48 protein-coding genes, 1 tRNA gene and 8 pseudogenes (1 of these 57 cut by a window edge) are annotated in these 57,527 nt (G+C 68.2%); 27 read left to right on the plus strand and 30 right to left on the minus strand.

Translation table 11 applies throughout. From position 1 onward, the window contains the following. Positions 1-3: the 3' end of a hypothetical protein gene (locus ACZ561_RS34980; RefSeq protein WP_471003097.1), read on the plus strand. Its footprint begins 207 nt before the window's first position; the window shows 3 of its 210 coding nt (coding positions 208-210); the start codon falls outside the window, past its left edge; it ends in the stop codon at positions 1-3. A gap of 365 nt (positions 4-368) precedes the next feature. Further along, a complete protein-coding gene (locus ACZ561_RS34985) occupies positions 369-1,169 on the plus strand; it encodes a maleylpyruvate isomerase family mycothiol-dependent enzyme (RefSeq protein WP_471003100.1) in 801 nt (266 codons plus the stop codon). 118 nt (positions 1,170-1,287) lie between these two features. Here ACZ561_RS34985 and ACZ561_RS34990 read toward each other — a convergent pair. Next, positions 1,288-2,116, minus strand: a pseudogene (locus ACZ561_RS34990) (IS5 family transposase). Between the two features lie 420 nt (positions 2,117-2,536). On the opposite strand from ACZ561_RS34990, the pseudogene ACZ561_RS34995 reads away from it, so the two are divergent. Continuing rightward, positions 2,537-3,142: pseudogene (locus ACZ561_RS34995) on the plus strand (IS5 family transposase); the annotation flags it as partial. Positions 3,143-3,240: 98 nt separating this feature from the next. Here the strand turns inward: ACZ561_RS34995 and ACZ561_RS35000 are convergent. Further along, positions 3,241-3,690, minus strand: a pseudogene (locus ACZ561_RS35000) (hypothetical protein). Between the two features lie 118 nt (positions 3,691-3,808). After that, positions 3,809-3,982 carry a hypothetical protein gene (locus ACZ561_RS35005; RefSeq protein ID WP_471003103.1) on the minus strand — a complete coding sequence of 58 codons (174 nt, stop codon included), beginning with the start codon at positions 3,980-3,982 and terminating at the stop codon, positions 3,809-3,811. A 217-nt stretch (positions 3,983-4,199) separates the two neighbouring features. On the opposite strand from ACZ561_RS35005, the gene ACZ561_RS35010 reads away from it, so the two are divergent. After that, positions 4,200-4,721: a hypothetical protein gene (locus ACZ561_RS35010; RefSeq protein WP_471003106.1), complete on the plus strand. Its 522-nt coding sequence runs from the start codon at positions 4,200-4,202 to the stop codon at positions 4,719-4,721. A gap of 276 nt (positions 4,722-4,997) precedes the next feature. Next, positions 4,998-5,468, plus strand: coding sequence for a hemerythrin domain-containing protein (locus ACZ561_RS35015; protein WP_471003108.1), 471 nt, complete (start codon positions 4,998-5,000; stop codon positions 5,466-5,468). 97 nt (positions 5,469-5,565) lie between these two features. Here ACZ561_RS35015 and ACZ561_RS35020 read toward each other — a convergent pair whose 3' ends face one another. From ACZ561_RS35020 to ACZ561_RS35030, 3 genes are all read right to left on the minus strand, one after another. Next, a complete protein-coding gene (locus ACZ561_RS35020; protein ID WP_471003111.1) occupies positions 5,566-5,907 on the minus strand; it encodes a hypothetical protein in 342 nt (113 codons plus the stop codon). Positions 5,908-6,070: 163 nt separating this feature from the next. Beyond that, positions 6,071-6,235, minus strand: a complete 165-nt coding sequence (locus tag ACZ561_RS35025) for a hypothetical protein (protein WP_471003114.1) — start codon at positions 6,233-6,235, stop codon at positions 6,071-6,073. A 955-nt stretch (positions 6,236-7,190) separates the two neighbouring features. Then, positions 7,191-7,745, minus strand: a complete 555-nt coding sequence (locus ACZ561_RS35030; protein ID WP_471003116.1) for a hypothetical protein — start codon at positions 7,743-7,745, stop codon at positions 7,191-7,193. 32 nt (positions 7,746-7,777) lie between these two features. Between ACZ561_RS35030 and ACZ561_RS35035 the strand changes: the two genes are divergently transcribed. Then, complete coding sequence (locus tag ACZ561_RS35035; protein ID WP_471003119.1) at positions 7,778-9,766, plus strand: DUF6571 family protein; 1,989 nt, start codon at positions 7,778-7,780, stop codon at positions 9,764-9,766. 3 nt (positions 9,767-9,769) lie between these two features. After that, on the plus strand, positions 9,770-10,348 hold the full coding sequence (locus tag ACZ561_RS35040; protein ID WP_471003122.1) for a hypothetical protein: 579 nt from the start codon (positions 9,770-9,772) through the stop codon (positions 10,346-10,348). 2 nt (positions 10,349-10,350) lie between these two features. Here the strand turns inward: ACZ561_RS35040 and ACZ561_RS35045 are convergent. Next, a pseudogene (locus tag ACZ561_RS35045) lies at positions 10,351-10,601 on the minus strand (cation:proton antiporter regulatory subunit); the annotation flags it as partial. A gap of 294 nt (positions 10,602-10,895) precedes the next feature. On the opposite strand from ACZ561_RS35045, the gene ACZ561_RS35050 reads away from it, so the two are divergent. Next, entirely contained in the window at positions 10,896-11,216 is a 321-nt protein-coding gene (locus ACZ561_RS35050; protein WP_471003125.1) for a hypothetical protein, read from the plus strand. Between the two features lie 95 nt (positions 11,217-11,311). Here ACZ561_RS35050 and ACZ561_RS35055 read toward each other — a convergent pair. From ACZ561_RS35055 to ACZ561_RS35070, 4 genes and pseudogenes are all read right to left on the minus strand, one after another. Then, a pseudogene (locus ACZ561_RS35055) lies at positions 11,312-11,497 on the minus strand (transposase family protein); the annotation flags it as partial. 650 nt (positions 11,498-12,147) lie between these two features. Next, entirely contained in the window at positions 12,148-12,657 is a 510-nt protein-coding gene (locus ACZ561_RS35060; protein WP_471003128.1) for a YxiG-like protein, read from the minus strand. Positions 12,658-14,145: 1,488 nt separating this feature from the next. Beyond that, complete coding sequence (locus tag ACZ561_RS35065) at positions 14,146-15,309, minus strand: hypothetical protein (protein WP_471003131.1); 1,164 nt, start codon at positions 15,307-15,309, stop codon at positions 14,146-14,148. 551 nt (positions 15,310-15,860) lie between these two features. Next, a complete protein-coding gene (locus ACZ561_RS35070; RefSeq protein ID WP_471003134.1) occupies positions 15,861-16,325 on the minus strand; it encodes a DUF5959 family protein in 465 nt (154 codons plus the stop codon). Positions 16,326-16,967: 642 nt separating this feature from the next. Here ACZ561_RS35070 and ACZ561_RS35075 point away from each other — a divergent pair. Further along, a complete protein-coding gene (locus tag ACZ561_RS35075) occupies positions 16,968-17,795 on the plus strand; it encodes a maleylpyruvate isomerase N-terminal domain-containing protein (protein WP_471003137.1) in 828 nt (275 codons plus the stop codon). 250 nt (positions 17,796-18,045) lie between these two features. Further along, a complete protein-coding gene (locus ACZ561_RS35080; RefSeq protein ID WP_471003140.1) occupies positions 18,046-18,780 on the plus strand; it encodes a translation initiation factor IF-2 in 735 nt (244 codons plus the stop codon). Between the two features lie 568 nt (positions 18,781-19,348). Here the strand turns inward: ACZ561_RS35080 and ACZ561_RS35085 are convergent. Beyond that, complete coding sequence (locus ACZ561_RS35085) at positions 19,349-19,879, minus strand: MepB family protein (protein WP_471003143.1); 531 nt, start codon at positions 19,877-19,879, stop codon at positions 19,349-19,351. A gap of 401 nt (positions 19,880-20,280) precedes the next feature. Further along, the gene (locus ACZ561_RS35090; protein WP_471003146.1) at positions 20,281-20,808 is read right to left on the minus strand and encodes a hypothetical protein; all 528 of its coding nucleotides are present in this window, start codon (positions 20,806-20,808) and stop codon (positions 20,281-20,283) included. 1,151 nt (positions 20,809-21,959) lie between these two features. Between ACZ561_RS35090 and tap the strand changes: the two genes are divergently transcribed. Continuing rightward, the gene (gene tap / locus ACZ561_RS35095) at positions 21,960-24,092 is read left to right on the plus strand and encodes a telomere-associated protein Tap (protein ID WP_471003149.1); all 2,133 of its coding nucleotides are present in this window, start codon (positions 21,960-21,962) and stop codon (positions 24,090-24,092) included. 3 nt (positions 24,093-24,095) lie between these two features. Further along, complete coding sequence (gene tpg, locus ACZ561_RS35100; protein WP_471003152.1) at positions 24,096-24,650, plus strand: telomere-protecting terminal protein Tpg; 555 nt, start codon at positions 24,096-24,098, stop codon at positions 24,648-24,650. Positions 24,651-24,898: 248 nt separating this feature from the next. Here tpg and ACZ561_RS35105 read toward each other — a convergent pair whose 3' ends face one another. Beyond that, positions 24,899-25,480, minus strand: coding sequence for a helix-turn-helix domain-containing protein (locus tag ACZ561_RS35105; RefSeq protein ID WP_471003155.1), 582 nt, complete (start codon positions 25,478-25,480; stop codon positions 24,899-24,901). An 87-nt stretch (positions 25,481-25,567) separates the two neighbouring features. Between ACZ561_RS35105 and ACZ561_RS35110 the strand changes: the two genes are divergently transcribed. The 4 genes from ACZ561_RS35110 to ACZ561_RS35125 all read left to right on the plus strand — a co-directional run bounded on the left by ACZ561_RS35110 (position 25,568) and on the right by ACZ561_RS35125 (position 28,261). Next, positions 25,568-26,194 carry a class I SAM-dependent methyltransferase gene (locus ACZ561_RS35110; RefSeq protein WP_471003158.1) on the plus strand — a complete coding sequence of 209 codons (627 nt, stop codon included), beginning with the start codon at positions 25,568-25,570 and terminating at the stop codon, positions 26,192-26,194. Between the two features lie 48 nt (positions 26,195-26,242). Then, positions 26,243-26,731 (plus strand): DinB family protein, encoded by a 489-nt coding sequence (locus ACZ561_RS35115; RefSeq protein WP_471003161.1) that lies wholly within the window; start codon positions 26,243-26,245, stop codon positions 26,729-26,731. A gap of 237 nt (positions 26,732-26,968) precedes the next feature. Next, the gene (locus tag ACZ561_RS35120) at positions 26,969-27,496 is read left to right on the plus strand and encodes an SRPBCC family protein (RefSeq protein WP_471003164.1); all 528 of its coding nucleotides are present in this window, start codon (positions 26,969-26,971) and stop codon (positions 27,494-27,496) included. Between the two features lie 231 nt (positions 27,497-27,727). After that, positions 27,728-28,261 carry a P-loop NTPase family protein gene (locus ACZ561_RS35125; protein ID WP_471003379.1) on the plus strand — a complete coding sequence of 178 codons (534 nt, stop codon included), beginning with the start codon at positions 27,728-27,730 and terminating at the stop codon, positions 28,259-28,261. Positions 28,262-28,522: 261 nt separating this feature from the next. On the opposite strand, the pseudogene ACZ561_RS35130 reads toward ACZ561_RS35125, so the two are convergent. Further along, positions 28,523-29,326 (minus strand): annotated as a pseudogene (locus ACZ561_RS35130) (IS5 family transposase); the annotation flags it as partial. Positions 29,327-29,359: 33 nt separating this feature from the next. Next, positions 29,360-29,944 (minus strand): DinB family protein, encoded by a 585-nt coding sequence (locus ACZ561_RS35135; RefSeq protein WP_471003166.1) that lies wholly within the window; start codon positions 29,942-29,944, stop codon positions 29,360-29,362. Positions 29,945-29,949: 5 nt separating this feature from the next. Here ACZ561_RS35135 and ACZ561_RS35140 point away from each other — a divergent pair, with 5 nt between their 5' ends. Next, entirely contained in the window at positions 29,950-30,078 is a 129-nt protein-coding gene (locus ACZ561_RS35140; protein WP_471003169.1) for a hypothetical protein, read from the plus strand. 80 nt (positions 30,079-30,158) lie between these two features. On the opposite strand, the gene ACZ561_RS35145 is transcribed toward ACZ561_RS35140, so the two are convergent. The 4 genes from ACZ561_RS35145 to ACZ561_RS35160 form a co-directional block, all read right to left on the minus strand. Continuing rightward, positions 30,159-30,353: a hypothetical protein gene (locus ACZ561_RS35145; RefSeq protein WP_471003172.1), complete on the minus strand. Its 195-nt coding sequence runs from the start codon at positions 30,351-30,353 to the stop codon at positions 30,159-30,161. A gap of 642 nt (positions 30,354-30,995) precedes the next feature. Beyond that, positions 30,996-31,565, minus strand: coding sequence for a HutD/Ves family protein (locus tag ACZ561_RS35150; protein ID WP_471003176.1), 570 nt, complete (start codon positions 31,563-31,565; stop codon positions 30,996-30,998). Positions 31,566-32,309: 744 nt separating this feature from the next. Further along, positions 32,310-33,089: a leucine-rich repeat domain-containing protein gene (locus ACZ561_RS35155; protein WP_471003179.1), complete on the minus strand. Its 780-nt coding sequence runs from the start codon at positions 33,087-33,089 to the stop codon at positions 32,310-32,312. A 462-nt stretch (positions 33,090-33,551) separates the two neighbouring features. Then, the gene (locus ACZ561_RS35160; RefSeq protein WP_471003182.1) at positions 33,552-34,658 is read right to left on the minus strand and encodes a hypothetical protein; all 1,107 of its coding nucleotides are present in this window, start codon (positions 34,656-34,658) and stop codon (positions 33,552-33,554) included. A gap of 201 nt (positions 34,659-34,859) precedes the next feature. On the opposite strand from ACZ561_RS35160, the gene ACZ561_RS35165 reads away from it, so the two are divergent. Beyond that, positions 34,860-35,093 carry a hypothetical protein gene (locus ACZ561_RS35165; protein ID WP_471003185.1) on the plus strand — a complete coding sequence of 78 codons (234 nt, stop codon included), beginning with the start codon at positions 34,860-34,862 and terminating at the stop codon, positions 35,091-35,093. Between the two features lie 155 nt (positions 35,094-35,248). Continuing rightward, positions 35,249-35,623 (plus strand): hypothetical protein, encoded by a 375-nt coding sequence (locus ACZ561_RS35170; RefSeq protein WP_471003187.1) that lies wholly within the window; start codon positions 35,249-35,251, stop codon positions 35,621-35,623. Between the two features lie 236 nt (positions 35,624-35,859). On the opposite strand, the gene ACZ561_RS35175 is transcribed toward ACZ561_RS35170, so the two are convergent. Then, positions 35,860-36,336, minus strand: a complete 477-nt coding sequence (locus ACZ561_RS35175; protein WP_471003190.1) for a hypothetical protein — start codon at positions 36,334-36,336, stop codon at positions 35,860-35,862. A 353-nt stretch (positions 36,337-36,689) separates the two neighbouring features. Next, positions 36,690-36,764, minus strand: a tRNA-Met gene (locus ACZ561_RS35180). 1,017 nt (positions 36,765-37,781) lie between these two features. On the opposite strand from ACZ561_RS35180, the gene ACZ561_RS35185 reads away from it, so the two are divergent. Next, on the plus strand, positions 37,782-39,326 hold the full coding sequence (locus tag ACZ561_RS35185; RefSeq protein ID WP_471003193.1) for an outer membrane protein assembly factor BamB family protein: 1,545 nt from the start codon (positions 37,782-37,784) through the stop codon (positions 39,324-39,326). 885 nt (positions 39,327-40,211) lie between these two features. Here ACZ561_RS35185 and ACZ561_RS35190 read toward each other — a convergent pair. Beyond that, positions 40,212-40,952, minus strand: a complete 741-nt coding sequence (locus ACZ561_RS35190; RefSeq protein WP_471003196.1) for a DUF6585 family protein — start codon at positions 40,950-40,952, stop codon at positions 40,212-40,214. Positions 40,953-41,257: 305 nt separating this feature from the next. Beyond that, positions 41,258-44,389: an AfsR/SARP family transcriptional regulator gene (locus tag ACZ561_RS35195; protein ID WP_471003382.1), complete on the minus strand. Its 3,132-nt coding sequence runs from the start codon at positions 44,387-44,389 to the stop codon at positions 41,258-41,260. A gap of 607 nt (positions 44,390-44,996) precedes the next feature. Between ACZ561_RS35195 and ACZ561_RS35200 the strand changes: the two genes are divergently transcribed. From ACZ561_RS35200 to ACZ561_RS35220, 5 genes are all read left to right on the plus strand, one after another. After that, complete coding sequence (locus tag ACZ561_RS35200) at positions 44,997-45,845, plus strand: IS5 family transposase (protein ID WP_471003199.1); 849 nt, start codon at positions 44,997-44,999, stop codon at positions 45,843-45,845. Continuing rightward, complete coding sequence (locus ACZ561_RS35205; protein ID WP_471003202.1) at positions 45,842-46,210, plus strand: hypothetical protein; 369 nt, start codon at positions 45,842-45,844, stop codon at positions 46,208-46,210. Before ACZ561_RS35200 ends, ACZ561_RS35205 begins: the two co-directional genes overlap by 4 nt. Positions 46,211-46,314: 104 nt before the next feature. Then, a complete protein-coding gene (locus ACZ561_RS35210) occupies positions 46,315-46,839 on the plus strand; it encodes a P-loop nucleotide/nucleoside kinase family protein (protein WP_471003205.1) in 525 nt (174 codons plus the stop codon). A gap of 390 nt (positions 46,840-47,229) precedes the next feature. Continuing rightward, complete coding sequence (locus ACZ561_RS35215; RefSeq protein WP_471003208.1) at positions 47,230-47,769, plus strand: DUF402 domain-containing protein; 540 nt, start codon at positions 47,230-47,232, stop codon at positions 47,767-47,769. 663 nt (positions 47,770-48,432) lie between these two features. After that, positions 48,433-49,059: a hypothetical protein gene (locus ACZ561_RS35220; protein ID WP_471003211.1), complete on the plus strand. Its 627-nt coding sequence runs from the start codon at positions 48,433-48,435 to the stop codon at positions 49,057-49,059. 431 nt (positions 49,060-49,490) lie between these two features. On the opposite strand, the gene ACZ561_RS35225 is transcribed toward ACZ561_RS35220, so the two are convergent. From ACZ561_RS35225 to ACZ561_RS35245, 5 genes and pseudogenes are all read right to left on the minus strand, one after another. Next, entirely contained in the window at positions 49,491-51,008 is a 1,518-nt protein-coding gene (locus tag ACZ561_RS35225; RefSeq protein WP_471003214.1) for a SpoIIE family protein phosphatase, read from the minus strand. 1,217 nt (positions 51,009-52,225) lie between these two features. Continuing rightward, positions 52,226-52,972: a restriction endonuclease gene (locus ACZ561_RS35230; protein ID WP_471003216.1), complete on the minus strand. Its 747-nt coding sequence runs from the start codon at positions 52,970-52,972 to the stop codon at positions 52,226-52,228. Then, positions 52,969-53,739 carry a hypothetical protein gene (locus ACZ561_RS35235; RefSeq protein ID WP_471003219.1) on the minus strand — a complete coding sequence of 257 codons (771 nt, stop codon included), beginning with the start codon at positions 53,737-53,739 and terminating at the stop codon, positions 52,969-52,971. The genes ACZ561_RS35230 and ACZ561_RS35235 overlap by 4 nt, the downstream gene beginning before the upstream one ends. Before the next feature lie 194 nt (positions 53,740-53,933). Beyond that, positions 53,934-54,703, minus strand: a pseudogene (locus ACZ561_RS35240) (transposase). 7 nt (positions 54,704-54,710) lie between these two features. After that, positions 54,711-55,055, minus strand: coding sequence for a hypothetical protein (locus ACZ561_RS35245; protein ID WP_471003222.1), 345 nt, complete (start codon positions 55,053-55,055; stop codon positions 54,711-54,713). Between the two features lie 456 nt (positions 55,056-55,511). Here ACZ561_RS35245 and ACZ561_RS35250 point away from each other — a divergent pair. Both ACZ561_RS35250 and ACZ561_RS35255 read left to right on the plus strand, forming a co-directional pair. Next, positions 55,512-56,090 (plus strand): annotated as a pseudogene (locus tag ACZ561_RS35250) (helix-turn-helix domain-containing protein); the annotation flags it as partial. A gap of 84 nt (positions 56,091-56,174) precedes the next feature. Next, a protein-coding gene (locus ACZ561_RS35255; protein WP_471003225.1) for an IS5 family transposase occupies positions 56,175-57,001 on the plus strand; the annotation gives its coding sequence in 2 pieces (ribosomal slippage) (positions 56,175-56,517 and positions 56,517-57,001; 828 coding nt in all). Here ACZ561_RS35255 and ACZ561_RS35260 read toward each other — a convergent pair. Beyond that, complete coding sequence (locus tag ACZ561_RS35260; RefSeq protein WP_471003228.1) at positions 56,983-57,450, minus strand: DUF5959 family protein; 468 nt, start codon at positions 57,448-57,450, stop codon at positions 56,983-56,985. The genes ACZ561_RS35255 and ACZ561_RS35260 overlap by 19 nt on opposite strands. Positions 57,451-57,527 lie beyond the last annotated feature (77 nt).

Genomic DNA, 57,527 nt, shown 5'->3' on the forward strand with positions numbered 1-57,527 from the left:
TGAGAAGACCTCTAAGTGGCTGTTGTTGTTCCGAACTTGAGGAGTGCTGGTCGAACGGGAGTCACCTGAACTCCCGACCCGACCGGTCCTCCCCCCCCGCCGTCGTGACCTCCGCGTCCACCACATCGAGCGGCAGCGTGACCGCGACGCGCACCGGGTGGACGTCACGTCGCCGAGGTGCCCGGCCGCGCGGCGAGGCCAGAGCACCCACAGGCACGACGCCTGGCGTACCGCCACCACCAGCGTCCTCGCAGCAGTGGGCAGCTTGTCACCCGAGCGGTGGGAGGCGAGGACGTCCGCAATGGCCAACCGGCGGCGACTGTGAAAATCGCTGTCCGATCACCGGAGCACGGTGATAGACACCCGGCGTGGAAAAGAATCTTGAGTTCCCTGACCTGTTGCGACTGATCGCTGAACGGTCGACCGCCTTCCGCGCCGTGGTCGCCGCCGCGCCCGGTCTCGACGCGCAGGTGCCGACCTGCCCTGGGTGGACGCTGTTCGATCTGGTGAAGCACCTGGGTGGGGGAGACCGTTTCTGGGCCGCCATTGTCGGCGCGGGGCCCGCCGACGCTCCCCCGGCCGAGGCCGTCGCCGCGCGCGCCGCGCTGGAAGTGCCGCAGGAGCGTGAGGCCCTGCTGGCCTGGCTGGACGCGTCGACGCAGCTTCTGCTGGGCGCCCTGCGCGCGGCGGGACCGGAGAGCGGTTGCTGGACGTGGTGGCCCGCGTCGCAGTCACCGCAGACCGCCGGCGGTGTCGCCCGGCACCGGGTCCAGGAGACCGCGGTGCACACCTACGACGCCCAGCTCGCCTGGGGCGCCCCGCAGCCGCTGCCGGTCGAGCTGGCACTCGACGGTGCGGAGGAGTTCCTGTTCACCGTCTGCGCAACGCCGAGTGCCTGGCCGCACAAGCCCACGGCCTTCGACTTCCACGCCGCCGAGGGCCGCTCCTGGCGCCTCACCGTCGACGGCGACGGCGCACGCTCCACCCGCATCCCCGCGCCCACTGCCGCGACCGGCGAGGACTCGGACGCAGCCGGCGCCTCCGTCCATGGCACGGCCAGTGAGTTGGTCCTCTACTTGTACGACCGGATCCAGGCCGACTCCTTGCACGTTGACGGAGACGCAGGGCTGCTCGACCTGCTCCGCGCCTGGGAGCCGGAGGAGAAGTAGGACGTAGCGGGGGCGGTTGGCCGCTCCTCGAGCCGGTAAGACACGACTCTTCGCCAGGTTCGTCAGTCGCGGCACCGGGCTCAAACCCGCGAGGCGGCCTAGGTTCTGTCGTCAAATGTCACGCCCACATCAGAAGTGATGCGAGGGTGACGGCGGCTTCGTAGGACTGGGCGTTCTTGTCGTACCGGGTGGCGATGCCGCGCCATTGCTTGAGGCGGTTGAAGCAGCGTTCCACGACGTTGCGGTGCTTGTAGATCTCGCGGTCGAAGGCCGGCGGGCGGCCGCCAAGGCTGCCTCGCCGGGCTCGGTTGCGGGCCTGGTCGGCCCGTTCGGGGATCGTGTGCGGGATGCCCCGGCGCCGCAGCCAGGTGCGGATCGCTTTCGAGCTGTAGCCCTTGTCTCCCAGGACGTGGTCGGGCCGGACGCGGGGCCGTCCCGGTCCGATCCGGGGCACCCGGATCGTCTCCATCACGGCGGTGAACCGAGTGCAGTCGTTGGTGTTGCGCCCGTGACGACGAAGGCGAGCGGACGGCCCCGGCCGTCGCAGGCCAGGTGGATTTTGCTGGTCAGCCCGCCTCTGGAGCGGCCGAGGGCCGGTTCGCGGAGCCCCCTTTTCGGGCCCCGGCCGTATGCTGGTGAGCCCGGACAACCGTGGAATCGACCGACACCAGCCACTCGATGTCACCCGCCGCGTCCGCCTTCGCCTGAGCGGCCCGCAGCATCCCGTCGAACGTCCCGTCCGCCGCCCACCTGCGAAAACGCGTATACAGCGTGGCCCACGGACCATAGCGCTCGGGCACATCCCGCCAGGCGACACCGGTCCGGAACTTCCACACGATCCCGTTCAGGACCCGGCGATCGTCCAGCCGCTTCCGTCCCCGCAACGACTCGGGCAGCAACGGTCGGACGAACTCCCACTCGGCATCGGACAGTTCATGGCGACGTATCACGACACCATGATCCACCAGCCGTGATCATTTGAAGACACTGCCTAGGGGCGTCACCAAGCCGACCGTCTACCTGGAGGGCAGTGCGAATTTGTCCGTCCCAGCGATCACGAGAAGTGACGCGACTGCCGTCGTCCCGATCTCGTCGAGAAGTCAGTCGATCGGGTGACTGCGGCGGCTGCCGTGCATGAGAGCAGGGCCTCTTGGTAGCTCGAAGGGTGTCGAAGCCAACGTGCGGTCCAGGAGGCCCTGTTGTCGCATTTCTACGGCAACGCGGGAGTGGGATCCACTTCGGCCACTCTCGCGTGTGACTGTCTGGCTCACAGATTCGGGAACGCCAGAGACCACGGGGCGCGCGAGCGTCGGTGTCCCACCGACGTGTCGGACGCCGAGTGGGCGGTGGTCCGGCCACTGCTGCCGGTGCCGGGCTGGCTGCGGGGCCGGGGTGGGCAACCGGAGGCTTATTGCCACCGCGCGATGCTGGACGCGATCCGCTACCTGGTCGACAACGGCACGAAGTGGCGGGCCATGCCTGCCGACTTCCCACCGTGGGACCGGGTCTACGCGTTCTTCCGGCGCTGGCGCAACCACGATCTGGTCCGCGAGTTCCACGACCGGCTCCGCCGCCTGGTCCGCGAGCGGGCCGGGCGGGACTCGGAGCCGGGCGCGGGCGTGATCGACTCGCAGTCAGTCAAAGCGGACGCGGTCGTCGGCTCTGACAGCCGCGGCTTCGACGGCGGCAAGCTGATCAACGGGCGCAAGCGGCACGTCGTCGACACCCTTGGCCTGCTGCTCGCGGTGATGGTCACCGCAGCGGATGTGGGCGACCGCGCCGCGGCCCAGGTCCTGCTCACCCAGGTCACTGCCGCGCACCACCTGCTGGCCCTGGTCTGGGCCGACGGCGGATACACCGGCAGCCTCGTCGAGTACTGCCTCGCGGCCCTCGCCCTGGTCCTCGCCATCGTCAAAACGCAGCGACGACATGCGCGGCTTCGTCGTGCTGCCCATGCGGTGGATCGTCGAGCGGTTCTTCGCCCATCTGATGCGAAGTCGCCGTCTCGTGCGCGACTTCGAGCGTTCCATCGCCAGCGCGGAGGCGATGGTCTACTGGTCGATGACGATGCTCATGACCCGCCGCGTTGCCCGGCCACGTCCTTCGCGAGCGTGAATCGGCCAGGTGCCAGCTCGATCAGCCAGCCGCGCGCCGTCAGCCGCTTGGCCTTCGATCGCAGTGCCTCCACCTTTCCCGGTACGGGGTCCAGGCCGAAGCAGGCGGCCATCTCCTGGCACGTCAACGTTCCTTGACCGAGTCGGTTACGGACACTGAGGGTCTGCAGGATGCGCTGGTAGTCCACCGACAGCGCCTACCAGGCCAGCCCCGCGCGCCACACCGGCACCACTGTTTTCGGCTTCGCCGCCTTCGCCGGTTCGGGCCGCTCCGGTTGCACACCGGGAGCCGGCAGACCCTCGGAGGCGGCGGGGCCGACGACGGCGTCGTTGCCCGGGGCCAGTACCTCGCCAACGCGTGAGCGGGCGATGACCCGCTCGTTCCACTCCTGCTCAGCCACGGCCAGCTCCGCCTGGGGGCGACGACCCGGCCGAGGACGGTGGGCACACGAGGGTCAAGCGAGGCGTCACCCTCGGCCGGTACGTCTACGTGAAGCTGAGCAAATCGCAGGCCACGGCAATCAACTACGGCTCGGCCGCACTGCGGCCGGAATCCTCGGCGCGATCACCGGCGGCATCGGCGGCGCCGTTGCCGCCGGTGTCCACACCTACGTCGCCACCCGTGGCGCCGAGGATCTGGCCAAGTGCCAGTTCCGGTTCCTCCTGCCGTCCGCGTACAGTGCCCGGAGGCACCGCCATGAGCCCAGGGAATCGGCCCTCGCTCCCTGGCAGGGTGCCAGCTCCATGTACCGGCCAGGCATCAGCTTCTTGTGGTTGTCCCGCCAGCCCTCGACGCCGGGAGACGTGGTCTTCCACGGCGACCGGGCCTCGTAGAGGGTCGGGGACCATACCGGCGGTGCCAACCGCCTGCGCAGCTTGAAGCGCCCCCGCCGTTGACCCGAGGAACCTCACCATCATGCAGCCCATCGCCGAGTACAGCGTCTCCGCCCGCCCCGGCCACCGCATCGTGGAGGTCTACGACGCAGATGCCTACCTCGGCGACGAGCAGGCCATCGAGGCATCCCGGCACCGGGTGGTGGCCGGGAACGGATACCACCTCTACTTGCACACCCTGCAACCGGACATCAACGTTCACGTCGCCATCCGTCTGTGGGACTCCACCCCGCCCGCGCCAGCTGCCGATGCGGAAGGTCACACACCCGTCGCTCTCGACTCGGGAACCGGCATCCTCGTGGTCAACCAGCTCACCCTCGGCCCCGCGGGAGAGATGACCTTGCCCCATCCAGGCGTCTACCAAGGCACCGCCTGGTGGATGGGACGCCGAGCCGCCAGCGACTACCACGCGCAGATCCTCCAGCGGATCGACGACGACTGGACTCTCGAAAGCATCGCCCAAGCTTGGGCGGCATGTCCCACCCCCGAGCGGTACGTCCTCGATCTCGCCCACACCGGGCCGTCGGCTTTGGAAGACAACTGACATCTGAACTGAACTGGACGGACGGACGGACGGTGGGCCTGCGAAGGTGGTGGCTGCCGGCACAGCAGGAACGGTGCGGCTCCCGCAGCTCGCTACGGCGCTCGTCAGACGTTACGCGGGTCACGCTCGGTGTGTGGGACGGCGGTTGGTGTCGACGGGACAACACGGCGCGGTAGTGTGTGGGAAGCGTCGCGTGCCGGTGGCAGACCGTGTCAGGCATGGAGGCGCCGGATCGAAGGAGGCCGACGATGCATTCGTCGCACCCTTCGCTCTCGCGTGACTGAGCGCGAGACGACCAGGCTCATCGCCTGGAGCCAAGAACTCCGTCGGGTTCACAGCCAACTCAGGGAAGCGCTGTCCGTGACCCGCGCCTCCCTTGCCGACGGCACCCCCGGTGAGGCGGCCACTCGTGAACTGCTGCTGTACTGCCATGGCTTCTGCACGGCTCTCGACGGCCATCATCAGGGCGAAGACCGCACCCTGTTTCCGGCCATTGCAGCTGCGCATCCGGAGCTCAGACCGGTGCTGCGCTTGCTCGAGCAGGATCACTCGATGATTGCCCACCTGCTCGGCAGCCTCCGTGGCGCGGTCGACCGGGCCGCGCCGCCTGAGGAGCTTGCCCACCACCTCGAAGGCATCGCCGCGATCATGGAGAGTCACTTCCGCTACGAGGAGCGGCAACTGCTCACTGTGCTCGAAACACTTGAGCTTGCAGCCGTGCCCCGAGAGGTGCTGGGCCCTCTATGATCCCGGACCGAAGAACACCCGGCCCCGCGGTCGTGACGAGGCCCATAACGCCCTGCTTTCATCGCTGCGATGCGGAGGGCTTTGATGGCCTCCATTGTCAGTCCTTCCTGCTGTCCCAGGGGTTCCCGATCCAGCTGTCGAACGAGGGGATCAGGGCTGCGAAGGCAGCACCGAGCCGCCAGTCCAGGTCGGCTGCGTTCAAATGCACCGTGTCGCCGGACGACCTGAACTCCAGCGGTACCTGCCCGGCGGCGCGCCACATGATGCGGCGGCGCCCGCGTGGAAAATCGCCGCCGATGCCGCCGCCCGGCAGCGGGGCGATGGGGACGAGAGGCAGGAGTGGCGAGCAGAGCCACCACACGCACCACCAGAAGAGCCGGCCCTTGTACCCCACGGCGTCGGCGGCGCCGGGGCGGCTCACCGTCCAGCGTGTGCGCATGCCCCGGTTGAACGCCCCGTCGCGCCTGGTCGTGCCGAGTGGCTCTCCCCGCGGGCCGAGTACCTGGAACAGTGCCTGTCGACCTCCGGCGAGGGTGACGAGGGTGGCAACTCGCGCCTGTCGGTGCTCATCTGTCCACAGGGCGAAGGAGCAGGCGCCGCTCTTACGTGCCGCGAGATAACACGCCGCCCGGCGGCAAGTCGCGTTCCACGTAGGCGACCAGCCGCGAGGTGTCCGGTCCGTCGGAGAAGTCGATCCGGCCGTCGAGCTGCCCGCCGGGAGTCGCCCTCAGCCGCCGCAGCGCTCGCAGCGCCAGAGTACCGGTCACCCGATGAGCTCCTTCTTGTGTGTCTGTGTCCATTGGTCGGTAGCAAGGCACGGCTCAAGGCGAGCGAAGCGGCAATGCCCACAGCCAGTCATACGTGCTGCCCGGGCCGACCGACCGGGCCGGCGCGCAGCGAGCGCCGGCGAGCCGGTGGCGTGTGGACCGAGATCGTCGGAAGACGGAACGTCAGGTTCGTACGGCCTGCGATCAGGCACCGCAGTCGCTCCTGACCTTGACGGCGGCGCCCAGGTTCGGCGCTGCCGTCCTGGCGAGTTCACCCGTCACGGACCTGGTCCACGCCCTTCGCCACGACGATGCTCACACGGTCACGATGAAGGCCGCGTTCACGACCGGGTCCTGAGCGACCACCGCCTCGTACCCTGCGATCACTACGGTCGGGAGGCTGCCGTCGACGCCGGTCCAGATGGAAAGCCCCGGCTGTACCTCTCGCCCGTGCTGACCTTCCATGATGACCCGCCCGAGAGAGGCCCGTGCCGGCCGCCGTCGGAGACCATGTCGTTGAACACCGCCATCGCGCCGGTGGCATCGACTGCGGTGACTTCGGTTCGCCAGCCGTCGGTCTTCTTCCGGGACACCCCGGGATGTGCCCGAGTTCAGTGTCGGCCGACTTGAAGCCGATGCCGAGCCGGCCGAAGGCTTCGAGGATCGCCAGGACAGGTGCAGGAGCGCGGCGCTCTCTGCTGCGGTCCCGGCGACACTGATCGCATTCGGCTGAAGCGGCTCCTTCGCCGTCATGGACCGGCCCCAGGCCGGGGTGCTCGTCGACTGCGCCACACTGCCCGGCGAAGGCGGACGCCTATCGATTGCTGACGGCTTTCGCTGCCGCGTTCGGTGTTCGGCACGGTTGCGTCGGAATAAGCCTCGGAAGCGATCCTTATCGATGTCGATCATGGCGTCCATGGGTGTCGGCACCCATTTTCTGAACCGTCGAGTGAGTTTAGGCTGAAGTTTTCGGAAGCAACGATGCGGCCTTGTGCGGCTGTTGAATTTCCGTACTGCCCGACCGGCTTCCTCCCTGCGGAGTTTGATCGCCCAGGTATGCGGTATCGGTTCGGCTCTGACCGAGGTGAACCGGACCTGGGAAACGCAGGTGAAGACCCTGCTCCAGGCCTGCGCGCACATTTCCAACCACCTGGACCACACCAAGGCGTCCCGCAAGAACGACGACGACTGGATCCAGGCTCAGTTGCGCCACTTCGCCCCGATACCGGGGAAAGGACGGCGCCGTTTCCGCCTCGCAGATCAACAAGTACTTCCGGTAAGGAGCCGCATCAACCATGCCTACCTTCGAGCAGCTCCTCAACGCCAAGTTCGGCCCCCTCGACACGGCGGTCACCCAGTGGACCGAGATGATCACCAAGCTGACGGAACTCCAGACCGACGCCAAGGCCATGAAGACCAAGGCGGACAAGTCCACCTGGAAGGGTGAGAACGCCAGCGTCACCAAGGAGTTCGTCACCAAGACGGCCAAGGAGTTCAGCGACGCCGTCACCGAGGCCGAGTCCGTACGCGACCCCCTCAAGGATGCGAACACTCTCCTCAAAACCGCCCAGCGACCTCAAGGCCGCGTACGAGAACCCGCCCCCGGGCATCACCATCTACCCCAACGGGGTCCTCAGCCACAGCGTCCACCCCGACCGCCGGTCCAAAGGCAGCACCGAGAGCGTCGCCACCGAGGCGCAGTTCAACGCCCTGCGCGAAAAGCTGGAGGGCATCCTCCAGCGTGCAGCCGAAGCGGACGAGCTGTGCGCCTGGGGCCTGCGTGCCCTGATCAAGAACCACCCCAACGACTTCGGCTCCACCGACCTCGGCGGCGTCGCCGACGCCAAGAAGATGCGCGCGGAGGAGGAACAGCAGGCCGAGAACGGCCGCGAGGCGGCCAAGCTCTACGCCCGCTGGGAGCACCTCGACGACAAGGAGCGGGACCGGCTGCTTCAGCTGGCCGAGGGCGGCAAGAACTCTCCGGCCTTCGCCGAGCAGCTGATGACGAACCTCAGTTGTCGGGGCCGCGATCAGCAGGAGGCCGTGCTGCTGCTCGCCGGCAGCCTGGAGACGGGCGGCCGCGACGGCCAGCTCTCCAGTACCGACGCCCGCCTCTACAAAGCCCTGTCCGGCTCACTCGCCACCGCCACCGGCGCGGACTCGACGATCGGTTCCCCGGGCGGTGTCACCTCGGCCTGGACCGACAAGCTCATCACGACGGCCCGTGACGGCAACGGTCTCTCCAACCGCCACCCCGGATACATCGGGGGCGGCGCCGCGAGCCTGAAGGATCTGACCGACCTGATGGCCGCCGACGCCGGCGACGACACCAGGTACGACCCGAACAAGGAGGGCTCTTCGCCCTGGAAGAAGGACGAGGGCGACCCGGTCTACAGCGAGGCCTTCTTGACGGAGGTCGGCAACACGATCCGTGAGTGGGAGACGAACAACGACGACGCCTACGACGGACACATGAAGCACTGGCAGGGCACTCAGGAGGACCCGATGAAGGGCCTGCTGAACGCCATGAGCCGCAACCCCTCCGCCGCCACCCACTACTTCGACCCGAACACCACCGACAACCTCAAGTACTTCCTGGACGACCGGAAGTGGCCCGGCGGCGAGGTCGAGAGCAAGATGCCGGTCGAGACCCAGTACACCTCGGCCCGCGCCGAGCTCGGCCTCGCGCTCGAGTCCGCTGCCACCGGCCGCATGCCCGGTTCACCGATGCACCCGGTGCCCGCTCACCACGACGGCGCCGAGACCGCGATCTTCGAACGGGTGATGGGTGAGTACTCGGAGGCGCTCAAGAAGGACCAGAGTGCCGTTCCCGTCTCCATGCGGCTGCCGATGGCCGACATGATCGCCGACTACGGCTCCGACGTGCACCAGATCCTCGGCAAGAAGATGGACGGGCCGACCGACTTCAACCAGCTCGAGATGGACCGGGGCGACCTCACCCGACTGATCCGCGGCACGGCGGAGGACCCCAACGCCTTCAAGATCATCCACGGCTCGCAGACCGTGGTCACCGGTGAGGGGCTCGAGCGCTTCCAGGCGGAGTCCTTCCGCAAGGAGGACCCGGAGCTGCGGGCCTGGGTCAAGCAGTCCGCGTCGGTGCTCGGTCACCTCGACGGCGTGCGCGGCGACGTCATCTACGACCTGGGCCAGGCGGAGAAGGACGCCAACAACTGGAAGAAGATGGTCAACTACCATGTCGTCGGCGGGCTGCTGACCCCCATCCCGATCGTCGGCGACGGCGTCCAGCGCTCGGTGGACTGGGGCCTGAGCGCGTCCCTGAACGACGACAACGCCAAGGTCGACGCCGAGACCCGCAACAACATGATCAAGCACTACGACGAGGGCCAGCAGCAGATGTACGGCATGTTGCGCGGGATGGCGACCCATCGCGGGCTCTCGGACGAGGAGCTGGACGCGAGCCCCGGCGAGTACGAGGACCACCTCCAGGCGATCGCTGAGCAGTGGTACCAGAACGGCATGGGCGACGCCGACAAGTCGATGGGACAGTAACCGATGGACAAGAAGTGGCTGCCGCTGACCGTCGTGCTCGGCGTCGCCGGCGTGGCCGTCGTGACGGCGAGCTTCTGGCCCGACGGCGAGGAGAAGCCGCCGCTGCCGCAGACCCTGTGTCATGGCGCGCTCAGCCGGCAGACGGCGGAGCTGATCGACGACGGCAAGGGGGGCGAGGTCAGCGCGGAGGAGTGGGAGAGCAAGGGTAAGAGCACCGATTACGCGGTGTTCAAGGCGTGCAGCATCCTGCGCGCCAACCCGGACAACGACTACCCCCGAGGGATGTTCAGGCTGATCATCGAGGACACCCGGAGTGCCACCGGCCGTAAGAAGGACTCCGTCCCGCTCGGCCCCGGATTCATCGGTTGGGCGCTCCCCGACCAGGCCAAGGCCATGCTGCCCGCCGGCTGCGCCGCCCGCATGGGCTCGACCGCCCCGTACGTGACGGTGACGCTCATCGCGTCCTCGAAGAAGGGGGAAGAGGAAGAGAAGGACCTCGTCGACCGGGACACCGCGACCCGCAACAATGCGGCCGTGGTGCGGGAAGCCGCCACCAACCTTGCACGTGCAGCAGGATGCTGATGAACGTCGGTCGTGGACAGCAGGTTGGGGCTGTAATGAGACGCATCAACGCGTCGATCAGCGTCTCTGTCTCGCGGCTCGTCAGTTTCACCGAGCGCGCGCACTCGTCGGGATCATCCATGCGGTAAGCGTTGAGCGTCCGGACGCCGTCGCGATGGGCGATCACCGACAGCTGACGGTGCTCGCGAGTGGTGAGGTCGTAGCGGGCCCCGATGCCCGGTAACGGAGTGCGACTCAGGCGAGGAGCGGGCATGGCGGACCCCAGGTCGACCAAGGGCGGAAGTTCCACCGCGCTCCCTTGGCCACTATCGCCGTACGAATCACGCGTCGCTTGGATGAATACGGGCAAATCGATTGCTCGTCCTTGCCCAGGCCCGGGATGCTCGATGTCGCGCGGTTCAGGTGATCGCGCGGTGATGGTGCACCATGGCGAGGGCCCCAACGGCGGGGACCAGGAGCGGAGGAGGCTCGCGTGCTGGAATGGAAACCGATCAGCGGCGGACCCCGCCCTGTTCCCGGCCCAGCTGCCACGCCTTCAGTCTGGGCCGTGACCTCGGCCGGAGCCCTGACCCTGGTCACCGCCTTCAACTTCCTCGACCACCACGGCGACCCCACCCTCGACCTCATCGCACTGTCGGTGATCGCCGCGCTCGTGAGCACAGGAGCCCGCCTCACCGCCGCACCCGGCACCGCCCTGCTCTGCTGGGTCATCCTCAACGGCTTCGCCATCCCGCCCATGGGCCGGCTCACCTGGACGGCCCCGCACGATGCCGGACGCCTCGCCTGCCTGTTCGCCGCGGCCGTCATCGGGACGGCCATCGCCCGCCTCGTCCACGCCCGCGCCGCCTACCGGAGGCTCACACAGTGACGGCAGCGGTGCCCCCTTCGCCCTGAAGAGCTCGACGCCGAGCGCGCCCGTGCTGCCATGGCAGATTGTCTTCTCCGTCGGGCAACAGGTCCCGGCCGGCACGCCGTCGCGAGGGAGACGCCGAACAGTGGCGCGAACTTCCTCATGGTGATGGTTGGAGCGGGAGTGGGCGGCCATCAGCAGCACCCGCTCGGCCAGTGCCAGGCACCACGGCCGACCTCCGCCCGGCCCATCGCCGCCCGCTCTCGGACCACGTTCACCAGCTTCACGAAATGGTCCATCCGCAAGCCCGTGAACGTCTCCACTCACAACGGCTCAGCACCCAACACCCCACGCATACAGGGGAGATGCCCAGATCGCAGCCGTCCTGCAACCCGCTTGGGGCCCGTTGCGAAAAATGCTGGGAGCGGTTGCTGTGACTGAGTAGTTCGATTGGTATCCGCGCGGGTCGGTATGCGAGTCCTCATGCGACGCAGCGATGAGGGCTACGGAACCCTTCGTCCACGGTAGGGGGTCGGCCGAGCCTGTGGTTGGCCGGCTCGACGAGGACTCCGCCCCGTGGCTCCTTCTGGAGGTTCCCCTACCTTCGCTCCGGCGGCGTGCTGGTGGGCCTGCCATACGGTGGAGTCGACGTTCACATCCCAGGTAATCAGCCCGTTTGAATTGGCCTGGGTGTGGAGTTGGGTGACGATCCTGCCCAGGTGCCATCCCACTGCAGCGCCGGAGCAGGTCGTAGACACGGTCCCGCGGCCCGTAGCGCTCCGGTACGTCACGCCGCCGCGGGGCCGGTACGAGTCCGCCACCGTACGCCGTCTATCAGGTGGCGCCATATCCACACCCGCGGACGACCCGGTTCGAGGCCGTGCGGCAGTAACGGCGCGAGCCGAGCCCACTGGCCGTTCTTCGGATCCCCACGTCCCACAGGACGTGATCACGAACGACCGAGATCCACTTTCATGGACCCACTTCTCCGAGGGAGGTACGCATCCGAGCGTACCTCGGTCACCTGCAGCTCGGAGAAGAGCAGGTGCAACCGGTAGATGTTGGTCCTGAGGAAGACGTCGTGGAATTCGATCCCCAGAGCCTCCGACCACCGGCGAGCCGCGTTCGACGGCGGAGGCACCTCCGCGCAGGGAAAGCGAAGCCACGCCACGCCCCAGGCGGATTCCTCAGGAGCCGCATCGGCATCCCGGCCCCCGTGGCTAATCCAGGAGTCATGCAATGATCGCTTCCACGTCTCGGGCGAGACCGTGGGAAAGCACAAGGCTCCGATGCAGTATCGGAAGAGGTACCGCCGGTGGAGTGGCTCTTTCTCTGCGCTCAGATCCGCCGGGTCGCGGACGACGATCTCGTAGTCGCGCATGTTGTTCGTGTATCCGTGGCACACGACGGCGTGACTGGATATCGCGTTCAGCGTCTGCTCGAGTTCTGCGGCGCCCATGCCCACGTTCCACCTCACACGCCGAACCTCCCACGACGGAGAACCGGGCGAGCAGGGAGTGGAGGTCTGCTTCAGGTGCCTTCGGCGGCTCACTTCGCGTTCAGCTATTCCGGTCCGGAAGTGGTACGCGGCCACTGCGAAGGGCTGCGACCAGCACTCTCGATACGGGCCCTGGCGCGAATTGATGGCTCCTGCTCGTCAACCGTGCGGCCGTTGTGACTCGTGCGCTGCGGCGGGCAGCCGTGGAGAACGAAAGCACTGTGCCCGCCCCATCCCGACCAAGGCAGCAGGTTTGGCCTGAGTAGACCGGTTCGCAACATCCAGCGCGGCTGCCGCGTGATCCGACACGGCCGGCCTTCCGCCCCCCGCCCTTCGCCCTGCCTGTCGGCCTGGGAAGTGCGGGGAGGCCGCTTCTCTGCACCCCCAGCGTCATGCACCCCCGGTTGTGCAGACGGGGCTGCCCCGGCCCCCTCTCCCTGCGCGCGTGCACCGGCACGTACAGGCTCGACTGAATCCGCTGACTGACCTTGGCGGATCCGGGTGACTCGGCTCCAACGCGACAGCCTTCAGGCCGCGGTTGTCGCGTCCGTCTCGTAGGCCAGGGCGTTTCTTACCGATCACGGGCTCGTTGGTCCGGCCGTGACGGTGACTGACGCGCGGTGGGCGCGGATAGAGCCGTTGTTGCCTGACCGGACCCCGAGGCGGGGTGGGCGGTGGCGTGATCACCGGGCCTTCACCGCGGCCGCCCACGCAGGACGCGAGGAGGAGGCGCAGCAGCTCCTGTATGCCTTCCCGATTCCGGCCCGCTCACTACAGTCCATCAGCCCGGCCATCACGTGGCGCCAGAACGCAGCCACAGCCAAGGACGCTGTCGACGCCCTGGCAGGCGGCTCGGCGCGCGGCATCCACGGCCGAGGCCGACAGTGACTTCTTCGCCGTCCCAGAACTCCTGCACGCCGAAACCTCCTACCTGGACACGCGCGGCCCAGTTGGACCCCTCCACGACGCGCTCGGCCGTCTGACTTTCCCCGGCCCGGCCCCTCACGACCTGCCCGAGGAACTCGCCCCGGTCGCCGCCGCACAGCCCCCAGAGCCATGTCATTGAGGCCTTCGGCACCCTCGACCGCGCAGCTCCGGTGCTGGACGGGCAGATCCACTACCAGCTCCAGCAGCCGCCGCTCACCGACATGCCATCGCCGGCGCCGAGACCGACCTGCTGACCGGAGCCCGCGACGCACCGGAGCGCACCTCGCCGGCCAGCGTGCCCCTCGGCGAGGAGCACATCCGCGGCCGTCTGCGGGAGGCCATGGCCCGCCCCACCGCGCCGGCAAGCCCCGAACCTGCGGCGCCCACCGCGCACGACGAGGCCCACACCCAGGCCCTTGGCTGCTGGATTCACCACCCCCGGAGTGAACCGGCGGCATGGTGACGGGAGTCGGTGTTCGACCGGAAGCCCCTCGGCCGGGGCCTCCGGTCCGCACCCGTTGCTCAGTTCCACCTGACCAGCGTGAGGGTGGCCTCCTCCGCGGCGTCGACGGGCTCGGGCACGTCGACGATCTTCACCGGCTGGCCCGTGGCGCCGAACTGCCCCCGGAAGAGCCCCCACACGCCGCTCTCTCCCTTGGACAGGAAGGCGAAGCCCTTGCCGTCGGGGGAGGGCACCGGGGCCGTGCTGCTCCGGTCGCTCTTCGGGATCAGCTCCTCGGTCTTCACGACCTTGGCGTAGTCGGCGCTGAAGGTGATCTGCGTGAACTCGCAGACGAGGGTGGTGTCGTCGCGCCAGAACGTCGGCTCGCAGTCGGGCCTGTCCTCGCCCGTCAGGCCCGCCGTCTCGATGCCCGTGAGGAAGGATTCCGCGCCGACGCGGCCCTCACCCTCGACGCGGCTCAGGAACACACCTTCCATGCCGCCTCTGGCCACGACCGCCGTGGAGGGAGCGGCGGGGCCGTTGACGTCGTTCGTCGCGAGGACGGTCGCCGCCGTGGCGCCGTCCTTCTTGAGGAGGTCCGGGATCTTTTCGAAGGGGGTACGCTCCTCGGTCGCGTAGCCGGCCTTCGGGTCGCGCGAGACGACGGGGTCGCTCGACTCGAAGGAGTTGGGCTGCTCCGCGTACCAGAGCCGGCCCGTTTCCGGGTGGATGGCGGCACCCGTGTTCTTCACGCGCTCGGTGAACGCGTCCGGGTCGGGCGGCGCGATCTCCTGGCCCGTGTTCAGGTCGAAGGCGGCGGCCCGGCCGAAACTGGCGAGTGTGGCGACCATGGTGAGCTTCTTGTCGAAGGCCTGCGCGGTCTCCAGGTCATGGTTGTCCGGGCACCCGGCCGCCGGTTCCACACCGTTCGGCAGGACGTGGATGCGCTCGGCGACCACGGAGCCGTCCTTGGTGGAGAACGAGCGGAGGGTGAGCCCGAAGTCCCAGCCGCCGCCGTCGTGGTTGATCTTCTGGCAGAAGGAGACGGTCACGGAGTCGGGCTGGGCCAGCGGCGCCTTGGTGATGTCGCCGCCGGCCTCGCCCTGCCCGCCGTCGATTCCGCCGTTGCGTCCGGTCCCGTCGGCTCCGCCGGACCCGGGGATCGGATCGCCGCTGCCGCAGGCGGTCAGCAGCAGTGCGGTGGCGGCGGCCAGGAGTGCGGCCTTGGTGATGCGAGCTGTCACGATGTCCCCGTGCGTTGCGCGGCGGGTCGTGACACTGCAATCAACGCCAGGCCGGACCGCCGCTGTTGGCGATGTTCATTTCAAACGGAGATCATTAAACCAGGCCGGCACCGGTCGGAGTTCGTCGTACTCATCCGGAGCGAAGGCCAGTTCAGGGCGTTCCTCCGCGTACCGGTCACGGAAGACCCGGGACATGGCCCAGTGCCACGCCTCGTCGTGGAAGACGAGCCCCCGGTAAGGAGCGTCGGGCGTACGGGTAGCACTGCACCGCCTCCGCCCCGGCCTGGGGCGGCGTGAGCTTCCCGTACCGCTCCAGCACCCAGGCGTACCCACGCCACTCGGCCCGCCAGGTGCCGGACGTACTCCCTCTCGGCGGCGCCCCAGGGCGAGGTCACTCCGTTCGTCCAGTGTCATGCCTCGGATGACGGATATGAGAGACGACGCCGCAAGGGTCAGGCAGCGCAATCAGCGGAGATCCAGAGGAAACGGCTTAGTACTGCGCCGCACTTGCTGTGACTGCGGTCCGGCTGAGCTGATCATGGGTGGGGACGTCACGGTTGCGGCCACCATCCCCGGCCTTCTCGCCGCTCCAGCTGGTATCGGCTTCTGACCGCCGCAAGCAGCTGGCGGTGGGCGCCCCAATCGGGCTGGCTCGCGATGGGCACGGTGACGACGACCTGCGAGCCAGTGACGTCGCAAACGCTCACCTCCGTGCACCCGCTCTCGGTCTCCTCTGTGGGGTCGATCATGATCCGCGGGGAGCGTCCGCTCTCCAGCCAGGTTGCCTTCCTTCCGGCCGCGACAGACTCCACAACCTCGGCCCAGCTGTCGAAGTCATACGCGTTGAGATACAGCTCGACGCGACCACTGACGAATCCGGTGCTGACCACGATCTCAGCGTGGAGGGCGTCGTGCTGGTCGGTACCGGAGAAGCTCATTCCTCCGATGATGCACAGGGGGACGCTCTGCTCCTCGTCCGAAAGGCGGATCAGCTCGAGGGGGCTGGGATCGGGCACGTCGGTACTACCTCTTTCTGTGCGATGTGTACTCCGAGACTGCACGGCGACTATGGCGGTCGCTGACCGGGGCGGCGGTAGTGGCTGAGGCGGGCTCGGTACTGGTGGCATCGTCGATGCGCCCGCCAGGCAGCCACGAAACAAGGGCGCGCGAGTGGCGACAAGCCCCAGGGCGATGGAAGTGGCTCTGCCCACGGCTCCGGCGTCTTGGGCATGCCATCGGGGGGCAAGGCTTCGCTCGATCCCGACCCAGTACCCGGCGGCACCCTGATGGTCGACGCTCAACGCAAACGGGTTCGATCCTCAGGGAACAAGCTTGGCAAAGGGCGCCAGGCGGAGGCAGTCGCGTTGCGGAGGCGTCGGTCTGCATCCGTCTGAGGTTCGAGCTGCCGCATGTCTTCCGCGTTCGAGAACCCTGGGAGCCGCTCTTCGCGGGGACCCTGAGGTTCGAGCTGCCGCACGTCTTCCGCGTCCGAGAACCCTGGGAGCCGCTCTTCTCGGGGACCGTGGCTGGGCCCGATCGAGGTTGAGTGGCGGGAGGCGACACAGAACTCTATCGCCACCGGGCTACCCGACGGTAATCTGCGAGCCCGTCCGCACTAGTGGGGGAGTGGCATGGGCGCCGACCGGAGTTTCGATCCCGTGGCCGAGCACAACAAGACCCGCGCCGCCCTGAGGGCCGCGATCCCACGACTGGTTCGGCTGCTGCGCGACCTCGCCGACCGAGACGCGCCCTCCGGTGTCCCCGTGTGGACGGTGGGCGACGTCGGTGCGCACCTGGCAGCGGTGTACCTCGGGTTCTGCTCCACAGTCACCCCCGACGAGCCCCTGGACTGGGACAGCATCCTGCCGCCGGGCGACGGGCCGTTCATCGAACGGATCACGACCATGAACGCGACGTCCATCAGCTTCTTCGGCAGCGACGACCGCGCCCGCCTGGGCGAGTTCGTCGCCGAACGAGGCGACACGTTCCTGCGGATCACCGAGGGCCTCGCACCGGACACCGCCGTCGCCGTGCCCTGGTACGGGAAGGAGATCACTCTGGCGACGGTGACCGGTCTGATGCTCAGCGAGACCCTGGTGCACGGCCTCGACATCGCGCGGGGCGCCCGACTTCCGTGGGGGATCGGCCCGGACGAGGCGAGCCTGGTGGTCGGACAGTCGATGCCGACGATGATGACGCTGGCTCTGGACAAGGAGAAGGCGCAGGGCGTCCGCATCGCATTCGACCTCGTGGTCAAGGGCGGTCCGCGGTTGGCGATCGTCGTCGACGACGGGGCGGTGACGGTGACCCGTGACGCACCGCCGCGTGCCTACGACTGCAGGATCACGGCGAAGCCGACCGCATTCCTGCTGGTCTCCTTCCGGCGCACGCCGATCTGGAAGGCCATTGCGCGCGGCCAGATGTGGGCCAGCGGCCGCAAGCCGTGGCTCGCCATGCAGCTCGGTGAACTCATTGGCACGCCCTGACCCGAGGAAATCATCCGCCCTGCCGAATGCCGGCAACGCCAAGAGACCGCCGCGGCGACGCTGCCAAGATGATGGTCTGCGGCCTCGTCGCCCCCGGATGACATCGAGATGGAGGCGTGCGCCTCGCCCGCGCCGGAACCTCACGGAGTGCGCCCCCGTCTGATCGCCGCACCGGCTGAGTGCGATCACCTACGCCGGTCTGAGTACGCGAGCGGGTGCCCGCCGCGCCCGGCGCCGGAAGGGTGGACCCATGCGCCGAATGCTGCTGCTCGCCCCGCTGTTGCTGCTCACCGTCGGCTGCGGGGTGATGCAGAACTCCGAGGAAGGGGCGACAGAGGCCGCACGGGAGGTGGCCAGGAAAGCAGGCGAACGGCTCTACAGCCAGCGTCCGCGCACGGCGGAGGAGGTCGGGCGCTCCGCCTCCGGCATCGACGGGGTGGACGTATTGCAGGTGACGGGTACCTCGACACACGACGGCGACGGCATTGACGTGGTCGTCCGCACCTCCGGCTCGGCCTACAACAAATGGTTCGATCCTCAGGAGGTCGCCGTACGGCGCTGTTTCGCGGTGCGGGTGTCGCCCAAGTCGGAGTGGGGCGAGGATCCCCGTGACGTCGACTGCCCCGATGGCCCTCGGCTGACCTTCGCCCCGCCACCCCAACCGCCACAGTTGCCCTCCGCGGAGCTCCGCGCGAAGCTCCCCCGGGTGCCGGAGGGTGGCCGGGTGGACGAGGCCGAGGTGCGCCGTACGGTCGCCGCCCTGGACCTGGATCCGGCGATCCGTACCGAGGTGAAGGCGGAGGGCGGCCAGGTCGGTGTTCTCCTGTCGGTAAAGGGCAACGGCTTCGACGCGCAGGACTGCCTTCTTGCCCGCGTGGGCCCCGGTGCCACGGAGGTGTGGGTGCCGCCCCGGATCCAGCGGATGCCCGGGGAGGGTGGCTGCTCGGTCGGCAACGCCCTGCACCCGCAACCGGCACCGCACTGAACGGTGTGCCTGCCTCCGGCGAAATCGCGCGCTCTTTCCCGCCGCCTCCGCGATGTCGCCCATCGCCTCTACCGTCCCACAGAAGCGGACTGCCACGGAAGCGGACTGCTCCACAGTTGGCGGGATCCGGGCCAGCGAGATATGCCCATCCGACTCCGAACTTGGGATCCTCGATTGACGAACCGTGCCGGGCCTGTCCCTACTCCGTTGTGATCCTTTGGGTCAGCTTCGCGGCGAGCTCCCCGGCGGCGCGCCCGCGGGGCGTAAGGTCGAGCGACTCCAGCAGGCGCACGTAGCTGACGCTTCCCGAACTACAGCCGCGGTCAGCGGGGGCAGGGCGGGGCTCATCCACATTCGGGTCATCGCCGATCACCGGCTCGTCAGTCTCCGCACGTGACAACCCTCGCCGGTCGCGCCAGGACACGCTTCCCCGGCCACCACTGCGCTCTCGAGACGGGGCAGGCTTGCCGGAGTGCTTCGGGATGCAGGGGGAGCTGGGCGAGCCGCCTCGTTCCAGACGTCGCCTGCAGTCACATCCCCCACCCGCGGGCGACGCCCTTGTCTCGTGTCAGGCAGACTCCGGTCGCGCCGTCTTCCTCCCCGGCGCCTCCTTCCAGCCGCCGGGGCGGTACAAGACACAGGCCCGGGCGATGTCGACGGGCTCGTGTTCGGGCACATGAAGAAAGTGGTTCAACTGCCAGGCCTGCGTGGTGCGGGCTTGGCGGCTGGTGGTCGTTACCCACGGCGGGTAGATGCGGAATGCCCGCTTCCCGCCGGATCCGTTCCTTGACACGATGTCCCGTTCACAGAGCACCTCCCGCGGAAATACGAACTGCCCGAACAGTGGGCCCTCGCGCGTGCTGATGACGAAAAGATCAACGGGATCTTCGGCGTCGAAGGGCTGGATAGGCCCGCTTGCGGACCTCTTCCACACAGTGACGAACTGACCGGCTTTCGTCGGGGTCGTCTTGGCGACGCGAAACCTGACCGAGAAGCCGTCCAGCGTGAACGCGCATGCCCCGTACTCGGCGCTCTCGGCCTCAGGCGCCGGCCACGAGCATGTGAACCCGCTGGGGTCATACACCAGTTCCTTGGCCACCAGCAGATCACCGGGGATCCCCGCTGCACTCGGCCAGGACCCAGGATCAGGGGCACCCAGCCCCGAAGAAGCATCACGTTCCATCGACATTCCTGCATCCTGCCACCACGTTCGTCGAACGTACGGTCGACGCGACGCGACGCGACTCGACTCGACTCGACTTGCCGGGCCGTCCTTGCCGCATAGACCCAGGCGACGACCCGACCGTGTCTAGGCCATCGTGGGCAATCCAGGCCGGGATATTCCGAAGATGCAGTGGTGCATGCCGGATCTACAGTGCCGGCTAGCACGCTGAGGTCAACACTGTGGAACTGCTCTCTGGTATCGCCACCATCGGGCAAGGCAAGCGCGGATGCCACCGCTGCCGCGTCATCGTCCGGCTCCGTTCTGGAGCGGCGAGGCTAGCCCACCCATCGCCGCAACAGCTCTTCCCGCTGCGCTCCGCGGGGAGAGCCTCCCTCCCACGCGCGACCCCACTCCGACATCGCAGCCAGCGTCGTGGCCATCGTCGCGGCGCCCTCCGTGAGGCGAGACAGGAGAGCTTGGGAGAGCTCGACCTCAGTGGGGGAGTAGCCGACGGCAGCGGCCACGTAGGCCGACAGTTCGTTGTCGCCGTCGCGAGATTCCACGCGCACCGTCATCATCGCCGGGCCGCCGCCCACCGGGCCCGGGCCTCCGGGCACAGCCAGGTTCACCACCGTGTCCAGAGCCATTTCCGTGATTGCGCCGATCTGGCGCTTCAGGGATTTCACGGGGACGCACGTCATCGTCAGGGCGTGCACGTCCTCCCACAAATAGAGGTTGGACTGGCTGTCCCCGAGGGCCACCACGGCCTCGGGCGTCAGGCGTACTCCGGGAGCCGGACCGGACGGCTTCGCGCCCACGTACACGTCGCCTTCGGCTATCCAGAACAGGCCCACCATGGCCATGGGTTGCTCACTTCCCCCGACGACGGCGCCGCCGTCGTGTCGCATGCCAACGATCGCATCGTCCTCCGCAACGCGTGAAAGAGCCGGGGAGTTCCCCTCCCGACTTCATCCCAACGGCCTGCGACGAGGGATGCCTGCACGACGGGCGGGACCGAGGGGGCAGGAGGAGCCTCGGGTGGTACGGGAAGCATCGAGGATGCAGAGCCTTCCGACGCACGATCGCTCCCGTTTCCAGGACAGGCACCGACACGTGTGCCGTGGTGCCCCCAACTACTTCTTTCTGCGGCACCGATGACACGTATACGAGGGCTGGCTCCCTGCCCTGCTGCGTTCAGTGACGCGGACAGCGCCCGGTAGCCGCACCGTCAGAGGATCGCGCACACTACTTCCGGGGTGCTGGCGCCGGATACGTCCTGCGCGTCGCGTCAGCTCGGGGCTGGACGACCCTCCATCCGGTGCTGCGGTCGCACCCACGGCGTCGGCTCCGGCTGCGCCACAACGGTCGGCCACGGGTGGATTTCAGGAACTGACGGCCCCGGGCGGCTCTCGTCAGCGACTGCCCCCGCCCACGGGCTCCACCAAGCCGATCGCGATCTCGCACAGGTCAGACGGCTGCGGCTTGTTTGCGAGAGATCGCCGGGACTGGCGAAGCGACAGCCGCCAGGCCCGACAGCAGAGACCATGCCCGGCGAATCCATCGCGCGACCCGTCGGCTCGTCAGCCCCGACGTGGCCCCTCTCCGCCAGTGCGCACGCAGGCCCCAGGGAACGATTGCGGCCCGCAGCCGTGCGCTGTCGAGGGTCGCTGTGTAGGGGGCTTCGACGAGTCTTCCAGCAGGGCGTCATTCGGAGCGTGTACGAGCAGTGCCGACGCAGCGCGCAGTGAGCGCCGCCGCCAGGGCCGCTCTCACCACGACCTGCAGCGGACAGAGAGCGGCCGCACCCAGCGCGACGCCGCCGGATGAGCAGGACGTCGCTCAGCACCGCTGAGGCGACGCGCTCTCCCAATGAGCCCTCCCTGGGCAGATATTGCTGCTACTCGAAAGACTGCTGTGTTCCGCTGACGTCATATCAACAGAGTATCCGAGTGGGTTAATGTTCGAGTTAAACTTGAGGGTAAATTCTGCTACTCTCCAGGCTGGAGGTAGTGGCATGGCATCAGAAGAAGAGCTGTTCGCGTCGGTCGACGCGCTGCTGGATGAGGAACCGCAGCTCCCGGCGCCTGCGGACCGCGCCCGACTGCGTGAGGCTGCCGGCATCACCCAGGCCCGCCTCGCGGTCGCGTTGAAGACGTCGACGCAGAGCATCAAGAACTGGGAGAACGGCCGCTCCGAGCCGAAGTCACCTCGCCTGGAGGCCTACCAGCGGATCCTGAACGGCTGGGCGGCGAAGTACCCCACGCACGGCGCCCCCAACGCCGCGCCCACCCCGGCCACAGCGCCCCAGCCGACCCCGGCCCCGGAAACCTTCACGAGCCCGGCCGCCACACCCGAGGTGCCCGAGGCGGAGCCTGCCGCGCCGGTGGAGGCATCTGCCCCACCGGCCACGCCGGAGCGCCCAGCCGCGCGTCCGGCGTCGTCACGCCGCCCGGCCGCGAAGAAAGCGGTGAAGCCCGCCCTGGACCCGCGCTTCTCGCACGGGCCGCTCGCCGTGCTCGATGGCGACGGCTCCGCGTACGGCATCGACGGCCTCGTGCTGAACTGTCCGGCGACCACCGTCCCGGAGCTGGTGGAGTGGACGCTGCGCGAATCCGGTCTCGGTGCGCCGAAGCTGCACCGCTACGGCAAGGACAGCGACCCGCTGATCGTGCTCACCGCCGCGGCCGCAGTGAAGCTCGGGCTGCCCGAGCGCCTGGAGGGGCACGAGCAGCGCCGCTCGCTGCGACTCCCGGAGGATCACCCGGTGGTCAAACAGGTGACGAAAGCGAAGTGGCAGCTCACCCAGCGAGGATTCGGTCCGTGGGCGCGGATCTACCGCAAGGCCCAGGGGCGCGAGCGCCAGTGCGTACAACTCGCGATCCTGTCCTGGGACGCCCTCGATGAGCGCTCCTGGCCCGGCGTCTCCGAGATGGAGCCGCCTGACATCGCCCGCGTCCTCGGCGTCTACGCGACCCGAGTCATCACCCCGCGCGGCTCCACGGCCGTCTCGGGCCTGGAGCTGATGACGGCGCTGCGCCCGCCCACCAAGGCCGTGCAGGACACGGAGACCGGGAATTGGGTGCCCGGCTACAACCCCGGCTCGCTGGGCACGGAGCCGATGGACCCGGCGCCGCCGGAGGCCCCCCAGGAACACCCCGTTGTCGTGAACTCCGGCTGGAGCGGCGGCTTCCTCGACGAGGAGGCGTACCAGTGGGTGCGGTCGGTGGACCTGCTCAGTGATCAGGAGTGCCTGCTGCCCTTCGCGGTCGGTCTGGACCTCAACACCGCGTTCCTCGCCGCCGCGGCCCGCCTGGTCGTCGGCCTGTCCGGACCGGACCACTTCAACGCCCCCAGGTTCAACCCGAAGATCCCCGGCTCCTGGCTGGTCGACCTGTCCCACATCGAACTGGACCCGCGCCTGCCGTCTCCGTTCACCCCGGACGGCACCCGTCCGACGGGTCCGGCCTGGTACCAGACACACACCGTGGCCTACGCCCAGGAGCTCGGCTTCGACGTCCACCCGATCGAGGCTTACTTGCGGCGGGAGACCGGGGCGTACCTGGACCCGTGGCACGACCGCCTCAAGGCGGCGTACGTCGATACCCTCGCCGACCTCGGCGTCACCCGGGACCTGGACGACCGGCAGTTCCTCGCGGCGATGGAGCGGTACAAGCAGGCCGACCCGGCCCTGACGGCCGTCCTGGCGGCCATCAAGGCCACGGTCAAGGGCGGCGTGGGCAAGCTCCGCGAGCGCCCGCAGGGCCGCCACTACAAGGAGGGCGACCGGTGGCCGGCGCTGGAACGGCCGACCTGGCGCCCCGACATCCGCGCCGCAATCATCTCCAAGGCCCGCGTCAACATGCACCGCAAGCTGCGCAACATGGCGACGATGACCGGCCTGTACCCGCTCGCCGTGCTGTCCGACTGCGTCGTCTACCCCTCGCCGGGCGAAAGCCCGCTCGACTTCCTCCCCTACGCGGCGTCGGGCAAGCCTCAGCCGGGCGGCTTCCGCCTCGGGCCCACTGCCGGGCTGGCGAAGCTGGAGGGTGTCCAGTCGATGCTGTGGGCGGTCGACCTGATGGAGCAGGGCCTCAACCCCGCCCGCCACATCAAGGGCGGCGACGCCGTCCTCGACGAAGGGGAGTGACGCGTGGGAGAGATCGAGGACGCGCTGGAGCGTGCCGACCAGGAGGCGTTCACCCGGGAGCCACCCAAGACCACCCAGGGCCGCGTCAACTTCCTGCTCAAGTACCTCAGCGCGAAGGAGATCGGCGAAGAGGTCGGCGTCACCGCCGACTCGGTCAACCGCTACCGGCGCGGCACGCGGAAGAACCCGCCCAAGGACGTCGCTGCGAAGATCGACGCCGCCGTACGGTCCCGCTGGCAGCCCCAGGTCCGCAAGCGCCGCCGGAAGCAAGCTGCCGTCAGCACCGGCATCACCGTGGAGACGCGGGCCCAGTTCGGCTACACCGCTCCGGTCGGCACCACCGACGACGGCCGTTTCCGCCGCCTGACAGTCCACCTCCCCCCGGCATACGCGCAGCGCCTCTTCGAAGCCCGCGACCAGGGCGCCGGCGACCAGCAGATGCGCGGAATCATCGCCGAAGGATTGAAGGAAGTGTATTTCCAGGACGACGGAAATCGCGCCATGGGACTCTCGGACGTGGCCATCAACAACATTGACTACCTCGACCTGGATTTCTAGAAGCCACGAACCTCCCAGGCCGAAATCCGGTTCATGAGCCGAAACCGCCTAGCTGTCACGCAGGCACGGTTGTTGTCGACGGGGGAGGCCGGAAGCCATTGTCGATCGCCGAAGCCAACTGCTCGGCGTGACATCCCCGGGCTTCGCCTACAGCGACCACCACCTCGTCGTCTTCCTGGAACAGGCCGGCGTCACCGACGCGCATGCAGAACCTCTCGCCGAGTTCACCGGCCCCCGGCCTGCGGCGATCAATGAGGGGTGGTGCGTACATGCGCACGCACCCCTTGCTGGCCGAACAAGACGAGGAGCTCAACCACGCCGCCGTCGGCACTGCCCAGCCAGTGAGGCAAGGACGTGTCGAACTCGGCTGCCTCACCGGGCGACAGCGTCACGTCGCGCTCGCCGATCACGAGCCGCAGGTGTCCGTTGAGCACGTAGAGCCATTCGAAACCTTCGTGGGTCTGCGGGGTCGGCTCGAGTGGTTCCGGCGCGGCAGGGATGATCATCTTGAACGCGTGCACCCCACCCGGTCGTCGGGACAGGGGCACGAACGTCATCCCGAACCGCCTGATCGGCTTGAGGTGTATCCGGGGGTCGCCACTGCGCGGTGCGCCGACGAGATCGTCCAACGGAACGTCATAGGTACGGGCCAGCGGCAGCAGCAATTCCAGGCTCGGCCGGCGCTGTCCGTTCTCCAGCCGGGACAGAGTGCTCTCCGACACGCCGGTCGTCGCCGCGAGGTCGGCGAGAGTGATGCCGCGGGCACGACGCAGCGCACGAAGTCGGGGACCCACCGCGTCAAGTACGTCGTCGTCCGTCCTGCGATCCATCGGGCCATCTTGCCGTAACCGCAAGATTTCGTGCCAGGTCGTGGCGTGCCTGGCAAGACTGAGTGCCTACCGACACAAGGAGCCTTGATGAGCAGCACCGATGCGGTCGCTTTCTGGGACGACGTCTACGCGGCCCGACCGGCAGCCGGCGGACGGCAGCCGAATGCACGCCTCACCGAGACGGTGACGGGCCTGCCGCCCGGTGACGCGTTGGACCTCGGATGCGGCGACGGCGGCGACGCGTTGTGGCTCGCCCGCCTGGGGTGGAACGTCACCGCCGTCGACATCTCGGCAGTGGTGGTCGAACAGCTCGCCGCACTCGCCCGCTCACATGGCCTCGGTGACCGCGTCACGATCCGGCGGGCCGACTTGCACGAGTCCTTCCCGCCCGGCGGATTCGACCTGATCTGCGCCCACTACCTGCACACCCCCTTCAACCTGGACCGGGCAACCGTCCTGCGTTCGGCCGCGCTCGCACTGCGCCCGGGCGGGCGACTGCTGGTCGTCGACCACGGCTCGGCCGCGCCGTGGTCGTGGAACCAGGATCCCGACCTTCACTACCCGAGCCCACGGGAAGTCGCTGCGGGAATCGGCCTGGCCCCGCAGACCTGGACGGTCGAGCGAGCCGACGCACCCCGCCGGATCGCGACCGGACCAGACGGGCGCACCGCCGAGGTCACCGACCACGTCCTCCTCATCCGCCGCACTGTCTGACACGGCGGCAGGCTTCCGCCCCCCCCGACAGAGGAACGGAGACCAAGGATGCCCAGCACCACGCGCTGCGACACCCCGCCGCCACGGACCGGAAGCAACGAGTCCGAGGTCCTGCGCGGATTCCTCGACTACCTACGGACCTCGATCGCCGCGAAGGTCGACGGCGCCCCCGAACCACAGGTGCGAACAGCCGCAGTGCCGTCAGGCACGAACCTGCTCGGCCTGCTGAACCACCTGACCTTCGTCGAGCGCTCGATGTTCCTCGGGGACGACGTCACCGACTGGCAGGCGACGTTCCAAGCCGCACCGGCGGACAGCGTGGCCGACGTTGTCGCCCGCTACCGAGATGTGGTCAGGCGCGCGGACGACGTTCTCGACAGGTGTACCGATCTGGCCGCGCCGGTCCCCCGGCCGCGGCCGGACCGCCCCGCTCCCAGCGTCCGCTGGGCACTCACTCACCTGATCGAAGAGACCGGCCGGCACGCGGGCCACGCGGACATCCTCCGCGAACTCATCGACGGAGCCACCGGCCGCTGATCTCCCTTCTCCGGGACGGGAACTCATGATCACAGCGCCATGGCCGTCACCGCACCGCTTCTTCCCATCCGTGCACACGGTGGCAACCGTCGTGTTCGTCGCTGCTGAGCGAATCGATTCCTCGACGGTTGACCACGCCACCGAGGCGGCCCGGGAGGCAGCTCGGCACGAGCCCCTCCGTCGATCGTCACCATCCAGTTCGCCGACTGGGGCTCGCCCCACCAAATCAACGCTTGCTTGACCAACCGCCACCGCGTCGACCGCGTCTTGTTGGGCGAGGACGCCGCCCGCATCGACTCACAGGAGCCCTCTACGATGCACACATACGACGTCACAGTGACGACCAGCGCCTCGCCGGAAATCGTCTGGAAGCTGCTGGTCGACGCCGCAAGCTGGCCGCTGTGGTCCAAGGTGGACAGTCTGGACACAACACGGTCGGTCGGCCTCGACCCCGGCGGCGACGACGGCGTCGGTGCCGTCCGGGCCTTCCGCACGGGACGCGTGGTGACCGGAGAGCGGCTCACTGAGAAGGTCGAGCGACGCCTCTTGGCCTACGAAGACGCGTTCAATTCGTCGATGCACAACTATCACGCGCGCATCGAGCTGAAGCCGACAGCGCGCTCGGGCACGGTCATCCACTGGTACGGAGAGTACGAGACGAGCCGGCTGTTGGGCTGGGTCATGCCACGCTACCTCCAGAAGTTCATGCAGAGCATGGCGGAAGGGCTGGCGCGCTACGCCGAGGAATGCACTCCGGCTCAGTGATGCCTGAGAGAGCTTGCCCGAGGAGACAGGGCGTGGCTGCGGGTCGGGGTGTAACTCGGCTCGGTTGATAACGGCATGGTCCGTCCAGCGCCAGCGGTCCGGCCGGTGTCTCGGCGGCCCTCAACCCGGCGACCTCATGGACCTGGTTCCCGTTATGCTCCGGCGCCGGCGAGGTCGTTTCGGCGGCCGCGTTTCCTCGTCGTTCGGCTGTCGGTAGCGTGACCGCTTGTGATGGTGGGATCCGAGGAGTCCCGGCTGGTTGTGCTGCGCGGGAACAGCGCGTCGGGGAAGTCGTCTGTCGCGGTCGGCCTTCGTGAGAGGTTCGGCCGCGGCCTGGCCCTGGTCGGCCAGGACAACCTCCGCCGTATCGTGCTCCGCGAACGGGACCGCCCGGGCGCTTCGAACATCGGCCTGATCGACCTGACCGCCCGCTACGCCCTTGATGCCGGGTACCACGTCGTGGTCGAAGGCATCCTCTACGCCGACCACTACGGCGACATGCTGGCCCGGCTGCGCGCCGACCACCGCGGCCCGACCCACGGCTACTACCTGGACGTCTCCTTCGACGAGACTCTCGCCCGGCATGCCACCAAGCCGATCGCCGACGACGTCGACGAGACGCAACTGCGCGACTGGTACCGGCCGCGCGATCTGCTTCCCGACGGGCTCGAGACCGTCATCGGTGCGGACAGCACCCTGTCCGAGACTGTCGACCGCATCATGCTCGACACCGGACTGGCCCACCTGCCCGCACTCGACCGCTGACCGGGCGCCGTTGCGACGACTGAGAGAACCCAGCCGGACGCAATACGGCCGCGGCCGCCCGTTTCACTTCCCTTCTTGCTGGGGCAGGGTCTGAGGTCCTGCCAGGCTTCCGGTGGACGCGGTTGGAGGAGCGCCGTGTCTGGTTTTCACTTCCGCGAAGCTGTAGCCACGAGCTCGGCGGAGTAGGCCAGGGGCGGCCGTCAGGTGCCGGGTCGGGGGGCCGGCGAAGACGTAGAGGGTGTCTCGCGTGGCACGTTTCGCGAGCTTCTTGTAGCAGGTCAGGGCGGCGGCCAGGCCGAGGAAGGTGCGGAAGTGCGAGCCTTCGTTCGTATCGGAGGGTGAGGCGGGGTAGCTGAAGAGCCAGGCGATCGACCGTTCGATCTTCCCGCGGTGCCGACCGAGGCGTTCGCTGGACGATGCCGGGCCGCGCGATGCGCGCGACGAGCCCGCGCTCGCGTAGCCAGGCCAGGTGTTCGGCGGAGAAGTACGTCTTGTCCGCGCGGAGTTTGACGGGTCGGCGCCGCCGTGGTCGCCGGCGGGATCGGACGGCGGGTATGCCGCGGATGAGCGGCTTGAGGGCGAGGCTGTCGTGCGTGTTCGCGCCGGACGCGGCGACGGCGAGCGGCATGCCCTGGGTATCGGACAGCAGGTGCAGCGTGCTGCCCTTCTTGCCGCGATCGACCCGGGTTCGGCCCGGTCAGATCCCCCCTCTTTGGCGCGAACGGAGGCCGCGTCGACGATCGCCGAGGTCCAGTCCACCTCGCCGCGGGCCCCGAATTCGCCCAACAGGGCCCGGTGCAGCCGACGCCACAGGCCGGCCTCGGCCCGTACCGTGAAGCGGCGATGCGCGGTGGCGGGCGACGTGCCGAACGTCGGCGGCAGATGCCGCCAGGCACAGCCGCTGGTCAGCGCGTACACAACTGCTGTGAACACGGCCCGCTCGTCACACGGAGCGGTCCCACCACCTTGCGGACGAGCAGCGAACGGCAGCAACGGGGCGGCCGGCTCCCAGAGTTCATCAGGAACCAGACGCTTCGACGGATCAGCACCCACGACCGGCAGCATGCCGCACGAACATCAAGTCACGTGAGGCAACCTCTACGCCTTGATCGGTGCGGCCGACCTGGCGGCCTGCTCGATCTTCGCGCAGTGGGCTGCACGGGCTTCCTCGTCGATCTGCTTCTCGTGTTCGGCGCGCAACCCGGTCCGGCCATCGAGGCCCTCGCGCAGGATATCGGCGTGCCCGGCATGCCGGATGGACTCGCCGAGGACGTGGACCAAGATCGCGAACAAGTTGGTGTTGGGAGAAGGCTCCGGCCACCACGGCACGTGGCCGGGGGCGTCGAGGGGAAGCTCGTTGATCGTCGCGTCCGAGTGTTCCCACGTGCGCCGGTAGAACCCGATGATCTGCTCGCGGGTCTCGTCCTCGGTCGCCCACAGATCGCTGCCGTTGGAGTCCTGCCACCGGGGCAGCGGTTCCGGCGAAGGGCGGTCGAAGACCTCGCCGAAGTACCTGGCCTCGACGGTGGCCACGTGTTTGACCAGGCCGAGGAGGTTGGTCCCGGTTGCTGTCAAAGGCCGGCGGGCGTCGTATTCGGACAAGCCGTCGAGTTTCCAGAGCAGCGCCTTGCGGTCCCGCCGCAGTCTCCCGTGCAGGTTGTCTTTCGCGAACTCATCGATCATGCGGCATGAGCCTGCCATGGGCCGCTCGTGGTCTCAAGATCCCGTACGTGGTCCGCAACGACTGGCAGAGCCGAGGCCTGGCTATGGCCGCCGCCCTGACCTGCTACAAGAAGCTCGCGAAAGTTGCCACGTGAGACAACCACAAAGTCGCGGTACTCGAGGCATGCTGCTCCGTGAACAGCGACGGCACGAGACGAAAGGGAGCCTCGCGGGGCTACTGGTCAAGGCCGGTTGCAGTGGTTGCACCAATCCGCTGCTGTACGTCGGCGTCATGTTCTGCGAGCTCCAGGGCTGCGATGGCCTTCCGTCGCCATCGAACGACCGCGAGCGTGGCGAACAACCCCACCAGCAAAGCGGCAACAGGTGCGCCATAGACCAATGCGCCGATGCCGTATCCAAGCGATTCCATCGCGTCTCCCTCCCGCCCGGAGCCTACTCAATCGGTGACGGGCGTCCTGGGCGTCATGCGGCGATGCGTGCGAGCTCATCCGAGGATGAGGTGAACGACCTGCTCGGCGACGACGACAGCGACGCGGATGGGAGGGACGACGACTCGTAACGACTGGAGTCCGTGAGAGCCCTGCTCCCGCTTGCGGTGACGAGGTCGGCTGCCGGCGAGGGCTGGTGCCGCCCGAAATTCTGGCTGGATGTCAGTGGCGGTGGCGACACCTGGCCCTTGACGCCGGACCGTGCCGCTTCGGCACCGCCGCTGCTGGTTCCCCTCGGGAGCCGCGCTTGTGCCGGTTACGGACCCGTTCGGCACGCACCGGAATCGTTCCTTCGATCCCAAACCTACTCAGGTCGGCACGGTCGCTGCGGGAGTAGTACGCCTTGCCGGCCCTCACTCGGGCCGGGCGTCTGCGTGAGCCGGTCCGGCGTCAGGGCCCAGCCCCTCCCGGACGGGCTCAGCGTCGCGGTGGGCTTCGTCCTCTTGGTGCGTGTTCACGAGCCTCCTTGTCTCACGTGTGCCGTCTCCGCCTCGAACCCTGCCCTGTGTGGGCCTTGGGGCACCTGGCCGATGTAGGGGGCGGCGACGTTTGGGTGCTCCGGGTCAGCTTGCCGGGGCGATGTCTGCCCATAGGGCGGTGGCGTCGGGCGAGAGTGGCGTGACGGCCTGGCCCGCGGCGTAGCCGTCCTCTGTCCACCACAGGCCCTGGCCGGATGCCAGGACACGCTCGTCCCTGCCTGCCTGCCATCGGCCGCGCAGCACATAGACCACTCCGGCATGCCCGACGGGCGGTACGAGCGGGCCGGAGACCTGGTCCACCTGGGCGGTCCAGTGGTCGCGCCGCACCATGATGTTGAGCACCCGGCAGGCGCCGCCCGGCAGTTCGGCGGCCAGCGCGCGGTCGCCGGAGAAGGCGAACGGCTCGCCCGCGCGTGTCAGCAGCCGGTCGAACGCCCCGGGGCAGGCCAGCCGCACGCCGTCGCCGGCAAGAAGAGTGAGCGTCCGGTCGATGCCTGGGAACGCTGAGAACGGACCGTCCCGGTCGATGTCGGCGACGCTCGCGCGCCATCCGAACTCCTCGGTGCCCGCCGGCCACGAGGCGATCTCCCTGGTCGCGCCTCCGCCGTTGCGCCACCGGCCCGCCGTCAGCGTCTCGGTATCGAAGCGGTGCATGGGCGGGCTCCTGACGTGCGTGCGGTACGGGTGCAGATCACACCTACGCGACGACTTCGGCCGCAGAGCTGTCGCCATTCGTGACGACCGCATAGAGGGCCGAGACATTGACCCTGGTGTGCTCGGTCGAGGGAGTGTACGCGCTCTGCGTCCCCGTCAGTGGGTGGTGGCGCGCCTCTGGCTGCGTCCCGCCAGTCCTGGGCGAAGCGCGCTGACCATCGTGGCGCGCCCCGCTGCAACGACCTGGACGTCCCCTTCGACGAGACTCGTGCCCGGCATGCCCCCAAGCCGATCGCCCATGACGTGAACGAGACGGGACTGGTGAGTCGTACCGCCCGCGCGATCTGCTGCTTGACAGATTCGAGAAGCGTCATCGGTGCGGACAGCGCCCTGTCTGCGACTGTCGACCGCATCATGCTCGACACCGGCTGGCCCACCTGCCGGCACTGGATCGCTGACCGGGCCGTGGTGGTGAAGACCGGCAGAACCCGGCCGGGACGTGGCACGGCCGGGTTCTGCCCTGCCGCACGCGCAGGCACGACAAGGCGTTCATGGGAGCGCATACCACCACGTACAGATGAGAATGCCCCGCCGTGGATGGGTGGAGGGGCTCGAGACCAGGGGAGTCGACGATCACGAATTTCCCCATCAGTAGCGTCAGCTTCGTCGCCCAGACGTTCGAGCTTCAGTGCGCTGCTCTGCTCGCCTCATGGCCGAACAGCAGGCGAATCGCTGCCCGGCTGGTCAGTCCCAGTCGCATGGCGGTTGGTCGATTCGACCGCCCTTGTGGGGCGTGGGGATGTACTCGTCCGCGCCGCCGGGCAGACCGGCGACGCACGCCGACGAGCAGGCGTTCACGAGCAGGGGCAGTACGTCAGTGGCCACGCGTAGGGAGACCCACATCTGGTGGAGTCCGGCTTGTCCGATCGGTCGGTCGCAGACGCTGCAGGTGTGGACGGCGGTGGTGCCCCAGCGCTGCGCATCCAGCTTCTCCGGGCCGAGAGCCGTGACGGAGTCCGGGGCAGGCTGCAGCTGCGGGAACGGCGGTCGCAACTTGTAGTTGCCGTACAGCGCGCGCGTGCTGACCGTGCTGCGGGTCAGGTTCCGGCATCGGGTGATCTCGTAGGGGAACCAGTGCAGCCGGTAGGAGGTATAGGGCGTGAACTCCTCCAGGCTGGTCATGGCCCCGATCTCGGGCGGGATCCGGACGAGGTTGCTGCCGTAGAGCACGAGGTGCTTGACCGCCGTGAGCTCGGCGATGCTCGCCGGCAGGGTGACGATCTGTCGCCGTTCTTCCGGGGTGAGTTCGACCAGGGGGCGGAATTCTTCGCGCCCGTCGGCGGCGGCTTGGTCGATCAGCTCCAGCAGTCGCCGCCAGCCTGGCGCGGCAGTGTCCTGTTGCTCGGTGTGAAAACCGACCCGGGCTCGCCCATGAGGTCTGGACTGGTGAATGCAGGCGCAAGCATCCTGACGGGACCCACGCCGTTCCGGGACCGTATCGGTTGTGTCGCCCCAGCGGTTCACATGGAGCCGCGGCTCTCTCTCGCTCGTCATGGCGCCAAGATACGAGGGCTGCCGCAGACCGCCTCACTGATTATTCGGGGGCTGTCTGCTCCCGGCCTCAGCCCTGGTGCGAGACGCCGCCCGCCGGAAGCGGACCCGGCGGCACAGGTTGGCGGTGCCGGGCAGTCGGCCCAGGCGATGCGCTCGCTGCACCGCTGCGAGGCAGACCTGGGGTGGTCCTCAGGCTCGTTGGGTCGAACAACGGCGAGCTGGCTCAGGCCGGCCGAGGGCGATGACGAGCGGGCAGGCACGGTCTTCCGTTGTGGTGTTCGGCGACTCGGCGGAGCCGCGGGAGGTGCATCGCGGATCCGATCGATGGACTGCTGTCTGATCTACGGTTCTGGCTCAACTTCAGTGGAGGGGGCTTGGTCACGAGTGGGCCCCAGGGTGCTGGACCGGCCGATCACGTTATCGGGCCACGGGTTAGAAGAGACCGACCCATCTGTATTGGGCGACGTCCTCGAGAATCTTGCGTAGCCATGGGCTGCGGACGGCGGGCAGGCGAACGAGGGCGTGCTGGAACGCTCTTGAGTCCGCCCGGAACAGGTGATGGGGGCGCGGCGCGGGCGGGTCGTCACGGAGGACGCCGTCGGGCATGCCGCCCGACGCGGGGACAGACAGGTCCGGGTCGGGGAAGGCCAGCCACAGCCACACCCCGAACGGCAACGGCACCGGGTACGCCGAGGAGGCCGGGCCGGCCGGGGCCCAGAGGTGCCCCGTCTGCGGATGAACCGGCACGAGGAGAACGTCGGCGTCCGCGTCGGGGCCGGGCAGTCCCGGACCGGCCAGGACGGCGCGCCGCGCCGGCGGTCCCGCGGGCAGGAGGGTGTCCAGGGCGCGTTGGAACACCTCCGAGGTCAGGCCGTTCGGGACGGTCACCGGCTGACCTTCGGAGGCCGCCAGCAGGTGGGCGAGTGCCCGGCCGGCTGCCGCCTCCCACTGCGGGCTCCATGACCACGAGCGGCCCACCCATGGCCGAGACCCCCACGTGGCGATCGGCTCGATCGGGGGCGTGCCCTTGCCTTCCGCCAGCGCCTCCGCCCAGGAGAGAGGTGCGGCATCGGCGTCGTCGACGGGGAGGCGGCGTACGGCATCGGGGGCGAGCCACACCGCCTGCCAGAGCGAGCAGTCGTCGATCCGGCTCGCCACAGGCAGGTCGCACGCCTCGCAGGCCATGTTGGGGCCATCACCCCAGTCGACGCCGCAGCAGTAGCCGCCGCCCTTCTCTGGGATCAGCAGGGTGCCGCGGGCATCTCCGGGTGCGATGACGATCGCGCCGGGCGCGCCGTCGGACAGGGCTTGGACCGGCGCGTAGACCCCACGGGCGGCCGCCTCGTCCGGCTGGATCTCATCCCATGTCCGCCACGGCGCCCCCCAGGGCTCCGGGTCAACGGCGAACGTACCCGGGTCCATGAGCACCGGAAGCTGAACTCCGTTTCCGTAGGTCTGATGGGCGTGGACCGGCAGGGTGACTTGAGACAGTGGGGTGGTCAGCTCAGCGCCACACCCCGCACACACGAAAACGAACAAGCGCCCTCCGTCTGGGAAAAGAGGAATCATCCCAGCAAGGCAGCGGCCAACCAATCAGTTTTAGGTGGGGAAGAGCCGTCATCCATCACCCGGCATGCGCGTGATGACGGAAGTTGAGCCAGCGCCTCCTTCTCGTGGAAATGGCCAGGCAATGGCTGGTTATCGGCGGTACGGCGGAGTGCGGTCTCCGTTGGACACCGCATGACTGAGAACGACACTCATCCGCGGGGCCTGGTCAAGATCGCGATCACTGCCGACGACCGGGAAGCAGCGAAGACGGCGGCGGAGCGGATCGTGGGGCTGTGGCTCGCGAGCTCCATCTTGACCAGCCCCGTTCCCGATCAGGAGTTCCGGGCGGTCATCCATGCCGACATCGACCGCAGCCCTGCCGAAGGCGGCCGCCCTGACGCGTACCAGCTTCGCGGGCAGGAGTGACAGCCCCCGAGGCAGGGGATTGCTGTTTCTCCCGGCTGACCGGCTGACCGGCTGACCGGCCGGCCCTGCAGGGCCGGAAGAGCCGCTCAGGACCATTCCATCCTGTGCACGGGTGGAGCCTGTGTCCCGGATCCCGCTGTGAGATCGTCGAGCTCATGACCGAGTTCTGGGTGATCGAGGAGGGCAGCACTGTGCTGTCGTCCGAGACGGTGCGGGAGACACTCCGGGCGAGGATCGGCGGAGGCGAGCTCGACACGTGGCTGCCCAGTTCGTCCGGCCGCAGGCTGGCCTTCGTGACCAACACCGAGCGGGCGATGGTGGTGCTGATGGAGGGTGAAGGAGATCCCGGCGAGCATGCCGTCGACCCCGGGTCCGAGGGATCGAGCGGCGGCTTCCTGCTCTCCAACGGGCAGCATGACGAATACCTGGACGAGGACACCGTTCCGCTTGAGGAAGCGTTCAGGATTGTCGACCACATCGTGAACAGGGGCTCCTGGCCTCCCGACGCCCGATGGTCGGTCGATCGCTGAGCCTGCGAGCTGTCGCCGTGTCCAGATAGGGATGGCGGCGAGGCGCAGCGCGGCCTGGCAGGCGATGGCGAGCTTGTCGGTTCGCCGGCCAGGCCGCGCCACTGCTTGATCCGGTCTCGCATCGCATGGTGATCGCGAACCGGACAGACACCCGGTCAACTGACCAGCTATCAAAGAGGCCACCCAGCCCTGCCATGGTGCAGCCGGACGGGGCATCGGGGGGCCTGCGGGGGAGGTCAGATGCCGCTGGGCCGGTTGACGATCCAGGTCTTCCGCTCGGTGCTGAAGCCTGAGTCCGTGGTCGGCTTGCGGTGCAGGTCGACCTGCACCTTGGGGTCGGTGCCGTCGACGGTGACCGTCAGGGTCCTGGTCGTCCATTCCGCATTGCACTCCGACGCCGTCTTCTGCTGGGTGTTGCCGTGCAGGTTCCACCAGTTGGCGAGGCTTACCCGGCCGCAGTAGCCGTCAGTCGACATGTCTTTGATGTCCGCCTTGAGTGTGACCCACTGCGCCCCCGTGGTCAGGTCCTTGTACCACGTGACGGTCCCGTTGCGGAGGCTCGCCCTGACGGCGCCTTGGGCCGAGAAGCTACCAGGGCCGAACGAAACGACCTTGTAGACCGTGTCCGGGGCAGCCGAGACGGTGGACGGCACTGCCACCATCGTGGCCAGGACAGCTCCGGCAGCCGCAGCACCAGACCAGACTCTTCTCATGTGTACTCCCTCCCCACGCTCGCCGTGCGCGTCCTGCGGGCCGATTGCCCACCGTGCAGCGAGAGTTGACGCATCCTCACGACCACGGGCATCGGTTGTCAATGCCAGCGCACGGGCGTGCCGCCGACGTCTGGTACGAAGACGGAAGTGTTTACGCCCGGGCGGCCGGCCGTCTCGATCGCCAAGAGTCGGGCGCACTGGGTGGCTCGGTGGGGTCGAGTGGTGGATCAGGTCCGGGGCTGTGGCGAGGAGCCTCTTGATCGCTTCGACCCCAAGCGGCCTACCAAGAGCCAACGCTCATGGATCTGGCCTCTGCCCGACCAGTCAAGGTCGGACAGAGGCCAGATCTTCAGTAGCGGGGGCGGGATTCGAACCACGCGACCTCTGGGTTATGAGCCCAGCGAGCTACCGAGCTGCTCCACCCCGCGTCGACATGTCCACCCTACGGCAGCCCTGCCACCTGGCGCGCTGGAATATCTCCTCGGCGACCCTGTTCGGTGGCCGTGTCCCCCCGGCGACCCTGTTCGGTGGCCGTGTCCCCCGGGTGACGGACTGTGCTGCGAGCCTGCTTCGTCACCGCGGCCAGCCTTTCAACAGGAGTTCATCGAAATGGCAGCGCGTTGCACCAGAGTCTGCCAAGCCTGTGGTCGGCCCTGCGCAACCAGGCCGCAGTGCCTCCCTGCCCGGCCCGTGCGAGCGCAGGGAGGACCGGACGGCAACCCGACTTGGGCGGCGAGGCCTGGGGTGGGCACCCGCCGACGCCGGGGTGCCCCCAGGGCGCCTCGCCACGGGCTCCGCCGCGCCGGCCCGTCATGGAAACCCCAGCGTGGCTCGCCCGGCGGTCGAACCTGTCATTGAGAAAGGTCAGTCACTGTGTCTCAGACCAGCGGAACATCCGGTCTCTCGCCGATCCGCCGTGGCGGACGATGGGAGCGCCGCCGCCTCACCCACCCGTTCTCCGCCCAGGATTTGGCGCTCATGTGGGGATCGATCGCGGGCGTCGTGGCCGTGCCGTTCTGCTCGGCCGGGCACTCGACATGAAGGGCGGTGCGTCCTGGTCGCGGCGTCCCCCTTCATCGTCTACTGGCACGAGTAGCGAGGTACGGCCTGCCAGTTCGACGCGGCCGGTGCCCGCTGTGCCGAGGTGCCGCTGCCGTGGTCCCACGTCACCCAGTTCCTTGCGTCGACCTCGCCCGGCGAGGAGTACGCGCTCATCGGAGCCCAGCTACGCCCCAACTCGTCACTGCCCCACGGCGCACCCGTTCTCCCGCGGAACGAGGCGATGCCCGTGCCGACTCACGTTGCCGTGCCGCGTTCCACATGAGGCCCCCGCGTGGGTGGACACAGCGCCCATGCGGACCAGACCGCACCAACCATTGCTCAGAACCCTCCCCGGAGCCAAGTGCTACGGGCAGGCCGCTCGCATTGCTATAGGGGGAAACCGGATGCCGCAGTCGCACGAGCCCTGGTACAAGCACCGCCCGCCGCCTTGGCCCGCGCCGGACAATCCGTACGCGCCCGAGGGGTACGGCCCGCCACCGCCCCGCCCACGCCGCCGCTGGCCGACGGCCGCCGCCGGCCTCGCTCTGCTGCTGCTCGTCGGTGCCGGCGCGTACGTCCTCGGCGGGCGCTCCGGAGCGGAGAACGGCGTCCCGTCGGCCACGGCGCCACCGACGGGGAACGCCCGCCCCACCCCGTCGGCCACGGCGCCGCCGAAGGCGAGTGCCCGCCCCACCCCGTCGCCCACCCGCATCCCCACCACCGCGGAGATCGCTCAGCGCCGTATGGCCGGCGAGGCCAGCGCCTGGATCGTCGACGACCGCACCGACCTGCCCCGCCGGAACATTCCGACCGAGGACCTCTGGATCGTCGGAGACACCGTCGTCCAGGCCGTCTACAAGAGGGTCGTCGCCCACCGGCTCAGCGACGGCGCTCAGCTGTGGAGCATCGACCTCCCGACCCCCGTCTGCGAGACCCCGGTCAACGCGACCCCCGACGGCAAGGTCGTCATCGTCCTGCAGAACGTCGAGGCCTGGACCGGGACCCGGTGCAACCAGCTCCAGATGATCGACCTGCGCACCGGAAAGTCGGGCTGGCACAAGAAGCTGACCGAGACCGGCGCGGGGGACAACACGATCATCGTGGACAGCGCGATCAGCGGTGGCACCGTCGCGATCGTCCAGAACATGAAGGCCGCGGGGTACAGCGTCGCCGACGGGAAGAAGCTGTACGACATACCCATGGAGAACCCCGGGAAGTGCTACCCCGGCAGGGTGGCCGGCGGCACCCGGCTCCTGGTGCTCGCCGACTGCGCGATCACCTCAATGGAGAAGGCGTACGACCAGGTCCGGGAGATCGACCCTGCCTCGGGCAAGGTCCGCTGGCGCTACCGGACGGAGCCGGGCCGCAGAGTCGGCCAGGTGCTCTCCGTCGCACCGGCCGTGATCACCACCGTGCATCGGGAGACTCACGCCGAGGACTGGCGGGTCGTCGCCCTCGGATCTGACGGCAAGGTCCGCAGGACCATCGACCCCCGGGCGAAGGGGTTCAAGCACTGCGGCGACTCCGTGGATACCAGGGCCAACGCGCAGTCGTGCCGGGAGGCCGTCGTCGGCGGGGGCCTGGTGCTCCTGGGCGGCACCGACCGGGTCGGCGCCTACGACCTCGGCACCGGGAAACTGGTCTGGGGCGTGAAGGACGAGGGGACCTCGTACGGCTACTACCCCCTTCGCGTCGGACCGGGCAGGACGGGGGTCGTCTACCAGTTGGGCACGAGCGCCAAGCCCGGGCGGGTCTTCCGGGTCGGCCCCGGCGGCGTGGACACGATCAAGGACGTGCTGCGGCTCCCCGCGTCCACCTCGAGGCTCGAGTTCGGGATGGGGGTCGTCGGCGAGAACGCCTACGTGGGTGACCGACTGGTGATCGCGCCCGCCGGCCTGACCGGCGACGACGCCCGCCACGAGCCCCGCATGCTCTCCTTCGCTCCCTGACATTGACGTGTTCGGCTTGGGTGGGCGTGCCGACGTCATCGATCGTTCGCCGGATGCGGTTGCGGCGGCCCGAGAGAACGCAGGGCTGACGGGCATCTGCGGGTTTCTCGAGGCGTGCGGGGGCCACGTACTCGGCGGAGCCGATGGGGAATCCGGTGGTGCGCGGCGTCGACCTCGCGGGCGGAGATGCCGAAGTCGGTGAGCGCCTTGGCGTCGCGGCGCAACATTTTGGTGGTGTGTGCGCTCAGATGTCGCAGACGAGGCGAAGGCCGACCTCGGGCCATGGACCGGGACCGGGCCGAAGACTGACGGCTGTCGGGAGCCGGCCTTCGAGGCGGATGTATCGGCCTTCGTCGTCCATCATGCCGGTGCCCATGGTGGGCACCCGACGAGGGAGCCCCAGGAGATCGCGTGGTACAGGGACGCTATCCCCTCCCCGTCCGCAGGGTCGAGACGCCCCTGCCATCGGACGAGGTCGCCGTCCACCGACACGCGAGTGACGGTCCCGGCACGGTCAACGGAAGAGAGGATGGGAAGAGCGTCGTCGGAGCACGAACGGGACATCCGGCCGACGACGAGGAGCCGTGGCGGAGGCGCGGTTCCCTGGCGTGGGTCGGGAGGGATCGGTCCACCCATGACGGTGAGGGCACCGACGACTTCGGCCACAGTGAGAGCCTCCCTCCGGAATCACTGGTTCGTTCACTGCTGCACGGACGGTGGAGCTGAACCTTGCCAGGGGCGTGCTGCTTGGCGGGGTGATCTGAGATCGCCCGACACCTGCCGTGGACACTGCCGCCCACTTGGCCGGGGATTCGCTGAGGACCTGGTCGGCGAAGCCCATCTGCCCGTCATCGGTGATGGCCGCGGAAATCTCGCCTCCGGGCCTCAGGACTGTCGTGCGGTTTCGTGCAGTCTCTTGGCCACGGTGTAGAAGACCGGGAAGTTCGGTATCGATGACACCGGGACGTCCATTGCGAGGAGTCGCCGGCCGTCCTCCTTGACGTGAAGGCGGCCGTTGACAGGCCGCATTTCGCGTATGCGGGCCCACGGGAGGGTCTGCCCTTTGAATGTCACCCCCTTCAGGCTCAGCCCGACCGTGTTGAAGATGAGTTCCTGCCCGCGCGCCACGTCTTCCAGGGCGCGGCGCAGTCGGGTCTCGCTGACCGCCTGCACGATGGCCGGTCCCCATTGTTCGGGATCGGTGAATTCCGCTCCCTGCACGTGGGTGACGATGCCCGCGTAGCGGGAGGTCGACGTCCTGCGGGTGTCGCCGATGGTGAGGGCCACGCCGTCCTCACCGATCAGCGTGTATACGTGGCTGGATTCGGTGATGCCGTTCTTCCGTGAGTGGAGCACGTCCTGGTGGACCTGGACGGAGGCCCAGTCGAAGGTGTGGGCCTTTCCGTCGTGGGTGGTCACTACCGCGCCGTGCTGGAAGAGGTCGAGCCGCGCGTTCTTGCCGCGCCGGGCCAGCTTGATCTTGTCGATCAGCATCCACCCGAACACCACGTACATGAGGGAGAAGGCCAGCAGCGGTATCGAAGCGCCGAGTGCCACGACCGTCGTGATCAGCAGCGGTGTGCCTCCGCCGACGAGGATGATGCCCCCAGTACGTACCAGGTCCACGGCGGGCGTCTGGCCACATACGTGGCCTGCTTCGCGCCGAGCCATGCAGCCGTTCCTGATCCGGTCATGCCGTCCCTACCCCCGGGAATCCCGTCGTCGCCACAGTGCTGTGGTCGTCCACAACTCCGCACTCGAGCGTCACTCTGGGGCACCCTCATGGTCCGGCGCTGAAATCGGGCTGCAGGGAGCATGAATCGCGAGGTCACACCCTCGCTGCGCCTGCCGGAAGGTCCCACGAGTCTGGCTGACGGCCGGTCACTGCTCGTGTCGTGCCACGTCGTCTCGTGGACACGTCAGGCGTGCCGTCAGGAGGTTGGCCTATGGGGTCGCCGAACGGTGCCTGTGGCTTCCAGTCCGTCACGTGCCATCTCGTATTCGCGGGCGTGGTCATCGGCTCCGGGCAGGGAAAGGGCAGCCCGGAACTCCTGCTGCGCGTCGGTGTGACGGCCCGTTGCCGCGTAGGTGCTGCCGAGCCGGATGCGGACCCCCATCTCCAGCCACGTGCTCGTGTGTGGGGTGAGCGTCGACAGTGCCTTGTGGTGGAGATCGACGGCCGAGCCCAGGTCGCCTCGGGTGTGCTCCGCGGCGGCAAGCCGTGACAGGGTCGCCGCGCGCAGCGGCAGGTCCTCGACCTCACCGGCCAGCCCGGCGGCCCGCTTCAGCAGGTTCGTGGCCACCTCGTACCGGCCGAGCGCCAGCTCGATCTCGGCCACGAAGCACAGGGTGCTGCTGATCGTCCTGGGTCGGCCGTTCTTTTCGGCGAGTGCCAGGGCGGTGTTGTAGTGCCAGAGTGCCTGTTCGTGCCGCCCTTGCCGGTGATGGATGGAGCCGATGTTGCAGTGGGACACCCCGGTCAGCCAGTCGTCGGTGAGGCCGGCCGCCAGTTCCATCGCTTTGTCCAGGCTCGAGAGCGCCTCCTCAGTGTTTCCCAGCTGCCCCAGCACGATCCCCGTTCCGGCGATTGCGCGGGCCTCTTCTCGCAGGTCGCCCCGCGCGCGGCCGTGTTGCAGGGCCTCGGCGAACCATGTTCCTGCCTGCCGGAACCGTCCCTGGTAGACATCGAGGAGGCCCATGCAGTTGCGCAGCGCTGCGGGCGTCCGTCGATCAGTGGCCGCGTCCGCGCACGCCAGGGCGAGTTCCAGGGCGGTACGGCATTCGTGGTGGTGACCGTGTCCGGCCAGGTGGTCGACGAGGGCTTCTGCCAGCTGACACGCGTGGTCGGCGTGGCCGCCGGCGGCAGCGAAGGCCACGACATCGACGAGCTCGCCACCTATCGAGCTCAGCCATGCCGAGGCCTCCCGCCATCCGGCGAAGGGCATATGGGCGGCGGTCGAACTGGGGCCGGCCGAACCGGTGGTGAGTGCGGGGAAGCCGCCTGGCCCCCAGTCACTGGCCATGCGGCCCGCCGCGGTGTAGAGGTGCAAAACGGCGTCGCGGTCTGCGGCGGCTTCTTCGGGGGCTTCGCCGGCCACGCGCCGTGCATGTGCCTTGACGAGATCGTGCAGCCGGTATCGGCCAGGATGCGGTTGTTGCAACAGGCTGGCGTCGACCAGATCCTCCAGGACTCCCTCGGCCTCCTCGCTGGAGCCGCCCAGCATGGTGGCGAGCGTGAGCCGGTCGAAGCGGGCGGTGGGGTTCGTCCCCAACGCGCGGAAGCCACGCCGCAGTTCCGGGCCGAGCTGGTCGTACGAGACGCGGAAGGCGGCCTCCACGCTGCGATCCTCGGCCCGCAGCTCCGCGAGGCCATGCGCGTCGTCGGACATCCGGCCGGCGAGAAAGGCCAGGGTCCAGGACGGGCGGCTCTGCAGCCGGGCGCTGGCGATCCGCAGGGCCAAGGGCAGGCCGCCACACCGCCTGGCAAGGTCACGCGCCGCCTCAGGCTCGTCGTCGGCCCGGGACTCCCCGACGAGCTCGCGGAGCAGTCCGACGGCAGTGCCCGTACCCAGCGGCTCCACCGTGAGCCGCAGGTCGGCGTCGAGGCCGGGCAGACGCTGGCGGCCCACGACGATGACCCGGCTGCCCGGTCCTGCCGGCAGCAGCGGACGCACCTGCTCGGCACCGCGCGCGTTGTCCACGACCAGCAGCAGCCGCAGGCCACTGGTGGCGGCGCGCCACGCTGTGACGAGGTCCTCCAGGCCGTCCGCCGTCTCACCGTCTGCGTTGAGGTTGTGAGGCTCGCGCGCGCCGGTCGGGAGCTTGTCGTCCTCGCCGGGGATCACCCGCAGCATCCGGCGCAGGGCCCGCTGGGGGGTGACGCCTTCGTGGGCGGCGCCGTGTGCATGCAGGTCGACGAAGAGGCAGCCGTCGGGGTGGGCGTCGACCAGTGTCCAGGCGGCACGCACCACCAAGGCGGTCTTGCCGACGCCTGCTGTACCGTCGACCGTCATCACGGACACGGCGTCCGGTGACACAGGTGCGGTGAGCAGGGCGAGCTCCTTCTCCCGCCCGGCCAAGCATGCGATGTCGCCGGGAAGTTCGTTGCGCCGGTGGAGAGAACGAGGCGGGCCGGGACGGCTGGGGCGATCGGGCACGCCGGGCAGGCCGTCGCCGGAGGCCGAAGCCCCGGGTGATGATTCCTGGGACCCGACATGCTCGGGGGCGACGGTTCCGGCTGGGCGCGCTCGGACGGTGCGGCCGAGCAACAGCAGATCGTCCCGGCGCAGGACGGCCTGGTGTACGTGCCGCAGCTCCTCGCCGGGTTCCACGCCAAGCTCGTCGATGAGCCGGCGACGGGTTTCGCCGTAGACGGTGAGCGCCTCGGCCTGCCGGTTGCTGCCGTACAGGGCACGCATCCGCAGGGCGGCGAGCGGCTCGTCGTACGGTTGTGAGAGGGGTACTGCCAGGAGGGTGTCCAGAGCATCCGGGTAGTTGCCGAGCAGGACCAGGCACTCCGCCCGGTCCTGGAGCAGCGCGCGCCATTGCCGGACCAGACGTTGCCGTTCGGCAACAGCGAGCGGACCCGGCAGACCGGGCAGCGGCTCCCCGCGGAGCAGATCGAGGGCCCTACTCCCGTGAGCGAGTGCGGCATTGAGCTCGCCGGCGGCCTTCGCCCGCTGGGCGCTTGCGGCCTCCTTGGCGACCTCGGCGACATCCGTCCGGACTGCGCCGGGCGGTATGCGGTAGCCGCCTCGCTGCCCGTGGATCACCGAGCTACCTGCGCCGGTGCCAGGCTCGTCGAGAGCCTTGCGCAGCGCGTGGATGTAGCTGGGCAGAACCTTGTGCCCCGTGCCCGGAGGTGCGGTTCCCCAGACATCGTCCAGGAGCTGCTGGTACGTCACGTAGTAGGGCGCGCGCAGAATCAGCGCGGCGAGTACCGCCTGCCGTCGCACCGGGCCCAGCGCCAGCGGCGCGCTGCCGCGGCAGGCCCTGACCGACCCGAGCAGATCGACCCGCAGATCACCCTCGGTATCGACCGTGCCCCTGCCCGATGAATTCATGCTCACGCCGAATCCCCATGCCCCGTCAGTCCAGTGTCTGCCCGCCGCAGGAGTCCTTGTGCTTCAACAGGACTTCATCAGAAGGCCAGCGGGCCACGACAGAGTCTGTCAGGCCTGTGGGCGCCGCGTCTCCTCCACCCCGACGCATGCAAGCAGCGCGCTTCACGAACACCGATCCAGCGGCACACCAAGCCCCCCGGAAGCTCACTTACAGGACACCCGTTGGACAGATTCGGTGGTCTCACCTTGCACCGGTGCCAAAGGTTGACAGGTCCCACAACTACTTCAGCCACCAGGGCACTTCCAGGCTGTCAGCCGGGATTCCCTTGACCCTCGCCAGAACCTTCCTGTCGAGAGCCCCCACGAGGGCGCGCAACTCACGCGCGCTCTTCCTGGGCAGCGTATGAAGCACGGTTTCGAGGTGCCCACGGAAGCCGGCGCCGTAGCACCCGCACTCAGGGACGCCGCAATCAGGACCCGCGAGCGGGTCTACGAGTTGCCTGAGAGGGCGGTTCGTGAGCCTTTGAGTGATTCTGTCGTCGCCTGATGGTGTGGGGTGAGGGCGGAAACCGCTGGTCCGCAGTCGGCGGTCTGTTGGGGTGGTGGGGTGAGGGAACGCAAGCCGTACCCGAGTGACTCATCGGATGAGCAGTGGGCTCTGATCGAGCCGGTGATCACTGCGTGGAAGGACCGGCACCGCTCGGTCAGCGGCCACCAGGGCGCCTACGCGATCCGGGAGATCGTCAACGCGATCCTCTACCAGGGCCGGACCGGCTGCCAGTGGGCCTATCTCCCGCACGACCTGCCGCAGAAGAGCGCGACGTACTACTACTTCGCCGCCTGGCGGGACGATGGGACCGACCAGGTCATCCACGAACTCCTGCGCTGCCAGGTCCGTGAGCGGGCCCGCCGATTCGAGGATCCGACCCTGGTGGTCCTGGACACGCAGAGTGTCCACGCGGCCGCCGGGGTCCCCGCCTCCACGACCGGCCGGGATGCCGCGAAACGGGTCCCGGGCCGCAAGCGCGGCCTGGCCGTGGACGTGCTCGGCCTGGTCATCGCCGTCACCGTTCTGGCCGCGAGCACGCACGACAACGCGGCGGGCATCGTCCTGCTGGACCAGGTCGCCGAGAACGCCGGTGGCACCGTCGAGAAGGCTCTGGTCGACCAGGGTTTCAAGAAGGCCGTGGTCGACCACGGCACCGCACTCGGCGTCGACGTGGAGATCGTCGAACACAACCCGCAGGACACCGGCTTCGTCCCACAGCCGAAGCGGTGGAGGGTCGAGCAGACCTACGGGATCCTGATATTGCACCGGCGTCTGGTCCGCGACTACGAGTACCACCCGGCCTCGTCCGCCTCCCGCGTCTACTGGGCCATGACCCAGGTCATGGTCCGCCGCCTCACCGGCGCGAACACCCCCACCTGGCGTGAGCCGCAGGCGGTGAGCGCGTGAACCCTCCAGCCCCTGCTCGACGCGCTCGGCGTCCAGGAGGAAGCCGCCCAGGCCATGGCCGACGACCTCTGTTCCGGGAGGCCGAGACCCACCTGGAGCACCTCGCGATCACCCGGAAGACCGTCACCGGCCTCGCCGACCGGCTCCCGGCCGTCCCGCCGGACCTGCCCGAGCACCCGGACTACCCCCGCATCCTCGGTGTCTTCAACGACGTGACCGGCCCACTGCGGGCCGGGGACGTCTGCGAAGCCCTCGGTCACGAACTGCTGCCGAAGAACATCGAGGGCACCCGCGCCAAGCTGAAACGCCTGGTCAAGCTCGGCATCATCACCGAGATCGATACGGGCAGCTTCGCCAGGAATTAGTAGCCGCCGAGCACTGCGACGAGCAGCCCCACACCAGCCTCATCAGTGAGCAGGTTTCTGCTGTGTCTGTTCCTGCGGACCGCACGACGCTAGCGTCGAGTCTCATGATCGTATGGCTCAACGGCACCCATGGCGCGGGCAAGACGACGACCAGTGCGCTCGTGCAGCAGCTGATCCCGGATTCACGGGTGTTCGATGCCGAGAAGGTCGGCGAGACACTGATGGACATCACACCGGGGTTGCCCGCTACGGACAATTTCCAGCACTGGCCGCCATGGCGGCCTCTCGTCGTCGAGACCGCCCGACGTGTTCTCGACTACACCGGCGGCACTCTGGTGATGCCCATGACTGTCCTGGTCGAGCAGTACTGGCGCGAGATCACCTTCGGCCTTGCTCAGCATGCCATTCCGGTCCGGCACTTCGTCCTCCATGCCGACCAGGACACCCTCCGCGGGCGCATCGCGGGCGACACTGTTCTTGGCCCCAACTCCCCGTTCCGTCTCCAATACCTCGAGCCGTACGCCGAGGCGGCCCGCACGTGGCTGCACGCCGAGGCCGAGGTCGTCGACACCACACACCTCACGCCCGCCCAGGCCGCCCTGCAGATCGCAGAGGCCGTCAAGAGCTGACGAAGAACGACCTGTCGACGTCAAGCCTCGCAGGTGCCGAGAAGCCTGACATGTGACAACCAGCGTGCTTCGGCTCAATCGGGAAACGGTCCACACCTCACGAACCGCCCTCTCAGAGTGTCCTGACCGCCCCGGCGCCGGACGCTGAGGTGGGCAAGCCTGGGCGGGCTTTCCGGCTGCGGCTGTTGGAGGAGGATGCGGTGCACGGTTTCGAGACGGGCGAGACGGTGGTACGGCGCGTTGTACACCGGTCGGGGCCGTGTGTGGAGCGAGCAGGCACTGCGGGTTGTCGCGGACACAGGCGAGGCGCTGGTGACCGCCTGCGTGCCCGGAGCGGAAGCCCGCTGGCCGGCCTTGTACGCGAAGGCCCGCGATGACAAGGACCGTGCGGTGCGTACGGAGGCATTCGAGGCGATGGCGAACGGCCGGTGGGAGCTCGCGGACGCGGTGTGGCAGGAGACCGACCTGCTGCTGTGGAAGCCACCTGCGGCCTGGTTCAGCGTCAACGCAATCTTCGTCCCCGATGGTGACGGGCGCCGGCTGCGGAACTGGTACGTCAACTTCGAGCACCCCACACGCCGCACCGAGGTCGGGTTCGACAACTTCGAGCACCCCACACGCCGCACCGAGGTCGGGTTCGACACCTTCGACCTCACCGTGGACCTGCTCATCGACCCCGACCTCACCCGCTGGCAGTGGAAGGACGAGGACAAGTACGCACACGTGCGGCGCCTCGGCATCGTCACCGACAACGAGCACAAGGCCGTCGACGACGCCCGCGACCAGATCCTGGCGATGCTCGCCGAACGCACGGGCCTGTTCGCACACGCGCAGCGGTGGGCGGCCTGGCGGTGGGAGTCGGCCTGGCCCACGCCGCGTCTGCCTCGGGCTGTTACGGCCACAGCGAAGGTTGCACCGGAGGGAGGCTGAACGCGGGTGCGGCCGGAAGGAGCGCCACCTCGACGGTGAGTCGCACCCGCTTCGATGAGAGGTCCTGGGCCCCGCGTTACATTCTCTGGCCCGGCCTGTCGGTGTGGTCCCGCATGCTTGAAGTTCACCTGGCACGCAGGACAACCATGACTCTGGACTTCAACGCAGACAAATCGGTAGTCGGGCTGGCAAGGCAGCGAGAGCTGATCCGAACCGAAGGGATGAAAGCGGTTTTGGGCCGGACCGTCGGCGGGCCCTATCGAGTGGGTAATGGGTACCAAGTGACCAGACCGCAGGAACGTGCGGTCATCTATGGGAAGCCTCGAAGCAGGCCATGGAAAAGAGTCCTGACGAACAACCCCATGGGCAGTGCCCCGCTTGCGACTGCGCAACCCGTACCTCGGCCCTCCGCAGGCCTGCCCCATGCCAGCTGCTTATCCCGGCACCACTTTCCAGCCGTGCCTCGGGACGATCCCCAGGCATCCAACGGAGGGTTTGAACCCATACTCGCTCCCATGATCGTTATGGGCGCGGGGGCCGTCGTGGTGGGCAGCATCGCTAAAGGTCCCGAGGGCGGCGCTGCAGCGGCTACGACTACCGGCATAGCCGCGTCGCAGCAGCTTTTCGGACTCGCGGCATGAGTAGTTACATGGAGCGCAATTCGTGAACCTGAAAGCATTCCTTCGCAATTACGCCGCGCCAGTAGCGAAGGATCACGGCTTGGTGCGCAGTGGTAGCGACTTCAAACTGTCCTCACACCCCGAAAGTACGGCGATCCTCTCCTTTGAAGAGATTCGCATCGACTCGCTCAAGGTCGTATTCGGAGTTTCATACTGCATCATCCCCGCCGTCTATTGGGGCTGGGTCGCCAGGTGCGGTGGCGATCCTGTGTGGCCTGTCGACAGGAGCGGGGCCTTCGTGACTCGATTCATCCTTCCCCCGGAAGGGCTGGCCTATGATCCGGAGGATGATGGCGACTTTCGGGGGATGTGGTCGTATGGGGCCGGCATGGAACAGGAATGTGGATCCGCACTTCGCGAATGCTTGACCGATGAAGTGATTCCAGAAATGGCTCGCATGTTGGACCTCGATTCGCTCCTTGCCGAGCTGCGTAATCCGACGCGACCGGGAGTATCTGACCTGTCGCAAGACCTTTGCGAGATCTTTGTCGGCATTGAAACCATGCCATCAGAGGAACTCGATCAGGCGCTCGCAGAGGCGGAACGAAATGGCGCCGTCCGCAGCTTGATTTCATGGCTTCGGCAGCATTCTCAGGCCGGCTCTCAATAGCCCCTGTGGACGTCATCGGGGATTACTGCAGCCCCTGCTGAGGGCGCCCCGGACCGCTCCCGAGCGGATCCGGAGTGCCCGTTTTTGTCGGCCGGCGTCGCGCTCGCTCTGATAGCGCACGTGGAACCCGTCGGTTCACCCGGGCCGGGGTGAGCGAACCCGTTGTGCGCTGAGGTCCGCTCGCTACGCCGGCAAGTAGTTCAACGTCGCTGAACGACAGGTACTTCGTACTTCATGGAGCGCGGGTGTCCACACGGGGGCGGAGGCGAGTGCCTTCTCTACCCAGCCCCAGGCATGCGGAGAAGTTGGTTCATGATCTTGCGCGGCTGCCGTACCCATCGGATGAGCCAGCGGACTCAGATGCCGGCAGGCAACAGGCGGCGCGCGAGGTGCAGGCCAACGTCGCTGACATGTGTGGACTAACGAGCTCGTTAGTGCTTGCCGATCGCGCTGCTGGCGGGTCCGTGGCTTGCCCGGGCGATGAGGAGAGCCACGTCGTCGTGGTCACCTTCACTACGCAGGGTGCGCAGAAGCAGGTCGCACGTGGCGTCAAGCGATCGGTGAGGGTCGTCGAGGACGTCGAGGAGAGCGTTCAGGCGTGCGTCGATCGCCTGGTCGCGGGTTTCGACGAGGCCGTCCGTGTACAGGATGAGCTGGTCGCCCGGCCCGACGCCGACGGAGGTGGTGTCGAAGGGAATGCCGCAGCCGCCCAGAGGTGCGCCCGTGGGCAGGTCGAGCAGCTCGCGGGTACCGTCGGGGTGGAGTAGCACGGGCGGCAGATGCCCGGCCAGGGAGACGTCGCATCGCGCCGCGCCGGGGTCGAAGACGGCGTAGACGCAGGTCGCGATAGTGCCGAGGCCCTCCGTGATGTGGTCGAGGTGGTGCAGGACCTGGGCGGGAGGCAGGTCGAGGTCGGCCAGAGTCCTCGTGGCGGTGCGCAGCTGTCCCATGGTCGCTGCGGCTGTGACGCCGCTTCCCATGACGTCGCCGACGACGAGGGCTGTCTTGTCGCTGTTCAGGGGGATGACATCGAACCAGTCGCCTCCGATCTCGATGGTGGCCTGTGCGGGTCGATAGCGGAAGGCGATGTTGAGACCCGGTCGCTGGGGAGGGGGGTGGGGTAGCAGGCTGCGCTGGAGGGTGAGGGCGGTGTGGCGCTGTTCTTCCACGGCGCGGTGCCGGTCGGTGACGTCGACGCTGGAGGTTGCCACGCCCAGCACTTTCCCGTTGGGGGCTTCGAGTCGGTAGAACGAAATCGACCAGGCGTGGTCATTGTCCGGGTCGGCCGCGGTGCGACCGACGGTGTACTGGTCCAGGATCGGCGTCCCGGTGGCCAGGACCTCCCGCATGGCTCCTGCGAAGGACTCGTCGAGGAACGGCAACACCTCGTGGACGTGCCGGCCGACATGCTCGGCGGCCGGCACACCGTTCATCCGTTCCTCCGCGGGGTTTACAGAGATGTAGCGGAGGTCGGTGCCCAGCATGGCGAGACCGATCGGCGACTGGGACACTAGCTGGGCGGACAGGGCAAGGTTCCGTTCCACCCGCCGCAGCGTCGCCTGGTCCGTGGCCAGTCCCAGGGCCCAGTAGTCGCTCTGGTCGTCCTGCAGCCGCATGTTGCGGAACTCCACCAGTCGCGTGCTGCCGTCCTTGTGCCGGACGGGGAAGACGCCGGCCCAGCTCTCACCGTCCTGCATGACCTGGTCGAACAGCGCCAGCACCGTATTGCGGTGCTCCTCGTCGATCAGCAGATGACCTGCGTACTGGCCCAGGGCCTCCTCGGCGCTGTAGCCGAACAGGACTTCGGCCTGCGGGCTCCAAAGATCAATCCTGCCCTTGGCATCGAGGAGGACAGCGGCCACATTCAGTACGTCCAGCAAGCCACCTGGCGTGGACGGCACCACACCCGACGCGCCGGGATCGCCCTGAGAGGGTTCAGTGGCTCCCATTCCTCAGGCTCCTTTCGGTCGCCGATGCAGAGTGCTGTCTGCCGGGGCGGATGATGGCCGGTGCTGTGTCTGCCATCCCATCGTGCCGCTACTCCGCCCGTGCATGCACTCCAACGAATTCAGAGGTACCCCGCTGGGGTAAGGCCGCCCCGGGGGCCGCCCGAGGGTCCACCTGGACGATGCTGTGAGCCGCCCCGCTGCGGCCGTCGGCTCCCGAACGGCGCCGCCGCTACCTCGGGCGGCTGCGGGTTCCCGCCCGTGCGGCACTCGCCGGCGTCATGTACGTACTGCGGACTGGTGTCGCGTGGCGCGCTCGCTGGATGACCTGTTGGTCACGTGGAGGCGCCGGGCGATCGCGGCCACCGACCGCGGCACCGTCGACACCCTGCTCGCCACCGCGCAGGCCCGCCGCTGGGGCCCGGCCTGCTCCTGCTGCGTTCGACCTCGCCGCGGCGGCCGGGGAAGTCCTGGCCGCGGTCGCTGAGCGGCGTACGACGTTCCGCCGCCACGTCCTGGCCGAGGCGCGCCGCTACCTGATGCGGATGGATCCCGGCAGGCACCGCTGGCAGGTCACCCTCACCGTCCCCAGCCACCCGGTGCCCCGCTTCCGGTACTGGGTTCGCACGCCGTGATTGCCACCGGGCAGAACCCGTGGGAGACCCTTGTTCGAGCTGCGGACGGGGGAGTCACCTCTTGGTCGCATCGTTTTGACTTGTCCCCTGCGAGGCTTCCCTGGCCGGTTCTCTCGCCTCCCCACGGCTTGCTTGGCCGGGTATCGAGCGCATTCTGCAGGTCACGGCATCCGCCCAAGGCGCAGACGTCCGTCCGAGTCCCGCGGGAAGAAGGGCGGCCATCACCGAACGCTTTATCGGTTCCAGGACGGCCTTTGAGGAGCTCGCTGTCGGCCCGGGATGGGCCCTGCCGCGCATGTTCATGCCCTCGGCAGCCCCCGGGGGCTGCCCGGTAGGAAGCTGGTGGAAGCTCAAGTCGGCAACGGTCCTGTCCTGGGAGGCCATCGCCGCCCTCAACGACGGTGGATGGGAGCCGGCGGCACGGCGAGAGCAATGGACCAGTGGACGTCCCAGGGCGTACTGCGCCGCGGGCTGATCCTGGGTTGCGGCCACTGTCCCATCCTTGAGTTCCATCCTCTGTCGGAGATCAGCCAGAGCTAGGTCCTCGGTCCCGGTCAGGACCGCGAGGCTGGCTGCCGGGCGGCGTCAGCTCAGGTCGCGTGGTTGCCAGTCGGGTGGCAGTTTTGCCAGGCCGATGAGGGCGTCGATGCCGAGATGGTCCAGGAGCAGCGCTTTGAGGTGTCGGCCGTCGATGAGCTCGACGCGGTTGCGTGGGGCAAAGTCCCAACTGGTCTTGCCGAACCATGCGGTGGTGACGACGATGCCTTTTGAAGCGCCTGTGTCGTTGACGAGCCCGGCGACCGCGCGGACCGTGTCCGCGGGTACGACGTTCTTCGTGCGTTTGGCCTGGATGATGCACTGCGTGCTGAGGAGAGGCTGCTCGATGACGGCGACAGCGTCGATGCCGTCATCCCGGGAAGCCTGTGTGACCCAGGACTTGAGTCCGGCTTTCTCGAACAGGCGCCGGATCAGGTGCTCGAACTCGGTCGGGTCCATCGCGAGAAGGTCGGGCCGGCTGTCGAGACCCGCGACCACGTCCCGTCCGGGCGCGAGCTTGTACCTGCTCAAGTCGAACGTGACGACTGGCGGAACGGGCTCAAGGTCGTAAGGGTGCTGGGAGACGATGGCATTGAGATACCGCAGACTCTGCACGGGATCCAGCTCAGGCTCGTCCAGGACCAGTTCGCCAAACGCCTCCCTGCTGACCCGCAGGCCGATCAGGCACGGCTCGATCGCTTTGCCGGTCGCCCGGTCCTTGGCACGGACGATCCCGTTGAACGCGATGCCCTCCACCAGCGACGGCGGCGTCACGGCGAAGGCCTCGTTGATCACCCGTAATGCGAGGCGGGCGACCAAGTCCCGGTACAGAGCTCTGGACTCCGCGTCCTTCCGTGGTTGCGGAACACAGCCGGGGGAGCGGAGGCCTTGAACCGGTACTGTGCGGCAGACGGCACCACCGTCTGCGCCGGCAGCTCGATCTCCAGCATCAACTCCCTTGACTCGGCGGCGAATCCTGCCTGCCGCGCCAAGCACAGCCCTGCCGGATACTCGATCCCTGTGAGTGCAGCTTCCACACTCACAGCGAACGCCTCGAGATCGCCGTCACCGAAAGCCTGCTCCACATGCTGAAGGCGCCCGTGCAGACCTCCAGGACGCCTGCGCAGGATAGACGCCAGCTGCTCGACCCTCGCCTCGACCTCAGCCGTTCGAGCATGAGTCTCCTTGCGCAGGCTCTCAACGGTCTCCTGCTTCGTGCGCCGCTCAGCAGCCGCGTGCTCGCGCACCTCCGCTCGCCGCTTCTTCTCGGCCTCCCTTACGCGCGCTGCATCACGCTTCTCAAGATCCCGCACGATGTCCTCGGCACGACGTGACTCGGCACTACGCTGCGCCTGCTTCTCCTTCTGCGCACGGACCCAGGCCTGCGCTTGTTCACGTGCCCGACGGACCTCCTCCTTCGCCCGCTGGGCCGCCTCACGTTCTGCAGCTCGTGCCTGACGCGCAAGCTCAGCCTCGGCGCGCTTGGCAGCCGCTGCCTTCGACTTCTGGTTCTCCCGGTAGGCCTGCAACAGCTGTGCTGCCAAAGACTTCTTACGCGCCATCAGCCGCCCCCTCGCCACCGGTCAAAGCGCAACAACTTCCCCTGCGGAGCGCCGGGTAATCCACTGGAGTCTGCCGGTGGCCGGTCATGCGCGGAACATGGCCATTCTGGTAGGCACCATCGATCCCCGAAGGTGCCTAAGGGCTGTCCCGTAAATGATCTCCGGCGTGATGGATGGCCTGCGCCCTGCCTCCGTCACCCGGCGAGGGCGAGGTTGTGCAAGCGGGCGATGCCGAGCATGGCGTGGTGGACGCCGTCGCCCTTCAGGCGACAGTCGCGAAGGATCTTCCAGGTCTTCATGCGGGCGAAGGCGTGCTCGACGCGGGCGCGGACCTTGCGGTGGGAGGTGTTGTGTTCCTCTTTCCAGGCCGGGAGTTCGGTCTGGCGCGGTTCATGGCGGTGTGGGATGACCAGGCCGGTTCCCCGGTAGCTGCCGTCCGCGATCACGGTCGTCTTGCCACGGCACCCTTCGCCCCAGACAGCTCCCACGCCTTGCAGTCGTTGCGGTTGCCCGGCAGTGGCTGGCCGACCACGACGACGAGCCGCGTGTCTGCATCTATGACGACCTGGTGGTTGGTGGAGTACCGGTAGTTCTTCGACTGCTCGGCGACGCTGTGGTCGCGGGTGGGGACGAGGGTTCCATCCACGATCAGCACGGTGTCCTTGCGGAACCGCCGACGCTGCTGGAGCGCGAGCGACGGACCGAGGTGATCGATTATGCGGTCGGCGGCCGACTTCGATACCCCGAACAGCGGGGCGAGCTGCCGCAGCGTCAGGTTTGTTCGCCAATATGCAATGACAAGCAGGACCCGGTCCTCCAGCGGCAGGCTCCATGGCCGGCCCTTGCGAACCGCGTCTGCGCCCTCGCGTCGTAACGCGGTGATCAGTCTGCCGAACCGCCGTGGGCGCAGTCCGCTGAACGGGGGTATCCAGGAAGGCTCCGACGCCGTGATCACACCAGTCACTGCGTGATCATTCCACCGCTTCAGGCCCTCCCTGCTCGAACGCGATGCGGCAGCGTTCAACCTGGTCGGCCACCTGCTCCATGAACCACCGCATGATCTCGTAGGGGACGACGTGCTCGTCGGGGCTGAAGATGCGGACGGTCGGTTCCAGATGCGGGTCCTCGTCCGGGACGAGGACCCGCAAGACAGCAGCGCCGGGCAAGTGGGTCACTGCGGCTTCGGGGTTCTCGGTCCCCCTGGCCGACGTAGGCCGAGCCTCGCTCAGCTCCACAGACCAGGCATCGTCTGGCAAGGCGTAGTGGAACAGGACGGCGTAGTGACGGCCTGCATGTTCTCGCAGCTCCCATGACATGTTCGCAGGCTGCCACAGCTGCGAGGTCCAAGTCGCGGCGATATCGATTGAAACCTCAGCTCAGGGACCACGGATCCCTCCACCAGCAGGCTAAACCAGCGTTTACGGGACAGCCCTTAGGCAAGCACCTTCGGGGGCCCGGCACGGATAGGCCTGACAACCGCAGCGTTGCCAGCTAGAGGATCCCTATGCAGACGAGATGGATGGAGACCTCGCAGGTCATCCGTGTGTGACGTCGGTGCCGGGTGGCTACGTCGGGGTGACCACGACGGCTGCCGCCCGAGACTTTGACCTGTGCTTGTGGGCGGGCGCGTCAGCCGGTGGCTGGGTGGGCCGTCAGGTCGTCGCCAGACGGGGAGATCGCCATGCCTGTGTATCCGTTGACGAGGTCTGGGATGATGCAGCGTGGTGATGGGCTTGTTGTTGTCGGCCCGTACACCGGGCAGTGACGATTCCAACGGCATCCAGGTCAGCGACGACGAGATCGCCGCCCTGCCGATCACCCGGCACCGCTTCCACGGCGACTGGAACTACACCCTCCACCCCCAGCATCCGATGGACACAGCGACGACCGACAGCACGTCAGACCAGGCCCCGGCGAGCAGACCGCCTCGCCTCACACGGCGTTCGCTGCAGGACCCAGAACTGACCGGGATGACCCGCCAACAGCTCAGCGATCTCATCGACGCGCTGACTCCAGCGCTGGAGCTTCATCGCGAGCAAGTGCTCCGCACACGTCGCGGTCACGAGCGCCTGGTGGCCCCTGGCACAGGTGCCAAAGCCAAGCTCACCCCAGCCGACCGGGTCCTGGCCACCGTGCTCCACCTGCGCAAACTCGCGACCATGGACCTCCTCGGCCAACTCTTCGGCGTCACCGCCATGACCATCAGCCGCGCGAAACAGGAAGTCCGCCCACTCCTGGAAGCACACGGCCACCACATCAACCCTTCTACCGCCCGCCTTCGCACACCAGCCGACGTCGCAACGTTCCTCGCTCCCGACCCCACCCAGACCAAGGTCAAAAAGACGAGTTAAAGATCTGCATACCCTTAGAACCCGTAACGAAATGATCTTCAAGGTGGTTGGATCCCCCAAGGACCGGTGATCTGGGGGTGCGAGGTGGCACGGCCGAAGCCGTGGGAAGTCGATGACGAGTTGTGGGCGGTGGTCGAGCCGCTGCTGCCCAGGGTCGAGCGGCGGACTCGTCACCCCGGGCGCAAGCGGCATCCGGACCGTCTGGTCTTTCAGGGCATCCTGTTCATCTTGCATACCGGGATCGCCTGGGAACACCTGCCGCAGGAACTCGGCTTCGGCTCGGGCATGACGTGCTGGCGTCGCCTGGCCGAGTGGACCGAGGCCGGCGTCTGGCCCCGGCTGCACGAGGTCCTCCTGGCCGAGCTGCGTAGTGCGAACGCCCTGGGCTTCTCCCGGGCGGCGATCGACGGCTCCCACATCCGGGCTTTAATGGGGGGCCCAAGACGGGACGAAGTCCCGTCGATCGGGGCAGGACTGGCAGCAAGCACCTTTTGATTACCGACGCCACTGGCATCCCCCTCGCGGCCACGCTGACCGGTGGCTACCGCAACGACGTCACTCAGCTCATCCCACAGCTGCAAGCAGTTCCGCCCGTGCGCGGCAAGCGTGGCCGGCCCAGGCGCCGCCCGGACGCACTGCTCGCCGACCGCGGCTACGACCACGACAAGTACCGCCGCCTCGTCCCGGGCCTCGACGTGAAGCCGGTCATCGCCCGGCGCGGCACCGAGCACGGCTCCGGGCTCGGGACTCAACGCTGGGTGGTGAAACGCGCCTTTGCCCACCTGCACTGGTTCCGCCGCCTGCGGATCCGCTGGGAGATCCGCGACGACATCCAGGAAGCCTTCCTCACCTTGGCCTGCGCGCTCATCTGCTGGCGCCGGCTGACAGCAGCTCAGCGCCGCCACTCGTAGGCGCCAGGGGAGGTCTCCGCAACTTCCCGAGGCCAGGACCCCCTGACGCGCTGCAGCCGTTCGTCATGGTCATCGGCCCATCCATCAGCCAGACGCACCGGAACCCGGACCGACGTCCCCGTGCTGGCAACGTCTTCCACCACAATCACGGCGACCCCGTTTTGGCCGGACGGTTCGAAGCGGATCTCGGGGTTGCGTCCGTCGTCCATCCATGCGGCGTCCCGCCCGGCGGCGACCGCGCCCAAGACCTGTGACCAGTTGTCCAGGTCGTCCGGGGCCAGGCAGACATCCAGGCGCCCCTTGGCGAACCCGCTCGTGACAACGATCTCAGCGTCGAGGAAGTCGTGCCACGGCAAATTTCCTGGCATGTGGCGGCTCAACACCCGAACCAGAAGACTGCTCTCTCCGTCGGCCAGGCAAATGAGATCCACGGCGCTCTCCTCGGCCATTCCCGCTCCCCACGTTCACACGTTGGCTGCCGCCATGATGCACGCGCACCACCAGTCGGCCCGCACGAGGGCATTGC

It is taken from the genome of Streptomyces sp. NPDC039609 (assembly GCF_055596705.1).

Bases quoted from the DNA above. Each gene is read 5' to 3' on its own strand.
- ACZ561_RS35005 (WP_471003103.1), bottom strand. From the start codon at position 3,982: ATGGCGGTGCCTCCGGGCACTGTACGCGGACGGCAGGAGGAACCGGAA.
- ACZ561_RS35010 (WP_471003106.1), top strand. From the start codon at position 4,200: ATGCAGCCCATCGCCGAGTACAGCGTCTCCGCCCGCCCCGGCCACCGC.
- ACZ561_RS35020 (WP_471003111.1), bottom strand. From the start codon at position 5,907: ATGCGCACACGCTGGACGGTGAGCCGCCCCGGCGCCGCCGACGCCGTG.
- ACZ561_RS35035 (WP_471003119.1), top strand. From the start codon at position 7,778: ATGCGAACACTCTCCTCAAAACCGCCCAGCGACCTCAAGGCCGCGTAC.
- ACZ561_RS35040 (WP_471003122.1), top strand. From the start codon at position 9,770: ATGGACAAGAAGTGGCTGCCGCTGACCGTCGTGCTCGGCGTCGCCGGC.
- ACZ561_RS35060 (WP_471003128.1), bottom strand. From the start codon at position 12,657: ATGGGCGCCGCAGAACTCGAGCAGACGCTGAACGCGATATCCAGTCAC.
- ACZ561_RS35080 (WP_471003140.1), top strand. From the start codon at position 18,046: ATGCGCCGAATGCTGCTGCTCGCCCCGCTGTTGCTGCTCACCGTCGGC.
- ACZ561_RS35090 (WP_471003146.1), bottom strand. From the start codon at position 20,808: ATGGCCATGGTGGGCCTGTTCTGGATAGCCGAAGGCGACGTGTACGTG.
- tap (WP_471003149.1), top strand. From the start codon at position 21,960: ATGGCATCAGAAGAAGAGCTGTTCGCGTCGGTCGACGCGCTGCTGGAT.
- ACZ561_RS35105 (WP_471003155.1), bottom strand. From the start codon at position 25,480: ATGGATCGCAGGACGGACGACGACGTACTTGACGCGGTGGGTCCCCGA.
- ACZ561_RS35110 (WP_471003158.1), top strand. From the start codon at position 25,568: ATGAGCAGCACCGATGCGGTCGCTTTCTGGGACGACGTCTACGCGGCC.
- ACZ561_RS35115 (WP_471003161.1), top strand. From the start codon at position 26,243: ATGCCCAGCACCACGCGCTGCGACACCCCGCCGCCACGGACCGGAAGC.
- ACZ561_RS35125 (WP_471003379.1), top strand. From the start codon at position 27,728: ATGGTGGGATCCGAGGAGTCCCGGCTGGTTGTGCTGCGCGGGAACAGC.
- ACZ561_RS35135 (WP_471003166.1), bottom strand. From the start codon at position 29,944: ATGATCGATGAGTTCGCGAAAGACAACCTGCACGGGAGACTGCGGCGG.
- ACZ561_RS35140 (WP_471003169.1), top strand. From the start codon at position 29,950: ATGAGCCTGCCATGGGCCGCTCGTGGTCTCAAGATCCCGTACGTGGTC.
- ACZ561_RS35145 (WP_471003172.1), bottom strand. From the start codon at position 30,353: ATGGAATCGCTTGGATACGGCATCGGCGCATTGGTCTATGGCGCACCT.
- ACZ561_RS35150 (WP_471003176.1), bottom strand. From the start codon at position 31,565: ATGCACCGCTTCGATACCGAGACGCTGACGGCGGGCCGGTGGCGCAAC.
- ACZ561_RS35165 (WP_471003185.1), top strand. From the start codon at position 34,860: ATGACTGAGAACGACACTCATCCGCGGGGCCTGGTCAAGATCGCGATC.
- ACZ561_RS35170 (WP_471003187.1), top strand. From the start codon at position 35,249: ATGACCGAGTTCTGGGTGATCGAGGAGGGCAGCACTGTGCTGTCGTCC.
- ACZ561_RS35175 (WP_471003190.1), bottom strand. From the start codon at position 36,336: ATGAGAAGAGTCTGGTCTGGTGCTGCGGCTGCCGGAGCTGTCCTGGCC.
- ACZ561_RS35185 (WP_471003193.1), top strand. From the start codon at position 37,782: ATGCCGCAGTCGCACGAGCCCTGGTACAAGCACCGCCCGCCGCCTTGG.
- ACZ561_RS35195 (WP_471003382.1), bottom strand. From the start codon at position 44,389: ATGAATTCATCGGGCAGGGGCACGGTCGATACCGAGGGTGATCTGCGG.
- ACZ561_RS35210 (WP_471003205.1), top strand. From the start codon at position 46,315: ATGATCGTATGGCTCAACGGCACCCATGGCGCGGGCAAGACGACGACC.
- ACZ561_RS35225 (WP_471003214.1), bottom strand. From the start codon at position 51,008: ATGGGAGCCACTGAACCCTCTCAGGGCGATCCCGGCGCGTCGGGTGTG.
- ACZ561_RS35235 (WP_471003219.1), bottom strand. From the start codon at position 53,739: ATGGCGCGTAAGAAGTCTTTGGCAGCACAGCTGTTGCAGGCCTACCGG.
- ACZ561_RS35245 (WP_471003222.1), bottom strand. From the start codon at position 55,055: ATGTCATGGGAGCTGCGAGAACATGCAGGCCGTCACTACGCCGTCCTG.
- ACZ561_RS35260 (WP_471003228.1), bottom strand. From the start codon at position 57,450: ATGGCCGAGGAGAGCGCCGTGGATCTCATTTGCCTGGCCGACGGAGAG.